Raw genomic sequence first — 57,671 nt, 5'->3', positions numbered from 1 at the left:
GAATCGTCGGAGGATCTTTTGCGCTACGACAATCTGCCCACTCGCCTCAATCCGAGGGTGTCGGTAGGCTAAGAGCACCATCGGGGTGAAGGAGTGAGCTGGCCGGATTGGTTTGACCCGCGCCTGCTTGATGTTCTTCTTGCTTCTGCCCTCGGCTTTCTGCTCTTCTCTCGCATCAGTGAGCAGCGTTCGCTTTGGTTGTTGCGCGGCTACCTCCTGCTGGTGGCCTTGGCTTGGGTGTTCAAAGGGGTGCTTCTCGTCTCTGATACCCCTCTCCTCCCCCTCACCGCAGCCCTGATCGAGGCCTTGGTCCTGGCTTGTTCACTGTCCCTGGCGATTCTCTGGCAAGGGGAACTACGCCGGCTGATGGAGCTGTTGGGCACGTGGCGTCTGGATGTCCTTCTCGCCAATCCCGCCAGCAAATTGCGGGTGAAGGCCGGCACTGTCGTCCAGCTCACCGACGCGGCTGGTCGCCTCTCCCAGAGCCGGCGCGGAGCTTTAATCGTTGTGGATCTTGGCAGTGATCTGCGTCCGGAAGATTTCCTCAATCCAGGCGTGACGATTGATGCGCAACTCAGTAGTGAACTGATCCTCAATCTGTTCGCATCCGATACCCCTCTCCACGATGGTGCTGTGGTGGTGAAGGGAAACCGGATTGTGGCCGCCGGTGTGATCCTGCCTCTGTCTCGGCAGGGCCATAGTCGCTATGGCACGCGTCATTTGGCCGCACTCGGAATCACCGAGCGATTCGATCGATGCATCTGTGTTGTCGTGTCTGAGGAGACCGGAACCCTCTCTTTGGCCAATCATGGTCGGTTGGAACGACCGATCACAAGTAGCCGTCTCCAGGGGTTGCTCACCGAGTTGATGGGCGTCACACCAGCGGTGTCAGCACCCACCGCTGCTTCATCTGGGGCATCTGGGCGTAGCGTGTCCGTTGCCAATCAGGACATCGTTTCGTGAGCCGTCGTCTGGCTTCTGCTTCTAACGATTCGATCGGCAAGGTTTGTCCGGCTGAGCTCGACCCCACCTGTCTGCCTGCCCATGTCGCGGTGATCATGGATGGCAATGGGCGCTGGGCCCAAGCCCGTGGGCTCCCCAGGGTGATGGGACACCGTGCCGGAGTTGAGGCGCTGAAGTCGACATTGCGTCTTTGCAGCGACTGGGGGGTTAAGGCCCTGACCGCCTATGCCTTTTCCACTGAGAACTGGTCTCGCCCTGGAGATGAAGTCAATTTCCTGATGACGTTGTTTGAGCGTGTGCTCCAGCGGGAACTGCAGGGCCTCGAAGCAGAACAGGTGCGGATTCGCTTTCTCGGTGACCTTCAAGCGCTTCCCGAGAAGCTGCAAGACCTGATTGCTGACGCCACCGCACGCACGGCAGCTAACACCGGCATTCACTTCAATGTCTGCACCAATTACGGCGGTCGGCGCGAACTGGTTTTGGCCGCTCAGGCCTTGGCTTCTCGGGCAGCACGCGGGGAATTAGATCCAGCCACGATCGACGAGAACACTCTGGCTGCTGAGTTGTACACCGCAGGAGAGCAGGACCCAGACCTCTTAATCCGAACCAGTGGTGAACGACGCATCAGCAATTTCTTGCTCTGGCAGCTGGCCTATGCCGAAATTCACGTCACTGACGTTTTCTGGCCTGATTTCAACCGGGATGCTCTGATGGCGGCCTTAGTGGATTACCAGGGTCGCAAGCGTCGTTTCGGAGGCCTTGAAGCACTAAGGGCCGACGCTCTGGGATCCTGAACAACAGCAGATCGGCGTTGATGACGGATTCGTTTACCTTGCGCCACGACTGGAGCATCGCAGAAATCCAGGCCATTCTTGATGCGCCGCTGATGGATCTGCTCTGGCGGGCGCAGCAGGTGCACCGGCAGGCCAATCCCGGTTATCGCGTGCAGTTGGCGTCCTTGCTCAGCGTCAAGACCGGCGGCTGTGAGGAGGACTGTGCCTATTGCCCCCAGTCCATGCACAACAGCAGTGATGTGACGGGCCAGCCTGAATTGGAGGTGGAGCCTGTGCTGGCAAGGGCCCGTGCCGCCAAGCAGGCGGGTGCTGACCGCTTCTGCATGGGCTGGGCCTGGCGCGAAATTCGTGATGGCGCCCCCTTTGAGGCGATGCTGTCGATGGTGCGTGGTGTGCGCGAGATGGGGCTTGAAGCCTGCGTCACCGCCGGCATGCTCACTGATGCCCAGGCCATGCGTCTGGCCGAAGCCGGCCTAACGGCTTACAACCACAATCTCGACACCAGCCCTGAGCACTACGACCGGATCATTACCACCCGCACCTATGAGGAGCGCTTGGAAACACTGCAGCGGGTGCGCAGGGCTGGGGTGACCCTCTGCTGCGGAGGGATCATCGGTATGGGTGAAAGCGACCGTGATCGTGCCTCAATGCTGCAGGTGTTGGCCACGATTAATCCCCATCCCGAGAGCGTGCCCATCAACGCGTTGGTGGCTGTGGAGGGAACCCCGTTGGAGGCGCAGACACCTGTGGAGCCTCTTGAGCTGGTGCGGATGGTGGCCACGGCCAGAATCCTGATGCCCCACAGCCGCGTGCGGCTCAGTGCTGGCCGCGAGCAGCTCAGTCAGGAAGCCCAGATTCTCTGCCTTCAGGCTGGCGCTGATTCGATTTTCTATGGAGAGACCCTGCTCACCACCGGCAACCCTGCTGTGGAAGCGGATAAGGCGCTGCTGGCGGCTGCCGGTGTGCAGGCCAGCTGGCAAGCGCAACCAGAAACGCATGCATGCAATTAAGGGCTGAGCAAGCTTGCCCTAGGCATGCTCTCGGTGTTTCCTCATGCCAAGAGGGGGTGTCGCTGCGAGGGGGGTCAAGCGATCAGTAGGAACTGAGCGGTTATGAGCGTTCGGCGGAGGACGCTTGCGGGTTGATCTCGCTCCATGGTGGGCACTCGGAGGGCGAGCACGGGCAGTGTCAGGAACTGTCTTCAAGGGGTGCGCTGAACGCGTCGGCCAGCCCTCTGGTGGAGTGAATCGGATGCCCCCGTGGCTTGATTGCTGCAAAGGATACGGATCGCGTGAATCGTGTCTTGCATCAAGAACTGGCCATACAGCGGCATGGCATAGCGACGAAGCTTTGATTCACCAGAACTTCACCAGGGAGCCGCGTTACCCCCACCAGAAGCGGTCAGTAGATGTCACCAGAACAGTGCGGATCTTGGAGGTGTCTACGCAATTCACTCATGTCCACAACTAAAACCCTCGTTGTCACTAACTTCAAAGACAATGGAAGTCCAAGCAACCCCGTGAAGGGGTCTCTGCGCGATGTAATCAAGCAAGGGCATCAACTGGCCCTGCAAGGTCATCACATCAACATCATCTTTCAGACAGAAAAAGCCTCTGAAACCATCCAGCTCAAGAAGGATCTTTATTTCAGATGGGGAACCTGGAGTATTAATGAAGGAGAGGGTGCGAAAAATGTAACACTGGATGGAGGCAAATCTCAAGTGAACGCTGTTTCTGCTGTATTCTATAAATACAAGGCTCCATCGCATCCGCTAAATATTAAAGTTAATAGCCTCAACGTTATTAACTTTGAGGCCGATAGCGAGCCTTTCTATGATGGCAAGGTGCGACTAAGTGGCGCCAATGTTGAATGGCGAAATAGTGTTTTTCAGAATAATGCCTCTAGCGCTGGGGTCGTTCATAGCGTGCATAGCTCAACGGCTTCGAAGATCAAGCTTGAAAATGTTCACTTCTTGGGGAATGAAGCAACCTCGAGGAATGGCGAGCTTATTTATGTCGATAAGCAGCAGGGCAATACTATTGAAATTACTAATAGCTACTACTCAAAAGTTGCTGCTACCCCTTACTACAAGCAGATCAGGCTTCAACCTGGTAATACGCCTGAAAATTTGATCAACGCACAGTTTGAGCGAGGAGCGGCTGCGCCTGAGTTGTCCCCGGCTCAGGTCATCGAGTCTTCTTCAATTCTTGTGGATTCGACCAGGCTAAATCTGAAGGGGGACATCTTTAAGCTTGATGCTAATAAAGGTTACGCGCTATATCAAAAGATTGAAAATGGTGAGGCCAATTTGGTTACGCCATCTGCGAGCAACGATCAACAGCTTTTAGGCGCAATTCGCAAGCACGCAAGCTATACATATCGCACCAAAAGTGAGCAGGAAATTAGAGATTCGCGTACCTCCTTCTTTGGTAGTGAGTTGTCCAAAATGATGGGGACGACTGCAATTCAAAAGGGGGCGAGTTTGTATGCAGGGACAGAGGGTGGGAAAGCACTCCTGGCGAAGGCAGATCCAATTATTAACAAGGCAACTGCAATGTGGGCCTCCTCCGCAGGGAAAGCAACACTCATTGGTGGTGGCATCGCAGGTGCCGCTGCAGCCATCGGGATCGGGGCGCTGTTTCATCATTCGAATGAGACGGCACGCATTGAGAACGAGCTCGCCAAGAAAAAAGCGATTGATGCTGAGCACGACGACTTCAAGGCCTCTCTGCCTACCAAGCTTGAATTCAATCCAATCAACACTCTTCAAGAGCGAACTGTCAGTGTTTATGACAACTTTAACTTCACGCACCAAGACTCCTTCTATTTCTTGCCAGCGGGTATGGGCGCTCAGATCAGTTATATCAGTCAAACTGATAATCGCGACATTGTGAGCTTCTCGTATAATCCATATTCCCTCAAAAAGCATGCTAAGGGCACAAACTCTGCCAAAGAATTTTCTCGTTGGGTTCTTAGTTCAGAGCTGACCAGCCTCATGAGAAATGAAGCCGGGAAGGACCCCAGCGGCTACATCGCGACCCTCAAAAAGGTCAACAGCCAAGGAGAGGTCTTCCTTTCCAATACGGGGCGTTGGCAGGTTCAGAAAACCACAAGCGCTGGTTATTACGCAGGCCCAGCCTGGGACCGGATCAAGCTGCATCGGCAATCCAGTTTCGAAGTGACGACCAGAACGGAAACACACAGTGGTAACGACATCGTGATCGGAGATCGTGGCTCCAACACCATCTTGCTCGGCGCCGGTAATGACACTGCTTCCCCCGGTGTCGGTGACGACCACATTGATGGCGGCACTGGAATCGACACCGTGTCTTACCTCGGGCTGAATCAGCCGATCCGACTCACCGCCGGTCATGTTTCAAAGAGCGGTGAGAGTTATATGCAGGTCAGCAATCAGCAGGCCTTGACCGCTGAGCGAAGCATCAATAGCCGTCTCCTCAATGTGGAAACCATTGATGCCGAAGGTGGCTCTCATCTCGATCTTTCAGGAGCCGCTCAGGCGATGCGCTCCGATAACAGCAAGGATGCTGCCCCCTACCAGCTGCGAACAGGCATTGGCAGCACTGTGATCGGGAGTGATTTCCATGATGGCGTCACCATCGATGCCGCCCGTGCCTCCCGCTACAACACTGATACCAGTCGCTTCAGCCACACCACCACAATCAATGGTGGAAAAGGTGTCGACCGCTTGCTGATCAGAAACCTTGGCGAACATCAGCAGCCTGGGCTTGAGTTTCGATACGACGCTCTCACCGGCCGCATTACCTCTAGTGAGGCATCAGGCCAGGGGCAACGCACTTGGTTCCAGGTGCAGAACGTGGAGTCGATCGGCATTCAGGGAGCTTCACTCAGAGAAGACGGTGGAATCGTCTTCGACCAGAAGACGAATGCCATCACGACGTTCGAGCCCCCCACTCCAAGGGGAGATGAGGCTGCCCGCGATTCCGATGACGACACAGATGAGCTGACAGGCAGCTCATCTGCTGGTTTCTCCGAAGGCGCCAGCACCTCCCCAGTGCCGATGCGAAGGCTCCGCATGGCTGATCACATGCCTATGACCTCCGTAACCGAAGCCAGTGAAACGCATGTCGACGTGGCCATGCAGGCGATGCCCGCATCCACAAGTTCGATGAATCACACGGCCTGGAATCAGGAGCCTCAAGAGCAACCAATCTGGGCACAGAAGGAGTTCTTCATCGACCCCCTCGCCTGATTTCATCACCTATCACTGGCAGCAACCTGCTCCAAAGGGGCAGGTTTTCTGATGCGATTCCATTGCCGCCCAGGTGTGATCACAACGGTGAATCGTCTCCAGCTCATCGACGGCTTTCGCAGCAGCACAGCCATGAGCAGTAATCCGGAGACGTGCAGCGGGTGTACTGCTGAGGGCTAAAACTACGGCAAGATCTTAGTAAACTACGCTAGAAAATAAACCCCCTGGACGGGCGGGGCTGCTTCTTGTATTCACACTTTGTTTAGGTAAGTGGATCAATACCGATGATGGAGTCGTTATTAAAGTCTTGATTAAAGGAGGATTCGAATTGGAGGCTTTGATCTGAATTAGGAGAGCCAATAAAGGCAATACCTGTGTAAGCCCAATTGGCATCTGTATTCCAAATAGAGACGGCACCAGCGGAGTGTTTCCAGACAACGTGGTTGGTGCCATTGATGGATTCTGTCCCGATGAGTGACCAACCAGGGAAGAATCCATCTTTCATCTGATTGCCTTGGTAGGAGATGGCAGAGAGCGGACCAGAGGAACCAGAACGTGCATAGGCGCCACCGAGGGCATCTTTCACAAGGTGGAAAGAGCCTTGGATTTCTGTTGCTGTGTACGGGGTACCGATGATGGAGTCGTTATTAAAGTCTTGATTAAAGGAGGATTCGAATTGGAGGCTTTGAGCTGAATTGGGAGAGCCAATAAAGGCAATACCTGTGTAAGCCCAATTGGCATCTGTATTCCAAATAGAGACAGCACCAGCGGAGTGTTTCCAAGCAACGTGGTTGGTGCCATTGATGGATTCTGTCCCGACGAGTGACCAACCAGGGAAGTAGCCATCTTTCATCTGATTGCCTTGGTAGGAGATGGCAGAGAGCGGACCAGAGGCACCAGAACGTGCATAGGCGCCACCGAGGGCATCTTTCACAAGGTGGAAAGAGCCTTGGGTTTCTGTTGCTGTGTACGGGGTGCCGATGATGGAGTCGTTATTAAAGTCTTGATTAAAGGAGGATTCGAATTGGAGGCTTTGATCTGAATTAGGAGAGCCAATAAAGGCAATACCTGTGTAAGCCCAATTGGCATCTGTATTCCAAATAGAGACAGCACCAGCGGAGTGTTGCCAGGCAACGTGGTTGGTGCCATTGATGGATTCTGTCCCGACGAGTGACCAACCAGCGAAGAATCCATCTTTCATCTGATTGCCTTGGTAGGAGATGGCAGAGAGCGGACCAGAGGCACCAGAACGTGCATAGGCGCCACCGAGGGCATCTTTCACAAGGTGGAAAGAGCCTTGGATTTCTGTTGCTGTGTACGGGGTACCGATGATGGAGTCGTTATTAAAGTCTTGATTAAAGGAGGATTCGAATTGGAGGCTTTGAGCTGAATTGGGAGAGCCAATAAAGGCAATACCTGTGTAAGCCCAATTGGCATCTGTATTCCAAATAGAGACAGCACCAGCGGAGTGTTTCCAGGCAACGTGGTTGGTGCCATTGATGGATTCTGTCCCGACGAGTGACCAACCAGGGAAGTAGCCATCTTTCATCTGATTGCCTTGGTAGGAGATGGCAGAGAGCGGACCAGAGGCACCAGAACGTGCATAGGCGCCACCGAGGGCATCTTTCACAAGGTGGAAAGAGCCTTGGGTTTCTGTTGCTGTGTACGGGGTACCGATGATGGAGTCGTTATTAAAGTCTTGATTAAAGGAGGATTCGAATTGGAGGCTTTGATCTGAATTGGGAGAGCCAATAAAGGCAATGCCTGTGTAAGCCCAATTGGCATCTGTATTCCAAATAGAGACAGCACCAGCGGAGTGTTGCCAGGCAACGTGGTTGGTGCCATTGATGGATTCTGTCCCGACGAGTGACCAACCAGGGAAGTAGCCATCTTTCATCTGATTGCCTTGGTAGGAGATGGCAGAGAGCGGACCAGAGGCACCAGAACGTGCATAGGCGCCACCGAGGGCATCTTTCACAAGATGGAAAGAGCCTTGGGTTTCTGTTGCTGTGTACGGGGTACCGATGAGTTTGTCGTTATTGAAATCTTGATTGAAGGCAAGTTCAGCGTTGCTGAAGCCTTCTGAGCCGTTGGAGTGGATGGCGTAGTTGGTGAGATTCCAGTTGGAATCGAGAGTCCATTCGGACATGGCGCCACTGACGTGGGTCCAAATGAGTTTGTTGGTGCCGTTAATGGATTCAGCAGCGCGTTGACTCCAGCCTTGGTAGGAGCCTTCTCCTTTGCGTTGCCCGCCTGCTGTGATGTCATCAAAGGAACCATCGGCGAGCTTGACCCAACCCATGCCAGCGGAGTCTTTGTGGAGATGGACGTTGCCGTTGGATTCGACGGCAGTGGTGTTGCGGCCGATGAGTTTGTCGTTATTGAAATCTTGATTGAAGGCAAGTTCAGCGTTGCTGAAGCCTTCTGAGCCGTTGGAGTGGATGGCGTAGTTGGAGAGATTCCAGTTGGAATCGAGAGTCCATTCGGACATGCGTCCGTCAGTGTTGGTCCAGATGAGAGTGTTGACGCCGTTAATGGTTTCAGCGGCGCGTTGGCTCCAGCCGAAATAGGAGTTTTCCCCTTTGCGTTGCCCGCCTGCTGTGATGTCATCAAAGGAGCCATCGGCGAGCTTGACCCAGCCCATGCCGGATGAGTCTTTGTGGAGATGGACGTTGCCGTTGGATTCGATTAATTCTGAAAAAGGTGCAGCTGAAACCATCTGATTTGAAAATTTCAGCTTCTCAACTCCACTTAGGGTGTCAGTGCCTTCATTCGATCCAGACCGTTTGTCCGTGACGGTAAGAGTGCCATCGCCATTCCTCTTTACGGAGTAATCACTGAGCTTGCCTGAATAAACAGCAATGTCATTTCCGCGTCCACCTTTAATAGTGTCATTGCCACGTTCTGCTTCAAAGATGTTGTCGGCGGAATCACCAATTAGTAGGTCGTCGTAATAGCTACCAATCACACTCTCAATACCGGTCAGGGTGTCAGAACCAATGCCGGCTTTGTCGCTACCATTTTTGGAGCCAGCAATCCCTTTGCTCAGATCAACAACGATGTCATCAGTGGCTGAGGTGTATTTAATGGTGTCAACACCAGAGCCGCCGTCGTAGCTGTCATCACCGGCCCCTTCTCCTCCAATGATCAGATCGTTGCCGTTGCCTGCCTCAACCTTGTCATCTCCAGATCCGGTGTAGATGGTGTCATCGCCATCACCAGCCATGACGGTGTCATCACCATCACCACTGGTGATGTCATTATTGCCGGCATTACCCATCACCATGATGCTGGACGCGATGGCGGATCCAGGCAGGACGACCTTCTCAATCCCCTCGCCGATTTCGTACTTATTGCTTAGATAGCGGTAGTAGACGGTGTCGGTGCCGCTGGTTCCGGTGTCTTTGATTGTGTCGCGTTCATCATCGACAAAATAGGTATCGCTTCCGTTGCCGCCATCAAGGGTGTCAGCACCTTCTCCGCCAGTTAGGCGGTCATCGCCATCACCACCTTTGAGGTTGTCGTTGCCAGTACCTCCATAGAGCTCGTCATCACCAGATCCGCCTCTGAGAATGTCATCATCCTGCTCGCCATGCAGCTGATCATTGCCAAAGCCGCCGTAGATCGTGTCGTTGCCATAGCCGCCATAGGCGCGGTCATCACCGCCAGCTGTGCGAATGGTGTCAAAGCCGTTGTAGGCATAGATCCATTCATCTTTGCCCGTACCTTTCAGCTCTTCGGTTTGATTGGTGCCTTCCAGAATGGCTTGCTTGATGTTGAACTCTTGCGATACTTTGAGCTCACCGCCATGGCCATCGTTGATGAAGTAAGTCAGTAAAACTTTCCCTTCAAATTTGGGGTTAAGACCACTGAGTTGCCATGATCCATTACCAAGGTCTTTCAGCTTTCCTGTTGAAGTCTCAAGGTTCTTGATTTTGAGTAGGTCTTCATTTTCATCGGTATAGCCCTGCAGTAAGTCGGCTTCTTTAATAATGTATGTCCAGTTTTTATAGCCATCTTGAAGTTGAGCCTTGGCATCTGTTAACTGAGGTCCTTTATTGAGCTGCTCAATCTTGATTTCACCATCGTTGAACTGGAATCTTTCAACATTTTCAAGCCGATCAGTGCCTTCATTAGTGTTTTGGCGATGATCTTGAATGGTGACGATCCCCTTTGTCCGTTTGACTGTGTAGTCAGCCTTGTCTCCGCTATAGACCGCCGTATCAATTCCACTGCCCCCATCGATTTTGTCGTTTCCTGCATCACCCTTGATGACATCATCGCCATGGCCACCAAGAAGTAGATCATTGCCTGCACCACCTTCAATGGCGTCATTGCCATCCATCCCAACCAAGATGTTGTTGTTCTTGTCGCCTTTTAGGCTGTCTTTATTTCTTGAGCCAAAGACATTGCTAAAGCCTTTGATAGCGAGATCAAGGCCACGCCCAAAGAAATTGGTTTTAAAGGTATTGGCGGAGAGATCAACTTCTACGCTTTCAGTTGCACCTCGCGCATCAATGCTGCTTCCTTCCTTGGCTTCAATCGATTCAATATCACTGAGGTGATCAAAACCAATATCACTTGAGGCTGGTTGTGCTGCATCCTCCATGATTGTGGCTTCTGCCTTCTGACCATTGTCAAAGAATCCGCTGGTCGATCGACCGAAGAAGCTTGTGTGTAAGGAGAAAATCCTTTTGGCCACCTTGTTGCCTTGGTTGGCTAGGTCCTGAAGACCTTCCCAGGCAGAGAGGCCAAGCTCATCGACAAGATTGCTTCCCTTGAGTACGCCGTCAAAGCGGAGCGTGACTGGACCTTCAATCGTTTTGTAGTCAACACTGTCAAAGCCTTCGCCACCTTTGATGACATCGCTGCCAAGGGAAGCGCAGAAATGATCTGCTAAATCTGTCCCTTGGAGAACATCATCTCCATCTGTACCTTTAATCCCTATTACAAAAACATTACTTCGCAGGCCAGTAATGTCTGTGTTTCGCTCAATCACATCAGCCAAGCTGGTCGTTTTAATCTCAGCAATCTCTTCTGTGGTGAAAAGCTTGTTCTTATTGTTTTCATACCAGAACCGATCACCATCGCGTATGGCCTGGAATTGCTTGGTGATAATCGAGCCAAATAGCTCACCAACAGAAGATCCAGTTGTATGATCTTCAGATAGGCCTGCAACATAGAGATCAACGTTGTTGATATCGCCGTTGTAGAGATCACTAAGCTTTTTGGCTAGCTCTTTATCAGAGGTAATATCCTCAAAGCTTTTTGCGCGTTTGAGGCCCATGGCCTCTCGCATATCGTTGTAATGAGCGAGGCCATGATCTCGACCCCTTTGAACATTGCGAGAGCCAAGGTCTAGCGCCGGAAATGCGCCATTGGCAAAGCGCAGCACTCCCCGCATTGGGCATTTGCTACCTTCTGGTGGCGCAGCAAATAAGAAATTACGGAGTCCATCTGTGTATTGACTATCAACTTCTTGTGCTTGTTGCAGAGAGGCTCCTCGCAACACAGTCTCAATACCACTCTGTTGCAAGATCTGGATATTGAAGAATGCATCTCGTAGCTGAATATCGCCTTCTTTTGACTCAGAGCCATCATGATCACGACGTGCAATCGTGTTGGAGATCATGCTGTGGCCAAATCGGTAAGCCGCAGTTGAAAACTCGTTGTAGATACCTGGATTAACCTTATCGTCGTATCCCTTGTAATCAGTTAGGGCATCTTCCCCTAATAATGCCGGAAGAAATTCGTCATAGGTAATGTGCTGCAGTAAGCCCATCACCTTGGTGCGTGCTTTCTGATAAATCTTTTCATCAGACAAGCCATGTGCTTTGTGGCTTAGCTCATCACAGATTCTGTTGTGCTCACGCACCCATAGTGCTTGCAATGAGCTGAGTAGTGGATTTTCTGCAGCCCTGTGATCACCAGCAAGGAAGCCATCACCCTTATTTGTGTTAATGACAGGCAATAAGCCATCGCTTCCAATTTTGAGCTTTCCACTTTTAAAGCTTCTGAGTTGATTCGCATCTTTCGTGCTAGCTCCATAGACGACTGATCCATCGAGGAATGAGGTGATTTGATTTTTGTGTTGTCTTACACCTTTTGAATCGCTGAAACCTTGTGAACGTGTGAATGCAAAGTGGTGTGCGGGAACAGCGTCTCTACCTGCAGAATATATCCCTCCATTGATGACTTCGTTTGGCTGATCACAAAATTCTAGATCTTTATTCGTCCTTAAAAAGTCATCCTTCGGGATAGATATTGCAAATCGTTCACTTCCCGATGATGTGCTGACAATATCGTGATCAATGAACTGGCCCCATGCCCAGACAAAATCACTGAGTTGTCGTTGGTTGAGCTCCTTGGTTGTTTGATCAATAACCTCATTGCTAATGACGCGAGCACTTTCTCTGTTGGAGCCACCAGGGGTATTTTTTCCATCCCCATAGGCTTCTTTCGCCAGGCGTTGTTGGATGGCTCCAGCTACACCGAAATCATTCTCGCTTTGGTGGTTTCCAGTTCCATCATGTAATGAGTCTGGATCATTGATGCAAATATCAACATCACCTTGCTTCCAATTGCAGATTACACTTTTAGGACCTACAACTGTGTTAATGCCGATTTGACCCTTTTCAATCCCTTCCCAAAGTCCATCATTGTTGAACGCTAGATCGACAAAGGCTTGGCTGCTACCAGACTTGAAGACTGCAGTTCCTAGTTGAATATCTTGATTGGTGATGTCCCCACTGTTGATCTGAAGCTTGACAACCTGTTGAGTAACAAGATTTCCGCTTCTGCGGATTTCAATCCGAGATTGTGAGCCTTCCCATGCCTCAACGCTTGAGGTCACGATGTCAAACGTGGTGAAGACCGGCCTGTGTTTGACCTTGATTGTTGCCTCGGCTTGTGTGCTTAGTTCGCCATCGGTGACATCGAACAGCAGTGTGTAGTCTCCGTTATCACCATTGGTGACTACATTCCAGCTCCCATCTTTGTTCTGGCTTGTTCTTTCGCCCTTGCTGCCTCTAACATTTTTGACGTTGAGCTGATCACCATCTACATCCCAAGAGCCACTGAGTAGTTTTTCGAGGGAAACCGTTGCCTGCTCAGGATGCTCAGCTTCGATCTTGAGTTCAATTGGCTTGCTCTCTGGGGCATCATTCACAGGGTTGATTTCTATGCTGTGAGTGGTTTGTGTTGCGGCCCCATGTACATCGGCTACTGAATAGCTGAGTTGGACCGTTCCATTGAAATCTTTTGGCGTATGTAATGCCCAGTTTCCATCACCAAGATCTGTTAGTTTTCCAGTTGAAGCTTTTAGGTTTTTGATTGAGATGGCATCGCCTTCGACATCAGACCAGCCTTTGAGCAGCTCACTTTCCTTGATCGTGTAGCAGATATCTTCATGGCCTGGATCTAAGGCCGCTTTGTCACCTGTTAGTTCAGGACCGTCGTTGATCGAGTTAACCGTGAGTTGTGCCGTTGATCTAACAGATGCTCCACCACCATCGATAGTGAGGTAGTTCAGCGTTGAGGGGAAGGTATTGAATTGCTTGCTTTCATTGCGGAAGCCAGACCCATCCTTAACGGCATACGTCAAGTTGAACGGTAGGGAACGGATCTCTCGGGTTTCATTCTTCAGCTGACCGTCATCCCAGACGGCATAAGAGATCGTTGTTGGAAACCGATTAAAGGTTTTCTGTTCGTCTACCGTTTTCCAATCCTGAACGGCATACTCCACTTCGATTTCACCGTGCCAGTTTGCATTTGGCTTAAAGGTCCAACTTCCATCGCTGTTGGTTTTTAGCGTGCCATCACCTTTCCTGACTTTCAGGTCGGAGATTGAAAGGGCGTCGCCATCGATATCCGAGCTGTTCTTGAGTAGTTGCTCTTTGGTGATGCGGATGCTGCCGTCTTCATCAATTGCCCCAAGATCAACAGGAGCCGTGACGATCGGAGCGTCATTAACCGCTTTTATTTTGATGTTCTGGGAGGTTTTAGTCGCGGCTCCATGAACATCCGCCACTGAATAGCTGAGTTCAATCTTTCCATTAAAGTCTTTTGGCGTATGTAAGGCCCAATTGCCATCACCAAGATCTGTCAGCTTTCCAGCTGAAGCTTTCAGGTTTTTGATTGAGAGTTCATCACCTTCGACATCAGACCAGCCTTTTAGAAGATCACTTTCCTTGAATGTGTAGCAGATATCTTCATGGCCTGGATCAAGTGCCGCTTTGTCACCTGTTACTTCAGGGGCGTCATTAATCGGACGTACATTGATGAATGCATTTGTTGAGATGGTCTTGAACTGATTTTTTCCCTCACTTCCTATGATGTCAAGCGAACTTATGTCACCATTGCTTATTCCATTTCTGTCGGAATTGTAATAAATTGATCCGACCGTTATGATGTTCCCCTCATTTGTTAATATTGCCCATCCACTATCTGTTCCCTTCACCTCCTTGATGTTTCCTTTGATTTCTTTCAGCCTGCTTAGGTCATTGTTGCCAACATGACCCCAATGGGCTAGTGACCCATCTTTTTTGAGACCCAAAAAGCCTGAATGTGATGGGAATATTTTTTCTATCCCTTTGGCTCCATCTTCTAGGTCACGGTGTCCCCAAGATCTGTGCCCCCACGTGACTACAGAGCCATCTTGTTTAAGTGCCGCAAAGCCACGATTTGAAGAATATATCTGCTTCACTGAGCCTGAAAGCTCTACTGCTTGTTCTTTCGATAAGCAAACATCCCCCCCCCAGGAATACACTGACCCGTCTTCTTTTAGTGCTGCAAAACCTGTGCTTGATGGAGTAATATCGACGACTCCTCTTGCTAATTCAGACTCAAACTGAGAGTCGTTATGATCGTGCCCTCCAGTTGCGTGGTGCCCCACCCTTGTTACAGAACCATCTTCCCTCAGAAGAGCAAAGGAGCTCGCCGAAGCATAGATTCTCGTGACCTTCGGGCCACTCAAAACTTGCTTTTGTTTTATGCGTGCGTGGTGATTCTGGCCAAAATATACAGAACCAATAAATCCCACACTGCCGTCCTTTCGGATGAAGGCAAATGCACCATCGCTGGCAACTATCTGTTTAAATTGGCCTTCTTCTCTTCCCGTGACTTTCCCGTCATTGATCACTTCAAGTCCATTTTCTTTAACTACAGCATATCCATATCGGTTGGCATGTATTTCTTTTGCTCCTGAAGTGATGTAGCTAAATTTTGTGTTGTCTCGATAAGCCTCGTTCTCTCCCCAAATAATGGCAGAATTATCTGTTTTTAATGCTGCAAAGCTAGATCCATTTGACGAGTAAACTTCGCTTACGTTGCTTGATAGCAGTTCGACCATCTTTGGGTCGTGTTCAAAGCTTGAATACGGATCTCCCCAAGTGACGACTGATCCATCTTCCTTTAATGCTGCAAATGCTTTCTTCGAAGAGAAGACTTTTTTGATGCCACTTGAGAGTTTCTCTTTGGCTTTAAGAGAATTTAGTTTTTCCCAGCCTACTAGTGATCCATCCTTCCTTATTGCGGCAATCCCTCTTGAATTCTGCCCATGCCTTGCGGCAATCGAATAGGATCTAGAAAGAAGATCCATTGTTGCCGAATATTCTGTTCCTTTCTGGTTTCCATTGTCTGTAATTGAATATTCAAGATCAACTCCACCATTCCAATCTTTTGATGGAGTAAACGACCAACTCCCATCGCTGTTAGTTTTTAGCGTGCCATCACCTTGACTGACTTTCAGGTCAGAGATGGAAAGGACGTCACCATCCACATCCGAGCTTTTCTTGAGTAGTTGCTCTTTGGTGATGCGGATGCTGCCGTCTTCGTCGATGGCTCCAAGATCAATAGGGCCCGAAACGGTGGGTGCATCATTAACGGCTTCTAGCCCAAAGCTGTTGCTGGCTTTGAGTTCACCGCCATTGCCATCGCTGACGGTGTAATCGAGTTTGATTGTGCCGTTGTCGTTGGCTTCGGGGGAGTAGGTCCAGGTGCCGTCGTTATTGGTGTGTAGTGAGCCGGCGCTAGCACTTAGGTTTTTGACCTTGAGCTTGTCGCCATCCACATCAGAGAACCCATGAAGTAGATCGGCTTCTTTGATGATGTAGGCAGTGTCTTCTTTGCCTTTGGTTAGTGTGGCTTGTGCGCCATTGAGAATCGGCGGTCTATTGAAGTTCTCTAGCGATATCTCTTGATCGCTGAACTGAATTGCCTCAATGCCTTTTAGGTGGTGTGTCTTTTCTGACCACTTTAGCTTGATCTCAAATGATAGCTCTTGTTTGTTTAGTTGTTTGATTTCGTAGTAAGCTTCCTCTCCTCTTAGGTTTAGTGTGTCGAATCCATCTCCTCCGCTTATCTCGTATTCGCTTCCTACGAAGCTCACTAAATTTGCATAAAATATATCGTTACCCTCCCCTCCTGCTAGTTTGAAATAATTGGCTGCCCTGTTGCTATTTACCAGTTCGATTTTGTCATTTCCGCTCCCGCCATTTACCTCGAAGTGTGATGCTCCGCTCTGGCTGTGTATTTGGATTCTGTCATCACCAGCTCCGCCATCGATTGATATTTGAGCTCTTATAGCTCTCGTTGTGTATGAGGTTATTGAGTCGCTGCCATTTCCTCCCTTTATGTTTGCGTTTTTGTTGTTCCAGGCTCTCAGGAAATCGCCATGTTCCCCGCCATCGATGTATACACTGGTTGAGCCATAATCGACTATGTTGTCTGCGCCGCTATCGCCATATAACTTTGCATCTGTGGAATAATCATTTTCAATATAGTCACTTCCTGTCCCCCCATAAATCTCTGAATTAAGTACTCCAAAGCTCCAAATCTTGTCCCCATGACCCCCGCCATTGATTTTTGCGGTCATGCTCCCTCTGACTCTTATTGTGTCCCTGCCGCTTCCCCCATTGACCTCTTGGGTACTTCTTCCTGCATTTACTGATATTTCATCATTTCCTTCTCCACCATCTAGCTTGTTTGATCCCGAGTTGTCCGATAAATAATCACTGCCTTCCCCGCCGTAAAGCTCATCATTCCCATCCCCGCCAGAGAGGGTGTCATCACCGGCTTCGCCATAGAGGCGGTCATCACCAAAGTTGCCGGTGATGTTGTCATTGCCGTCACCGCCATGGATGGTGTCGGAACCGGCCAGACCATCGATGGTGTCGTTACCGGCGTTGCCGTGAATGGTGTCGTGTCCGTAGCCACCAGAAAGCTTCTCGCTTTGGTTGGTGCCATTGATGGTTATGTTTTTCGCTACGGAGCCATCGGGATTAAATCCTGGCCGTAGGTTTTCCGAACCCACAACTAACGCTTTATGTTCTCTATAGATACCACTGACCGACCCTTATGGATTCACCTTGGTTTTTTGGGCTTGCCTCAAGTCGGCCTGGCCGCCAATGACTTTACCTAGGTTAATCTTCCGTGGAAGTAATTAACAATTGAGGCTGCTGTTAAACGCTGGTGAGCACTGGTTGTGCCGGCTCTTCAGCGGCTGAGCCCGCCTGAATCGGGTCAATGCTGATCACCAAGCGGAGTGCAGAGCCACTCGGTTCTCTTGGTACCCGAATCCGTGCATTCCCATCGGCGTCGGGTTGGAAGGTCATGCAGCCCTGCTGCCCCAATGGGGTTTCAGCCCAAAGTCTGTACGTCTTCCCCGCCGGCAGGGGTGCTAAGCCTTTCACCACCAGCAGGTTGGTGGCCTGCTCGGGTCGGATCGTCACCGTGGCCTGGGCCTCAGGCTCACTGGTGCTGGTCAGCAGGAACTCTTTGTTGCTTGAGCTGGCTGCTGTTGGTGTGCTCGGTACGACTGGAGGAGAGACGGCTGGAGCGGCCTCTTTTTGTGCCACCTGCAGCTCCAAACCACTGAATTGCCAGGCGATGAAGCTGCCCGCAACCGCAAAACTGGCTGCCAGCAGTGCCAGAAGGCGTTTAAACGGCTGGCTTGGAGTGGGTTGCAGCTGGCTCAAGCTCTGAAGCCGGCCTTCCAGTTGCGGGCTCAGTGCTGCTGGTGGCAGGTCTTGCAATTCAGCCAGCAGTTGGCTGATCTGATCTTGCTCATTGGCGCTCAGGTCCTGCACATCCGCGTCCCTCAGCCACTGCTGTAGCTGCTCCTGATCGTTTGAGTTGTCGCGATGGAGTGGGTTCACGAGCCTGCTTCCTCACAGGTTCTACCGGTAGAAGCAATCCAAAGATTCACTTCGCTCAAGCAGAACGTGCTCATGCTGCCTCCTGTTGCGACTCTTGGCGTTCGAGCATTTGCCGGATTGCGATCAGTCCACGCCGGGCGTTGGTTTTTACAGAGCCCAAGGGCATCGCCAGCTCTTCTGCAATTTGCTGCTGGGTTTTGCCGTGTAGATAGCACTGCTCAATAATCAAGCGCTGTTTGCTGCTGAGCTTGGCGAGGCAGAGCTGCAGCTTGGCGGCGCGATCGCTGGCTTGAACGTCTGATTCAGGTGATGGCGTTTCCTGTTTGAATTCGCCGCGCCAGCGCTCCAGGATCGAGCGGCGGTTCTTGGTCTGATTGAGCAGATTCAGCGCCATCGAGCGCGTCATCAGCAGCAGATAACTGCGCAGGCTGCCTTTGTCTTCCTTGTACTTGTTGCCACGCCACAGCCGTTCAAAGACATCGTGGGTGAGGTCTTCTGCCTTGGCTTGATCTTTTAAATAGGTCTTCGCGAGTCGCAGTACCGCCTCAGCATGCTCTTGATAGGACAGCTGCCGCAGTTTGATGACTTCGCTGGTTGGAGCTCCCATCGACCAGTGCTGCGCTTCTATGCGGTTGCTCAAGTATTAGCTTGCTTCCTAGCGCTGTGACAGTCGTTTGGTGGCCCAAGTTCTTTAAGCATCACCGGCGTTATCTCGTTGAGTCCACGCCTGTGTGCTGCTCACTTTCAAGTCGGTCGTGAAGCATGGTCAAGGCCTTGCTGGCACCTTCTTCACGAGCAAGATGATGGAGGTGTGGCCTGCGCGATTCGCTTGGCTCCTTCTGTAGCGCTCAGAGCATGCCTTGGGTGCGTTCTTTGGGGGGGCAAAGGCAGTGCTGAACTGCGCTGCAATCTGGCGGCATGTCTTGCGCAGACGATGAAGCCGGCTTGTGCATCAAGCGTCAAACGCCGGCTTTTGCCTCTGAGCAGGTTGCTTAGGCCGCGAGCAGCGTCTTCACCAGGACGCTGGCGCCAACCACACCACTTAAGGCCAACCACACCTTCCAGCTCCGCATTGGGCAGCGTGCTTCGCTGATCGTTTGTTGCTCCATCTCACCGCACGATCCATCTAATTTTCAAGATAGACAGGCCTGCGCAGGGCATCCACCCAGGCTCAAAAGCTGCCATTGCCGTTTAAGTGCAGCCCTCCAGCCACCATCACGTTCGCCCCCCACACTCCATGGGGTGATGAGGCTGCCCGCGATTCCGATGACGACACAGATGAGCTGACTGGCAGCTCATCTGCTGGTTTCTCCGAAGGCGCCAGCACCTCCCCAGTGCCGATGCGAAGGCTCCGCATGGCTGATCACATGCCTATGACCTCCCTAACCGAAGCCAGTGAAACGCATGTCGACGTGGCTATGCAGGCGATGCCCGCATCCACAAGTTCGATGAATCACACGGCCTGGAATCAGGAGCCTCAAGAGCAACCAATCTGGGCACAGAAGGAGTTCTTCATCGACCCCCTCGCCTGATTTCATCACCTGTCACTGGCAGCAACCTGCTCCAAAGGGGCAGGTTTTCTGATGCGATTCCATTGCCGCCCAGGTGTGATCACAACGGTGAATCGTCTCCAGCTCATCGACGGCTTTCGCAGCAGCACAGCCATGAGCAGGAATCCCAATACGTGCAGCGGGCTCTTCAATTAGCAAGGATGAGCCAGGCTTCATTTCGCGCCTGAGTGTGTCGGCTTTGGTCATGCGCGCCATGCCATTCGTTCATTGGCGTTAAAAACCCCGGCTGAGGCGGGACTTTTCGCATGAATCGAATGGTGTTGAAGGAAGTGGGTCACTGCCGATCAACGCCTCGCCGTTGATGTCTTTGTTCACGTCTATCTGCACAAAATCAGAACCACACCGCGACCGCTGATCCGTCGTTGCCATTGCTGGAGATGTACCACTCACCTGCAAGCTTGATGGAAGGTTGGCTCAGGCACCCACAGTTGAAAGACAATGCGCTCCGCTTCCATCGAGATCCGAAGAGCTGGAACGAAGACGCGATGGTTCTCGTGGATCACGGTAGGGAGATGCCCCATGGTGATCCGGCTTTGCTGAAGACACGCCAAAGCCTGAGATCTTCAGATGCGTTGATTCTCTACAAGCACCTGATGACGATGGGTTGGTCTGAGTCGGAGCCTGTCTGGTAGTGCGATTGACAGGCCTGACTTTTGCGCCATCAGAGACTCCTTGATGTGGCCATGGACTCCATGGCCTGGGCGGTCTCAACGCTGCCGGATGGAGGGATCACCCATTCGAGGGAGAAGGAGAGTGGTCAAAATCGCTTGGATGGAGGCGCGCTGATCGCCATGCCGGTGCAGTCGGACCCAACGTTTCAACGACGTCAGGTGTCTTGCTGAGGTCGTGGGTTCCGTCGTGCTCAATCAGTCGGTCCAGGGCAGCACCGCGGAGTCGCAGACTGGGGGGATGGATGGTCAGTTCCGGCAACGCCTGCAACCCAGCCGAAAGGGCTCGCATGTGTCTACTGCTGGCGTGAATGGTTTGCCGCCACGGCATTTCAGGCGTTCCCTTCCTGTGGCCTTTGGCATTGCTCCGGTCGCATCTCAGGCGGCATGACCAGTACAGAACCCCAAGCCAACAGCAGTGTTCAAGGTCGTGGTGACTCAGGCATCTCAGCCGAGCTTCTCGTCGCCGCCTTCTATGCCTTCACGCCTCTCTCGGAAGCAATGCGATCGCAGCTGCTTGCTGGTCTTCCCAACCTTGCGTCCAGCGGCGGGGTCCGAGGGTCTGTCCTGGTGGCGCTGGAAGGTGTGAATGGAACCATCAGTGGCCCTGAACAGGGTGTCGAGGCCGTGTTGGAGCATCTGCACCAACAGCTTTGCCTGGGTGACGATCATTACGCCCGTCTCGAGGTCAAGCGCAGTTGGTGTTCTCAGCAAGCATTCCGTCGCTTCAAGGCGCGAGGCAAGCGCGAGATCGTCACGATGGGTCGCCCGGAAGTCAGTCCGGCTAACAGCGTGGGGACCTACGTGGAGCCCGAGCAGTGGAATGCCCTGATTGATGATCCCGAAACGTTGGTGATCGACACCCGCAATCGCTACGAAGTGTCGATCGGTACGTTCACTGGTGCCGTCGATCCAGGTACAGACACGTTCCGGGAGTTCCCGGACTGGGCGGAGCGTGAGTTACGCCCCTTGATCGAGCAACAGGGGCCGAAGCGCATCGCCATGTTCTGCACCGGCGGCATCCGCTGTGAGAAGGCAAGCAGCTATCTGCAACAGCAGGGCTTTGGCGAAATTCACCATCTGCGCGGTGGCATCTTGAAGTACCTGGAAGAGATCCCCGAAGGGAGTAGTCGTTGGCACGGCGAGTGCTTTGTCTTTGACCAGCGGGTTGCCCTCAACCATCGCCTCCAGCCAGGGGTGCATCGCCTCTGTCATGCCTGCGGACTTCCGCTCACGCCGGAGGAAAGGAACCTGAAGAGCTACATCCCAGGGGTGCAGTGCGTCCATTGCATTGATCGCTTCACGGATGCGGATCGTCATCGCTTTGCTGAACGGCAACGTCAGTTTGATCAGGCCAAAGCCAATGCCAATGCAAATGCCAACACCAACGCAGACCAGCAGCGCCTCACACAATGAATTGGCCCGTTCTTTATAGCTTTAGGCGCTGCCCCTATGCGATGCGGGCTCGCTGGGCACTGCTCCATGCCGGGTTGCTGGTTGAGTGGCGTGAAGTCTCCCTGCAAAGCAAACCGGCGTGTCTGCTTGATGCATCGCCGAAAGGCACCGTGCCGGTGCTGATCACGCCGCAGGGCAGGGTGATTGATGAAAGCTTGGCGGTGATGCGCTGGGCGTTGCAGCAGGCCGATCCCTTTGATTGGCTTGGCGCTGGTCTTTCGACTCCGGAACGGGAGGCGATCGATGGGGTGATCGCGACGAACGACGGGCCGTTCAAACACCATCTCGATCGCTTCAAATACACCGATCGCTATCCCGGTGCCAGCCGCGAGCAGCACCAGCACCAAGGGCTGGCGATTCTTTTGGATTGGTCCGAGCGCATCGCTGGCGCCGGTTGGCTGGTGGGTGATCGCTGCAGCCTGGCCGATGCGGCTTTGTGGCCTTTTGTGCGCCAGTGGCGAATCGCCGATCCGAAGGGCTTTGAGCAACACCCCCAGCTTGATCCTTTGCGCTGCTGGCTTCAGGCGTTTTTGGATTCCCCCGCCTTCCCTCGACTGATGGAACGGAGCGATCCATGGCAGCCGAGTGATCGCCTCAAGCTGTTCCCTGCAGATGCCGCGGCGGTGCCAGTCGATCAACCTGTGTTTCATCTTGCCCTTGCCCCCGATTGGCAGCAGGCCGAGAGGCTTGGCGTCTATCGCGTGTCAACGCGAGGACTGATGCTTGAGCAGGTGGGCTTTCTTCATGCTTCCACGGCTGATCAGCTCGCCGCTACCTATCGGCGCTTTTACGCCGATGCTGGGGATGTGCTGCAGCTCACGATCGATCCGACCCGCATCCCCTATCCCCTGCGGGCCGATCCAGTCCCCAGTGGTGAGCAGTTTCCCCATCTCTACGGGCCTCTACCGGTGGCAGCGGTGACGGCGGTTTCCCCTTATCCATCCTGCTGAGTGATGGCTTTCCCCTCCCTGGAGCAACTTGAACAGCAGGCCCAGGCGCGGGCGTTGCTACTGCGCCTCCAGGTGGGTCGGCCGGTGGGGCTTTGGTCATTACGACTGGTTGTCGCCCAGTCCAGCGGCAATGGTCGCGCTCAGCTGCTGGGAGAAATGAAGGCCTGGGCCCACGGTGGTGCCAGGGGGCTCCAACTCGACACCATGCGGGTGCAGCCGCAGGCTCCAGCTGGAGTGGGGGCCTTGGTTTGGGCTGCCACCTTCGCGTGGGCACTGGAGTGCACACCCTGCCGAAAAGCTCGCTTGCTGGCGATTGAAGACGATGCCCGCCAGCACCGCCGTTTGGTCCGCTATTTCCAGGCTCTGGGTTTTACGCCAACCCGCAGGTTGGGAGGCTCTCCGTCTGATCTCCCCTTGCGGTTGATCTGGGGAGGGGCTGGCCAAATGATGGTGGGAGATTGTGACGAGGTCCTGACCAGGGCTCTCAGTCGCTGGGCTGCCTCCGAGTGCGGCTGAAAACCTCACGTCTGATCACTTTCTTCCTCGGGCAGGTGGCTTGTGGAGTGGTTCAGACAGGCGTTGCTGGTCGGTTTGAGGGTTCTGCGGCGTGGTAGCTGCTGCGCACCAGCGGTCCGCTACGCACATGACTGAAGCCGAGAGCTTGTGCTGTGTCTCCTAGGGCGTTGAATTCCTCGGGGTGCCAATAGCGCTGCACCGGTAGATGGGCCAGGGATGGTCTTAGATACTGGCCAATGGTGATCCGCTCACAGCCTGCATCCCGCAGAGCTTTCATCGCGTCTACCACTTCCGCTTCGGTTTCACCAAGGCCAAGCATGAGCCCGCTTTTGGTGGGAATGGTCGGTGCCAGTTCCCGAGCGGTGGAAAGGAGTCCGAGCGAGCGGCTGTAGGTGGCCCCGCGACGCACTTCCCCCTGCAACCGTTCAACCGTTTCCAAGTTGTGGTTGAAGCACACCGGTTCGGCTTCCAGCACGGTGCTCAGCCGTTTGCGCTGTGCTTGCAATCCGGCATTGAGATCCGAATGGCCACCCCAGAAATCCGGTGTGAGCACTTCGATCTGCACGAGCGGGTTGCGCTGGCGGATGGCTGCCATGGTGGTCGTGAACAACGTGGCCCCGTGGTCGGCGAGGTCGTCGCGGGCAACAGCGGTGAGCACGACGTAGCGAAGGCCCATGTCTTTCACCGCATCGGCGACCCTCTCCGCTTCGAGGGGGTCGAGGGGCATTGGGGCGCGACCCTTCTCCACTTGGCAGAAGGCACAACTGCGGGTGCAGATGGAGCCGCCTAGCAGGAACGTGGCGGTGCCGGCTGCATAGCACTCAGCCCGATTCGGGCATCGCCCTTCCTCGCAGATCGTGTGCAATCCGCCTGCTTTCACCAGACCCTGCACGGTCTCCAACTGGGAGACCGTGCCGATGGGTCGCCTGAGCCAATCCGGCAGACGTTCCTGAGGACGGATCTGGCTGTAGCGGCTGGGCTTGTTCATCGGTGAACTCATCCTCGACTTATTCAACGGCGCGTCGCCCTTCCAAGGCTCGGGACAGGGTGACATCGTCGGCATATTCCAGTTCGCTACCCACCGGTAAGCCGTAGGCGATCCGGCTCACCTCGGTAAAGGGTTTGAGCAACCTGGCCAAATAAAGGCTAGTGGTATCTCCCTCCACACTTGGAGTGAGCGCCAGGATCACTTCTTTGATGCTGTCTTGCCCGACCCTTTGCACCAGGCTGGTGATCTGGAGCATCTCTGGACCGATTCCGTCCATCGGCGAGATCAGTCCTCCGAGGACGTGGTACCTGCCGCTGTATTCACGGGTGCGTTCCAGAGCGAGAAGATCGCGGGAATCCGCGACCACGCAGATCAGTCCGTTGTTGCGTTCTGGGTTGCGGCAGATTTCACAGGTCGGTTCGGCGCTGAGGTGGAAGCAGGTCTGACACTGGCCCACCTGGCTGCGCGCGGCTAGCAGCGCCTCGGCAAAGCTCTGGATCTGTTCCTCCGGTTGGCGGAGCAGATGCAGGGCCAGCCGCTGCGCGGTTCGGGGGCCGATCCCCGGCAGCCGTTCAAATTGATCGATCAACCGGGCCAGCGGTCGGGTGAAGCCGCTCAGTGGTTTGCTGCAAGTGCCGGAAATCTAGGCAGGCCATCCAAGGCAGAATGTCTTCAGGTCCTGATTCTGTAGATGCCTTCGTTGCCGCACTCTTCGCTGCGTCTGCTGATGTCGCTGCTCTGCGTTGTGATGCTCACAGCCTGCAGCGGTACTGCAGCCGGGCTCAATTCCTTCCAAAGTCCAGATGGCCGCTACGCCTTTCTTTATCCAAGCGGCTGGACCCGGGTGGCAGTCAGTGGCGGGCCCCAGGTGGTATTCCATGACCTGATCAACAGTGATGAAACCGTGAGCCTTGTGGTCTCCGAGGTGGATGCCGATGATGAGCTCCAACAATTGGGCAGTGTCGTGGCTGTTGGTGAGCGGCTTCGCCGGGATGTGATCGCTCCGGCTGGCAGCGGCCGCGATGCAGAACTGGTCGAGGCTCGAGAGCGTGAAACGTCGGGCCACACGTTCTATGACCTTGAATACGCCGTCCATCTCCAGGATCGTGACCGCCATGAATTGGCCACGGTGGTGGTCGATCGTGGTCGCCTCTACACCTTGGCGGCAAGTACGAATGAGCTTCGTTGGCCCAAGGTGAAGGGTCTGTTTGAACGGGTGGTCAGTTCCTTCACCCTTTTGATCTGATTCTCCGCACAAGACAGGTCGATGGGAACACGTCAAGCTTGCGGCTATGAGGTCTCTCCCATCCATCCGTAGCCTGAGGCAGCGCTGGCATGATCTGAGCGATCACCAGCAGGTCGGTGTTTCGTTGGTGGGGGTCGCCGGCCTGTTCTGCGGCTGGTTGCTGTTTTGGCCTGTGCCGACCCAGGTGCAGGGCAAGGGGGTGCTGATTTATCCAGACAACGCCGGCATCCTCAATGCCCGTGCCGGTGGTCAGGTGTTGACCGTGGCCGTGAAGATTGGTGATCGGGTTCGCAAGGGTGAGGAGCTGATGCGCCTTTACCTGCCGGTACTGGAACGAGAGCTCGAACAGCAGAAGGGCAATCTCGCCCAGCTCCGTCGACAAAACAATGACCTGAATCAGCGTGATGCACTGCGTCTGTCGACGGCTCGTGCAGCTCTAGAGACCACCCTTGCCAAGCTCATCGATGATGAGAAGCGGTTGAGCCAGCTGCTGTCCACCTACAACGCCAAGGTCACCAATCTCAATTGGCTTGCTCGCCGTTCTGTGGTGGCACCACTCTCGGAAGCCGTGGTTTCTGCCGAGCAGGGGCTGACAGGCACAAGCGTTCAGCTGGATGACGTCAAGATTCAGCGCAAGCAGGCGATGACAGCCTTTCAGCAGATTGAGCTCGGAATTGAAACCGAGCAGTTGAACCGCAACTTCGCTATCGCGGATCTGGAGCGGCAGATTGCGGTCACCGAAGCCAAGATCGCTTACGACGGCACAGTCAGTGCTGGGCGTGACGGTGACGTTCTTGACCTCCAGGTGATTGCCGGCCAGACGATCAAGATTGGCGATCGCCTCGGCACCATTGGCCGTGGTGCGAACTCGGAACAACGGGAACCCAGTGACCTGATGGCCGTGGCCTACTTTGCACCTGCTGATGCCCGGCGTCTGCCTAGGGGGTTGCCTGTGGAGGTCGTACCGCTCTGGAATCAGCGAGGTCGTTTTGGTGGCATCGAAGGATCGGTCCGCTCTGTGCTCAGTCTGCCGGCAACGGCAGACGATATCTCCACGACGATCGGCAATCCGCAGCTGGCTGAGGAGCTCGTCAAGGATGGTCCCGTGATGCGGGCAGAGATCGACCTAGCCCGCGACCCTCGCTCCGATGATGGCTACCGCTGGACCCTGTCCCAGGGGAGTGGGGTCTTCCCAATTCGAGATGGTCTCACCATCGATACCTTCGCCTATGTCGAATGGCGATCGGCGATTACCTATATCTTGCCCGGAATGCGATCGCTCACGGGTGGCTATCGCACCCTACGCATTGACCGACTCTGGGATCTTCCCTTCCTACGTCAGCCCGGTACCTCTCCCTGATGACTCTGAGACCACTGTTGCGCCAGGAGCTCCCTTGGCTGATCTCCGAAGTTGTTTTGCTGGTGGTACTGATGAACGCCAACCCTCCGGAGCTGTGGTTCTGGCTTGTGGTGTTTCTGGTGATCTTCGCCTATCGGATCGAACGCTGGTGGACCTCGCGGCAGCGATGATCACAGAGGTCAGTGGTTGCCCTGCCCCTCAATGGTTTGGTGTTGACGTTGTCTGCTGAAGCTTTCTCCTGCTTGCATTCGATGATGCGTTGGTCATCGTTGCGATCCCCTCGCTGATCACGACAAGTTGTTCGATCAAGGTGCTCCGAACGATCAGTTGGCGCAGTCTGGAGCTGGGCAGATCTCCGTCCAGTGCCTTGCAGGTGCTGGTGAGTTGCTGGTTCAGTTGCTCCCCTTTTTGGTGCAGTGCCGTCACCGTCTTGTGTAGGCAAGCAGCCTTGAACGCGGTGTGGCCGGTTTGCGTCAGAGTGCTGAGATCACGAACCAGCATCGTGAGCAGCTGTTCCATCAACTGCAGGACCTCAGCTTCCCGGTGATGGAGTTGTCTTAGGGGTTCAGGACCGTGGATTGGTATGGGTAGGCACGCCATCCCGGACACCACGCTCACGGTTTGGGAGCACATCCAGTCGATCTGGCCCCAGAGCAGATAGAGGGGCTGTTGCTCTGGGTTGAGCCCGAGCTCCAGCAGGGCGTCTTGCCTCTTCAGACGGATGGCAGCCAGCTGATGCAAGAGGTGATTGCGTTGCGTCTCACGGCGGGGTGAGCGGTTGCTGCCTGGTCCCTCCTGATTCAGGCGTGACGCTTCCTCGCTCAATTCCTCTGCGATCGCCTGCATCAGTCGCCCCTGCTGGCGGTGTAGATCGGGAATCGCTTGGCTTGGCCAGATCCAGCGGCTGGCCCAGAGAGAGAGCGCGATGCCGAGGGCTGTCCATACCAATCGCAACGGGCCCCAGGTTGTTTCCGTGGCGCTATGGACCAACCAACCCATCACGATGATGTTGCCGGCCACTTTGTACCCCACCTCAAGGCCGAGCATCCCCCCCAGCAGCCGCGTGCTGCCAAGGGCCATCCCGATCGCCAGAGCTAGGGGAAGGGCCAGGCTCTTGGAAAAAATGATCAGAAGTAGGACGCCCATCAACGATCCAAGCAGGCGTTGCACTCCCAGCTTCAGGGCGTTGCCGTAGCTGCTTGATAACACCGTCGCCGTGGTCATCGGCAGGTAGTAGCCGTAGGGAATCGGACTGAGTAGACCGAACCCCGCTGCTAGGCCTGTCACGACGGCCAGCCGCAGGTCACTGCGCAGTAACCAGGGTCTTTGATTGGGGCGACGTCTGCTCTGCGTGGTTGCGTTCCTCACGTCACCGCAGCCTCAATCCGTTCCTGGCTGCGCAGCAACCAGCGCAGCCGTGTGACCTCCTCCTCTAATGCGATTCGTAGCGGTGTCTGAGAATGGTCTGTTCCGCCAAGGTGTAGTCGGCTCCAGCCTTGGGCTTGGTGGTGATCAAGCTGTTGACTCAGTTCAGGCATGGCATGGTCATGGTGGCGGTAGAGCCGTTCCAATAGACGCTCCACCAGCAACCAACGCGGCTGCAGTGTGCTCCAGAGCAACACGCGTTGCCGCCAGCGTTGACGTTCCAGTCTGGAATGGCGATGGGGTTCGAGGCTTGTCTCTACCGCGACGAGGCGCTCCATTTCCAACAGGTTGCGCGTCACGGGTTCGGCATTCACCGCTGGTACTGACCCGCCCTTTGCGAGGGCTTGTTGGTGGAGCGCGAGGCGCTGGTGCAGTATCTGCTTCTGCAGTTCATTCAGTTCCGCCAGGCGCGCCAGTCTGTTCTTCGGCCAGAGCAGCCGTCCCATGATCAGGGCCACCACGATTCCGATCAGGGTGTCGACGCTGCGGTTGAACACATACCCCCAGTTGAGCAGCGAATACCCGGGTATTCCAAGGAACATGATGGTGATAACGGCTGCGGTCGAAAGACCGCTGCTCCAGCCAAGGCGCCGCAGTAGAGGGATGCTGATCAGCAGGCTGACGAGGATGCCGATCCAGCCAGACAGGATGGTGTGCACGATGAAGGTGACCAAGCCACCTGTGATCGTGCCGAGTATCCGCCCGCGGGCAGCGCGGAACGTGTTCTCATCCTGATCGTCGACCACAAAGATCACCGCCATCAGGGGATACCACAGGTAGGTGATGCGTTCGAAGTGCTGGGCGATCGCACAGGTGATCAGAACGCTCAGCCCTAGGCGCAGGCTTTGTCGCACCAGGTTGCTCTTCACCGATGCCATTGCAGTCGTAGCCATTGTGCGTCCAATGACTCACTCCAGCTTGACCTCTGTTGCCCAGCTCTCCGCCCCTTAAAACTGTGGTCGGTATCGCCAGTTGCTGTTGTTGCTTTCGGAGTGCTCCTCCTCTGAATGGGGGCGTCTCCGGGAGTGGCTGGGCCATTGGGTATCGAGGTAGCTGATCCCATCACGCTCGAAGGGGGTCGCGTCCAACCGTTCAGCCTTGAGGTCAGTGGTGCCCATCGCGGTGATCAGGCCACCAAGTTCCATCGGGCCGAGATCGGTGTTGAGGTTGCGACCGGCGGCTGAGATTAAAGCCGGAAGACGCATGATGTTGTCTGGTTTGGTCAGTGATCCAAACAGGCTTTTGATCACGAGTTGCTGGCGTTTCAGCCGGCCGAAATCTCCTTCTCCATCATTACGCCAGCGGAGAAATCCCTCCAGATCCCGACCTTTTAAAACTTGGCGTCCGGGCTGTAGGTCGATGTAGAGCCCTTGTGAATTGTCAACGTAGTAGAGCCGTTTGGGGACATCGATCGTGACGCCACCCATCAGATCGCTGATACTGCGGATCCCTTCCAGATTGACGAGGATGTAATGCTGAATTGGTCGACCCATCAGTCGACTGAGTTCTTGCTTCACGGCATCGGTACCGCCGTAGGCGTACAACGCATTCGCCTTCATTGGGCCGAACCGGGCCGAATTGACGTAGCTGTCCCTTGGGATCTGTGTGATTTTTGTCTGACTGTTGTCCACCCGGATCGTGAACATCGTGTCGGTGTTTCCCCCGCCGGCATCCATGCCGAGTACGACCACTTCGCGATCGCCAATCCCGGTCCAGGCGGTGAACGGATTGGTCAGGGGAAGTCCCAGCAGCGCTGACTGCCGATTGCTCTCCGGCACCAGCATTGTGGTTAGTGGTAGAGCCAGCAGTAGCCCTGATCCCAACCCGAGCGCGATGGCGATCCCCAGGGATCGAGCACGCGGGCCAACCCGCTCGGGCTCAGGTGTTGTCATGAAGCAAGTTTAGGTCGGTCTTAGTCTCTTCTTTATTCAATCTTTGGTTTTTTGCAGAGGCGCATCGCGCCTAGAGCAGCGGTTCGCTGATCACCATGGATGGACATGGCAACTGGTTGATCAGGCTGCTGGTGCGATCGCTGGCTGGGATCCGCAGGCCTGCGACACGACGTCGCTGCGAGCGCAGGATGACGAGATCGTGCTCCCAGCTCAGTCGCTGGATCGTTTGGTCAATACCGGGCCCACGCACCAGTTCGATTCGGATGCTCTGCCCCATCGTGCTTTGTGGAATCCAGCGATTCAGTTCTTGCTCCATCCAGGCGCGATCTTGGCGGCCGAAGCGAGGGTCGTGAATGTGCAGCAGGGTGATGTGAGCGGGTTGCCGTTCTGGACAGGACGCCATCAGCCGCAGTGCTAGCTCGAACTGTTCTCGGGCACTGGCCGATAGATCTTTGATCGGCACAAGGACTCTGCCGAGCTGTTCCGGTGCCTGGTCCCCCAGGTTCACAACAACCACGGGGCAATGGGCGGTGCGGCAGACGCCGTCGACGAGATCGCCAAACAGCCAGTTGCGCAGTTTGTCAGGGCGACCGGTGCCGATCACGAGCAGGTCAGCACCTTGCTCAAGGGCGCTGCGGCTCATGCCACCGGCGATGTCTTCATCAAGACGGAGCACGCCGTGGGTGGTGACCTCGAGATCCTGACCGATCAGCGCTGCCTGACTGAGGCGGGCACGGGCTGCGGCGATGGCCCGGTTCAGCCCACCCCGGGCTTCCTCCACGCTTGGGCATACAAGTGCCAGGGGAATCAAGGTGCCGGAGGATCCCGTGGCATTGCTGCCAGTGAGCAGCTTTGAGGCGATGCTGAGCAGTCCTTGTTCGGTGGCTGGATTCGCCACGGGCACGACAATGCTCAGCGGGCGCTGAACCACATCCGAGGACCCGCCAGCGTCTGCGTTGGTTTGGGATGGCGCTGTTGGGGTGCGACTCGGATCGCTGGGGGCCACCAAGCGGGTGACTGAACGTGTTGTCAGCACAGGACCCAGCGTGGCGGTCACCACCATCACTGCCAGCACGCTGTTCAGCACCACTGCATCGAGCAGACCGGCCTGGTAGCCCACGAAGGCGGTGGCCAGGGTCGCAGCCACTTTGGGCATGGCCAGTGACCACATCATCAGAATCTGGTTGCCGTTGTATCCGAACAGCCGACCGGCAATCAGGGAGGCCGCACCTTTGCAGCCAAGGGCTCCCACCAGCATCAGTGCGGTGAATTCAAAGTTGCTGATGCTGGCCCCCAGGCTGTTCACATCCAGCAGCAGCCCGAGATGGATAAAGAAGATCGGGATAAAGAGGGCGCCACCCACGAAGATCACCAGTTCCTTGGCCTTGCCCTCCGGCAGCACAGAGTTCACGGCAAGGCCGGCGAGGAACGCACCAACGATCTTTTCGACCCCTGCCAGCTCAGCGCCGAGTGAGGCAACGAACAGCACCAGAAGCACCGCCAAGAACACCCTGTTCTCATCGGTGATGGTTCGGATCCACAGTCGCTTGCCCACCGCTCTGATCCCAAAAATCACCACGGCCGCAAACGCAAGAATGCTGGTCAGCAAGCTGACCAATCCCATAGGCGTGAGGTTGCCCTTGCCGAGGCCAAGGGCAACGGCCAGTAGGACTAAGGCGGAGATGTCGGTGAGGATCGTGCTGCCGACGCTGACGATTACTGATTCGTCGCGCTGGGCGCCATAGCTGCGAACGATCGGATACCCCAAAGGGGTATGAGTGGCCATAAGCGCCCCGAGCAACAGGCTTGGCACCAAGCCGAAGCCGAACAGCTGGCCGATGCCAACGCCAGTGCCGACGCCGAGCAGAAACACCAAGATGCCGAAGCTGGCGGACCTGCGCTTGACCCGGTTGAACTCTTCAAGGTCGATTTCCAATCCGACGATGAACAGCAGATAGATGGCACCGATATCGGAGAGCAACCGAATCGTTTCGCCGTCGGCTTCTAGCCAGTGGAGACCGTGGGGGCCTGCGGCCAGACCGGCCAGCAGCAGACCCACAAGATCAGGCAGGCCCAGACGCCTTATCAAGGGCGGCACCACGACGATGATGGCGACCAGCAGGGCGAAGATGCCGAGCGGGTGGTGCATCAGATGGGAGAGCGTGGCACCCATGGGGAGAACAGTATGGGGAGGACGAGGGCGCTTTAGAGCGCCAGTGTTTCACCAGGCAGAAGGCCCGCCTGCACACGCCAGAGGTCCGCATAGGCACCGCCCTGCATGAGCAGGGTGTGGTGCTGACCTTGTTGCACGATGCGACCTTGATCCATCACCACAATCTGATCAGCGTGGCGCACGGTGCTGAGACGGTGTGCAATCACCAGTGTGGTGCGGTTGGCCGTGATCTGCATCAACGAACGTTGGATCGCTGCTTCGGTTTCGTTGTCCACTGCAGCCGTGGCCTCATCCAGCACCAGGATGGGAGCATCCTTGAGAATCGCCCGTGCCAACGCGATTCTTTGCCTCTGGCCTCCGGATAGTCGTTGCCCCCGTTCACCCACAACCGTGTCGTAACCCTCGGGTAGGGCTGAGATGAAGCCGTCAGCTTCCGCTAGCTCAGCTGCCTGGATCACGGCAGCTCTCGAGGCTTTGGGATCGGCGTAGGCGATGTTCTCTGCCACCGTTCCATGGAAGAGGTACACGTCCTGACTGACCAGCGCGATGCAGCGGCGAAGGTCTCCCAAATCGATCGCTTCGATCGATTCGCCATCGAGAGAGATACTGCCGTTGCTCAAGGGGTAGAGACGCAGAAGCAGCTTCACAAGCGTGCTTTTGCCCGATCCTGTTGCGCCGACGATCCCGATCGTCGCCCCGGCCTCCACATGCAGGCAAAAGTCCTGCAGCAGTAAGGGGCGATCGCGGTAGTGAAAGCTGACGTTCCGGTAGTCGATCACTCCGCTGACGCTGTTTGGGCTGAGACGTTTGTACCCGCCCTTGATCAAGATCGGTGTGTCGATCAGGTCAAGCACCCTTCGGGTGGAGGCCATCGAGCGTTGATAGTCATCCAGGGTGCGCCCCAAGGTGGTGAGGGGCCAGAGCAGTCGCTGGGTAATGAACACCAGAAAGCTGTAGGTGCCGATCGAAAGCTCGCCTTGCCAGGTCTGCAGCCCGCCGATGATCAGGATGGCAATGAAGGCGAACAGAATTGCGAAGCGGATCAGAGGGATGAACGCGGCAGAGAGTCGGATCGCCCGTCGGTTGCTCTGTCGGTAGGCGTCACTGTCTTGACGCAGTTGCTCCAGCTCCCAGGCTTCGGCGGTGAAGCTCTTAATCGTGAGCATGCCGCTGATGTTGTTGGCCAGGCGTGAGCCGAGATTTCCCGCTCGCTCACGCACCTCGCGATAGAGCGGCGCCAGGCGCCGCTGAAAGAGCAATGAACCCCAGAGAATGACAGGGATGGGCAAATAGGCGAATAGGGCGACACCGGGAGCCATCACCGCCATCGCTCCTCCCACCAGAACCACCGTGGTGATCAGTTGCAGAATCTCGTTGGCGCCCCGATCGAGGAAGCGTTCCAGTTGATTGATGTCTTCGTTCAGTACGGTCAACAGCCGACCGCTGCTGTCGTGTTCGAAGAAGTCCATCTCCAGGTTCTGAAGATGGCTGTAGGCCTCCAGGCGCACGCTGTGCTGAGTGGTCTGGGCCAGGTTTCGCCAGAGCACTCCATAGAGGTACTCAAACAAGGATTCGGCGCTCCAGACGATGAAGGAGGCCACCGCAAGGACCAGGAGTTGGCTCGGCACATCATGCGCTCCGAGCTGTGATAACCAGTCCATCTGTTGCTGATCAATGCGGCTGGAGGCCAGCACCTCGACAGCAAGGGCGATCAAGACTGGCGGTGCAAGATCGAAGAATTTATTGATCACTGAGCACAATGCTGCCCACGTCACCAACCGCCTGTGGGGGCGGAGATGGAGTAGCAGCCGCTGCAGAGTTGAGCCCTTGGCAATCAAGCGTTCTGTTGCGAAGGAACGGTTTTTTCTTGTTATCAGTTCTAGACCTCTCTTAGAGCGATGAGGTGTTCATGACCCGTTCCCGTTCGATTAATCGATTTCACCGCTTTGTGGCACGCAAGCGTCGTCGCGGCCTGCGCTCAGTCCTCCCCCATCTGCGCCCAGATCGGAGCGAAGCTGTGGATCAGCTCGATCTCTCTAACCGGTTGATCGCTCGATCCGAGCAAATGGATCTTCGCCAGGAGCTGGACGAGCTCGGCACGAACTGAGGCTTTCGCTCCTCGTTGCTAACAGCAAAAAGGCCACCGCTTGCGCAGGTGGCCTGAATGAACAATGAGGCGAGGTGGTCAGTTCACCAACGGTTTCCGCCACCGCCACCGCCACCGCCGTAGCCACCGCCGCCACCGCCGCCGCCGTAGCCGCCGCGGCCGCCGCCACCGCCACCGCCACCGGTACGCTCGCGGGGGGTTGCTTTATTGACGCGGATCATCCGACCCATCCATTCAACGTTCTGGAGGTCATCGATGGCCTTCTGCTCGTCGGCATCGGTATTCATCTCAACGAAGCCGAAGCCGCGTTTGCGACCGGTTTCCCGGTCGAGGGGGAGGCTGGCGCTCTTAACTTCGCCGTACTGGCTGAACAGGTCAAGCAGGTCTTCCTGCTCAGCCTGGAAGGAGAGGTTGCCGATGTAAATGGTCATTCCTGTGGGGACCGTTGGACGTGTGTGATCAGTGAAGTCGTGGTCCGAAAAGGATGTCCTTGATGCTGGAGCTGTTGAGCTGAAGCTGGGGGAGCGAGCCGATCAGAGCCGAACGCTGAAGCTGATGCCGCTCCACGCTACAGGGCCAGGTGGGTCGATCTCGGCCCAACAGACTGTCACAAGAGCCTTCAAGGGGTTCTCTTGAATCGCTTGAAGGCAGCCGGGTGTGGATCGCAGCACACCTGCTTTTTACGCTTGAAAGCATCTCGGATGGAGTGGTCTGTCGCTCGGAGTGCGCCAGCGCGTGGTTGAACTCGATCAGAGCAGTTGGAATCCCCTCAATGCTGAAAGTGTGTCCTTCTGGCTTGCGTGGGGGGTGTCCGTCCAGCTGTTTTTCGATGTTTCAGAGCTTGTAAATCGAGGCTGCTTTGGACTTGCAGGTGGTTTGGGCTGCGTCGATCGAGGCCCCAGATTTCACTTCATCGAGGAAGCAACGACAGGTGTAGCTTCCCATCCCATCCGGTGGGGATTGACCGGCGTGGGCCATGGCTGCATTGAAGCTGGCTAGACAAAATTGTGTAATCAGTCCGTCATCTCCTTCTGCCCAGGCGACACCTGGCAGTGCCGCCATCGTTGCTGACAGGCCAATTGGCACCAGTGTCGCCTTGAGCAGAGCAGGCATACGAGATGACATGGATTTAAGTAGCGGGCCGAATCTGTAGTTCTCTGTTCATCACCTTGAGCCGCTTCAGAGACGCGAAAACATCCTGTGGCATGCCTTTGGGAAGATCCACAAAACTGTGGGATTCAAAAATTTGAATCCGACCAATCATGCGACCTTGCAGGCCGGATTCATTCGCGATCGCACCAACGAGGTTTCCGGGTTTGACGCGATCACGATGTCCCACCTCAACGCGAAATCGTTCCATATTGTCTTCGGGTGGACGCGACGCGCGCTCGGGTCTGCGGCGATTACCTCTCTCGCCGAAACGGTCGTCGCGACGTTCGAACCGCTGACGGCCGGTATTTTGCAGCCAACTCTCATCGCCCTGTACCAACAGAGGACCTGTGCCGACGGCAAGGGTCAGCGCGGCGAGCGCAAGCCGGGAGGGTTCGATGTCGTGCTCGTTGCTGACGCGCTGGAGTAATTCCTGCAGCAGGGCGGATTCATCGGGCTGACGGGCTTCGCCAGTGGCCGCATCGGTGAGCCGCTGCCGAAGCTTGTCGAGACGCGCTTGGTTGATCTCCGCATTGCTGGGGATCGCCATTGGCTCGATCTCCTGGTTGACAGCACGCTCGAGGTTGTTGACAAAGCGTCGTTCGCGAGGCGTCACGAACAGAATGGCCTCGCCGGTGCGGCCTGCGCGACCGGTCCGACCGATGCGATGCACGTAGGCCTCGCTGTCGAAGGGCATGTCGTAGTTGATCACTAGACCAATGCGCTCCACATCCAGGCCTCGTGCAGCCACATCTGTGGCGACAAGGATGTTGACCGTTCCCTTGCGCAGCCGTTCCACAGTGCGCTCCCGCTGGTTCTGGGGAACATCGCCATTGAGCACAGCCACATCATGGCCAGCAGCCTCAAGGGATTCAGACACATTGAGGGTGATCGCCTTGGTGCGGGCGAAGATGATCACCCCTTCGCCGGTGACGGCCTCCAGCACCCGGTTGAGGGCTTCAAGTTTGTGGCTGTTCTGGAGGGTGATGCAGCGATGGCGGATGCGACGTGCTTCCTTCTCCTGCGTTTTAATCGTGATCTCAGCCGGTTCGCTTAGGTAGCGCTTGGATAGCCTGCGGATCTCGGAGGGCATCGTGGCTGAGAACAGCACCACCTGCCGCTGTTCCGGCAACTGATCGAGAATCCATTCGACATCGTCGATGAAGCCCATGCGCAGCATTTCATCGGCTTCATCGAGAACCAGGCTGCGCAGGCCGCTGGTGTCGAGCGTGCCCTGACGCATGTGGTCCATCACACGCCCTGGGGTGCCCACCACCACATCAACGCCGCGTTTGAGAGCGTGGATCTGGGACCGGAAATCAGATCCTCCGTAGATGGCCAAGACATTGAGATGGGGATGGCCGGCCGAGTAGGCACGGAAGGAGTCCGCCACCTGCATCGCCAGTTCCCTAGTGGGGGCTAGCACCAGAGCCTGTGGGCGTGGGCCATCCTCCTGCAAGCGTTCCAGGATGGGTAGGGCGAAGGCCGCGGTTTTGCCAGTGCCGGTTTGTGCCTGGCCAACGAGATCACGGCCGAGCATGAGCTCGGGGAATGCGGCCGCCTGGATCGGGGAGGGCTCCTTATATCCCTTCTCGTTGAGGGTGTTTAAAAGCGCATCGCTGAAGCCGAACTGGGCAAATCCAGAGGGCTCATCTGGGGTGTCTTCGGTTGTTTCAATCACCGTGGTGAACACCGCGTTGGTATCGCTGGTTTCCTCAGTCGCAGGGGTCGTTTCGCCCTCTGCTGCCAGCTCTGTGGCGCTGAGATCCACTGAGCACGCGAAATCTCCGTGCGCTGCACTTTGAGTCATTTTGAAAAGGCAGTGGCCTGATTGATCCCTGCAAGTCAGGCCGGCAAAGTCCAACACGGCCGAGGCCGATCTGATTGCTTGCCCTTTCTTTCAAGGTTGATTGATCAACTTAACACTCGACCGAAATCATCTTCCAATCGTTCGATGTCGCTTTCCTCAAGCAATGCACCGTGCTGCACCTCAATCAGCAGCAGTCCCTCTTCTCCGCCCTGCGCTCGGTGAATGGCGCCACAGGGGATGTGCAGTGTCATGCCAGGGGTCGCTGAGCTCCAGCGGCCATCGCAGAGCAGAGCGCCGCTCCCTTCCGCCACTGTCCAGTTCTCGCTGCGATGCTGATGACGTTGCAGGCTCAGCCTCTGACCTGCATTGAGCCAGAGTCGTTTGAGCTTGTAGCCGGAACCTTCCCGCAGTTCTTCGTACCACCCCCAGGGGCGGATCACCCGTTCATCTGCGCTGCTCACCGTCTCCCTGCGGGGTTTCAAGCATGGCGAGGTTGCTCTGATCCGGCCAGGTTTTTGCTGATTAAAGGTGTGATTAGCAGCACCTTTGAACGGGCACGGGTCAGGCCGGTGTAGGCCAGACGGGGGTCTGGATACCGGGTTGGGGGGAGCAGCAGGGCCACGCGGCCGTACTGGCTGCCTTGGGATTTGTGCACGGTAAGGGCGAAGGCGGGTTCCGCTCCAGACAGCTGGGCCGGGTGAAGCAGGCGTCCTCCAGGCAGCAGCACAAGCGAGTGCTGATCCCTTTGCACCATCACACCGATATCCCCATTGGCCAGTCCTTGCTCCGGTCTGTTGTGGCGATTGAGCACCGGCGTTCCTGCAGGCCAGTGTTGAACAGGCCTGCGGCTGAGCTCCCCCAGCAAGGTCCGGTGGATGGCCTCAACGCCCCAAGGGCCTTGTCTCACCGGACTGAGGGCGATCTCAGCCTCCAGCTGTCCAAGCAGGGCGGCTACATCGTCGGGATGGGGATCGTCATTTTGCCAGCGCAGACTCCTGGCCAGTGCTTTGAGGCACTCCTGTTGCTTCAGCAGCAGTTCCACCAGCACGGATGGCAGGGCCTGACTGGGGGCCTCCAGCCAGGTCACATTGTCGTTTGGCTTGAGACGGCTGAGGCCTGTTTGGTCCAGGCCCGTCATCCCTTCACGTAGCTGTGAAGCGAGAACCGCGATCGCACCGTCATTGCGATAGGTGGTGCGCAGTTCGACCGCAGCGGTACCGAGTCGCTGGAGACGTTGAGGCTGGATCAGCTCCTGCAGCACAGCTCCGGGGCCAACAGGGGGGAGCTGATTGGCATCACCGACCAACAGCAACTGGCCGTGCGCGGGCATGGCATCCAGGAGTGCTCCCATCAGGGGCAGATCCACCATCGAGAATTCATCCACCACCAGTAAGTCGAGGTCGAGAGGGGTCTGTTGATTGCGGCGGAACCGTCCCTCTCCCTGCGCTTCGAGCAGACGGTGCAAGGTGCAGCTGGTGAGCTGGGTCAAGGGCTTGGCTTGCTCAGGCTCCAGCCCCTCGCCACCCAAAGTCACGGCCTCGAGCAGGCGGGATGCTGCCTTGCCGGTCGGAGCAGACAGCTGAATGCGAAGGTCAGGTTTGCGTCGTAGGGCAGCCGCCAGCATCTGCACCACGGTGGAGGTCTTGCCAGTACCAGGGCCACCAGTGAGCAGGACCAGCCGCCGTTGCAGCAACGTGATGACCGCGTCGCATTGGCAGCCGTCTAACCCTGCCTCTTCCGCCTGGATGCGGCACGTCTCCAGCAGCTCAGGTGGGGGTGGCTCGACCATTGGACACTCGCCCAGCTCCAGCAGACGTTGCAGGCAGCTGTCCAGGTCCTGATGCCAACGTCGCCAGCGCAGCCAATCGCCGTCGTGAACGATCGGCGCCTCAGGCTTGTCGTTGAGGGTCTGGCTCGAGACCATCCAGCCACTGGCCTCTAAGACCTGAAGCATCCTCTTTGGCCATTGCTCAGCAGTGATTCCATCGGGTGTTTCGCCCTTGAGGTGGATCCCGAGCTCGCCTTGCTCCAAGGCATCGGTCAGCGCAAGGACCACGGCCTCCAGGACACTGACATCGGCTTCCATCGGTGGCAGGAGCCGCATTAGAGCTTCGACCAAGCTGTTGCCGAGGACGCTGGTCATGGTTGGCCCTCTTGCAACAGTGCATCCAAGGCCATCACCCTTTCCAGGCTGGGTTGATCGACCAACACACCTGGGGTAGGTGCCTTAGCTGAGTGCCCGGGGTGGTTGATGGCGCCGGGTACACCCCTCAAGAATACATAGGCATAGCCACCCAGATGTCGCTCCGGTCTGTAGTCGTGCAGTCGCCATTTCAGGTAGCGATGCAGAGCAACGACATAGAGGTGAGCTTGCAATGGGTAGTGATTATTCGCCATCAGGCGCACCATCGCCTCCTGTGAGTAGCTACTTGGCCCGCATTGACGCACCGTTCCCTGCTGATCACGTTGCCCGAGCCAGTTGCTCTTCCAATCGGCGACCCACCAACGCTCTTTACATTGGAAGACCAAATCGATTGAGCCGGTGAGAAAGCCTCTGCTGGCGATCTCCAGCTGACTGAGCCTGTTGGCATAAGCGGTGTTGAACACGCCGCCGGGATGGTTCTGAAAAACCCTGGCCAGGCCACTGCTGCGCACCTGCCGCTTCGCCATGGTGTGGGCCAAGGGCAGATCGAAGTTCATCTCGTTGAGCCAGCTGCCCGCTGTCAGATCACCAAGTCGGTAGGACCCAAGCGGTCCTCCGAGAGGGCTTTGCACCAATTGGATGAGCCCTTTGATCAGTGGATCTGCGAGCGCATCACTCAGTCCTGCGCGGGGCAGCTCCTGCTCCACCACGGTCCGGCATGGCCCAAGATCACCGCCTGCCAGTTGGTTGTAGTTGATCCGCTCCAAAATCCGATGCAGGGCCTCACCGGGGCCGGCGCCTCGAGGGAAGTCCGCCAGAGGCCCGAGCTCCTCCCAGGTGATTCCGTTTTCTGTTTTTTGATTGGAAAAATCGCCAGGCGAATCGCCCGTTTCGGTTTGATCCAGGCCCAGGGCATCGGTGTCTCGACCGTCCTCCTGCATGGTCGGCGGTATGGCCTTCTGCGAATGGGCCCAGGCGGAGTAGCTGGCTCGGCCCCAGCGGCTGTCAAGGCTGCGTGCTGGTACAGGGCTGATCGCCAGGTCTCCTTCCGGAGGGGGGGGCTGCCAGGGAGCTCCCTTGCCTGAGGCCTCAAGGCTGAGACGAAGCAGAGGAAGCTCCCGTTCCCTGCTCCCGTCCACAAGCCAATTGCTGAGTGGGTTTCCTGCTTCCGCCAGGTCCGCGCCTGGCCAGCCCAGCACCAGAAGATGGCGCGCGCGGGTGCAGGCCACGTAGGCCAGGCGTTCAGCTTCAGCCGACTGGGCCTGTTGATCCTGCTGGGAGGCAAGGCGGCCGCGGCCCCAGTGAGGGTTGAGGTGAAGATCCATGTGGGGCGGCCCCCCTGGCTCCGGTGTCCACCGACGACCGATCATCCGGGTATCGGCCCTGATCGTTTTGCTGCCCTTCCAGAGGTAGGGACAAATCACGACGGGATACTCGAGACCTTTGCTGCGGTGCACCGTGACCACGGCGATCGCGGACTCTGCTGCATCGCTGCGACATAGATGCGCATCAGGGATTTCGCGATGCTCCTGCAGGCGCTGTCGTCGGAGCCAGTCGGCCGCCTGCTGAGCACCTAGGCCTAGACGGTGCATCTGTTCTTGCACCAGTTCGGCGGCCTGCTGAAGATCGGCGAGAACCCGGCCGCGAATGGAGAGCTGCGCAAGTCCTTCGCTGCCCTGTAGCTGAGCAAGAACCGCCGTTAGCCCCTGGCGCGGTAGACGTTCAGCCAGAAGGTTCAACTCGGCGGCGAGGTGATCCCAGCGTCGTGTGTCAGCTGTTTGGATCTCCGCAGCTGACCAGCTCAACAGAGGCGAGGCCGCTAGCAGACGCTGACGGCCGTTATGCCCTGGTTGGGCTAGGGCATCGAGGAATCGCTGCAGGGCGTTGGCGCCGATGCTCTCGAACACGTCTCCTTTGCTGACTAAACGGCTCGGGATCTGACGGCGTTCCAGCGCAGCACGTAGGGCTTCGGCTTGGCTGTGCTGGCTCACCAATAGGCAGAGATCCCCAGGCACCAGTGAGCGAGGGCTTGGTCCGTCCGTCAGCTTGAGTTGCTGTTGCAGCAGCTGCTGGCAGAACGTCGCCACCATGTCTTCGAGTTGGGTTGGATCCAGCTCAAGAAGCTGGAGAGGAGACTCTCCTTCCGGCAGCATGAGGCGTCCTGTGTCGGCCTTCGCTTGCACGGCAGGAACCGCAAGGTCTGTGCGGGGGAGCCCCGGCTCCATCAGGCCATTCAGGGCCTGCACAAGCCCTTCACTGGAACGACGGTTTTCATACAGCCCAAAGCAGTTTTCGGCCCGGTCAGCAGCCTGCCGATAGGTCGCCAGTTCCCCACCACGAAAGCGGTAGATCGCCTGCTTCGGATCGCCAACCATGACCAAAAGGTGCTGGGCAGGGTCGGCGGTGAAGGCCCGAGCCAGAATGCGCCACTGAATCGGATCGGTGTCTTGAAATTCATCGATTAGTGCAGCCCTATAACGCTTTGCCACCGTTTGCAGCAGGGGGCCAGGTCCGTCATCGCCTGGGCCAGGATCAAGCTGTTCCAGCAGTTGCCCAAAGCTCATCTGGCCACTGCGTTCCCTGCGGCGCTTGAGCTCGCTGCGGCTCCAATGGCCAAAGTGGAGGAGGAGTGCTTCTGCCGGGCCATCCACCAGGTCGGCGCAGGCCAAGAGCAGTGCCTTCTCCGGTAGTGACACCCGGTCGCCGTGAACCGGTGCTGCCATTTTCGTGAATGGCCCTGGATGGAAATACTTCTGCAGATCGCTCTGGGCGAGCAGATCGTCGTAGCCCGGTATCGTCTCCCCCAGGGAGTTGATCCAGTCCTGGACTTTGTTCAGACGGTCAGATTTTGGTTTGAGGCGATAGGGGCTGTAGGGCGCACCAAGGCTCTTGAATTCAACCGCCGCGGTTGCGAATCCCTGCTCTAAAGATTCGGCTCTCTCCTGCCAGAGGGAGAGGAAGGTCATCCAGCGCTCGTTCCAAAGCTGGCCGAGCTGAGCGGGAAGGGGTCGCTCCGCTGACACCCCTTCCGGTAGGGGGTCGAGTTGCAAGGAAGGATCACTATCCAGGTTGCTGAGGATCCGGATCAGGCTGTCTGGATCGACCCCCCGTTGCTGCAGACCTGCTAGCAACGTTTGAGGCAAGGGCAGAACTTGCTGGTGCCAGTAGTCGTGCACGAGTTGTTCACGTCGCTCATGGCTTTGGCTCTCGAGGGCCACCGATGGGCCAAGGCCCGCTTCGAGGGCTTGACGCTGCAGTGTGCGTCTGCAGAAGCCATGGATGGTGGTGATGTCAGCACGATCGAGCCGCTCGAGGGCGAGCAGCAGATGGCCTTCAAGCTTGCGGTGATCACTGTTCTTGCGGGTGTTCAACCAGTCCTGTAGTGGACTGTCCGCGTCGCTGGAGTCGGCCCCCTGGAGAAGACGCAGGGCATCCTGAAGTCGACGGGTGATGCGGTCACGCAATTCCGCTGCTGCGGCTTCGGTGAAGGTGACGACCAGCAACTGCTCCACCTGCAGAGGTGTTTCCCCTTCGCTGAGCAGGCGCAGAACCAGGTGGGCCAGGGCGAAGGTTTTTCCTGTGCCTGCGCTGGCCTCAAGCAGTCGTAATCCAGGCTCAAGCGGAAATTGGTTGGCATCAAAGCGGGGGTGATTCAAGCTTTCACCTCCTGATGTCTCTCCAAGAGCGGCTGATGCAACGCCAAGGCCAATGCCTGACGCTCATCGTTGAGAAGTTCGCTCAGGGGCAGATCAGACCCAAAGCACAGTTGTTGCACTGCCTCGAGGCGTTCTCCCTGAACTCTTGCGTTGCCTTCCCAGATGTCCCTGGCTTTGGTCCAGCCTTTGCCTTGCCCTTTGGCCTCGCCTGAGGCGAAGGCCCATCCCGTTTCCGGTGGGAGGGGCCAGCAATGCTCTTGGTGCTGCTTGCGCCAGCCCTGCAGTTGATCGATCAGTGTGTTGGCTTGATCGCGATCGGGGGGCGTGATTCGCTCGAGGATCCGGAAGCGATGTCCGTCACGCGCCACCAGCACACCGGCGCGAAAGGGGCAGCCTGCTGCAGCGGCCAGAACTGCCCAAAGCCAAAGTTGCAGTCGTTGAGGGGTTCGGGGTCGGGCGGTGTGGACCAGCACGATTTGATCGCCGCGGAATGGCAGGGCGGCCTCAAGGGCGCCCACCTGCACCAAGTTGGATCGCTCCTCACCCAGCGTTGTCAGACAGGACGCCAGGCTTTTCCAGCGTTGTTCCAGCCGAGATGCTTCTAGGGTTCCGGCGGAGAAGGCTGGCAAGACTCCACGTCCATGCTCGAGAGCCAGCCAGTCGGGGCTGTCGTTCTTAAGGAGGGTGTTCTCAGGGGTGAGCTCACGCCTGAGCAAGCTGGACCGTTGTGCTTCGTCCAGCGTGTGTGCCTCGAGATCGACCACGGGGTGATCGTGTTCCCGTGGTCGCAGGTCAATCTGCTCAAGCCACTGCTTCTGAGGAGCCTTGAGCCATGTCAGGAGATCCTCCCAGGGAGTGAGGGGGCTCGGTGCATCGCTCGGTTGAGGCGGAGTACTGCTTGCCAGGCCCGCGTGGTGATCAACGCCACCGCCTTCTAGATGCTGGCGCACCTGCAGCAGACGCTGATCGCAGCTGGATGGGGGCCAAGCCGGAGAGTGCAGAAAATTGCTGCGTTCGAGAGCGTTGGCGGCGTGCTCCCGCACGGGCACGTGCTCGAGCAGGTCCATCAATTGGCGCACGGGGGTGGAGGCCTCAAGGCGTTCACCCGTGCGCTCATCGCGACAGCTCCAGCTGATGAGCAGGTGCTGTCGGGCCGACAGAACTGCTTCCAGCAGCACATAGCGGTCCTGGTCGCCACTGCTGGGATCTCCGAGTAGGCGTTGCTGCTCCATCAGGTGAAAGCCTGGGCGCTGGCGCTGGCGAGGGAAGGCTCCTGCATCGAGCCCCATGAGCACCACCACCTTGTGGGGAATGGCTCGCATCGGTTCCAGGGCACTGATGGTGAGGGCGCCGGATCGATGGCCGAAACGACCACTGCCCTCGCTGAGGCGCTCCCCGAGAATGTCTCCCACAACCGGAGCGGCCAGTTTCAGGCTGCTTTCCGCAGCGATCCCATGCCAATCCGTTAGGGCCGCATGGATGGTCTGTAGCTCCCAAGCCCAGTCGCCGCCATCGCCAAAGAGGAGGCTTAGATGCTCTTGAAGGCCTTTCACCCAGGCTTTCACTGATCGGCTGTTGCCCAACCATCGGAGGCTGCGCAGCAGTTGTCGCAGCAGGCTCAGCCAGCGACCTTGCTGCTCAAGGCTGCCTGGCAGGACCATCGGGGCAGTGGAGGCAATGGCGAGCCCTGGACGATCGGGCAACACCAATCCGAGCATCATCCGGTCGATGGCCCAGCTGAGGCTGTGGCTGGGATCGCCGCCACGATCATCAGCATCGATTCCCCATCGGAATCCTGCTCGCTGCAGGGCCTGGGTGATGGCTTCCGCATCTTCAGGTTCCAGCTGGTGCGCAGCGAGCAGTGGTGGGTTGGCTAGCAGTCCTTCCAGCTTGGATGCGGTGAGGCGTTCGCCCCCTAGTGCCAGCAGTTGCAGCAATCCCTGGGCGATGCCGGCGTCATTTTGCTGGCTGCGGTCGGTCAGTCTCCAGGGGAGATGCACACCCGTGGCCTCGTTGTCTCCGAAGACGGCACCAACCAACGGGGCGAGAGCCTCCACCTGCGGTGTCATCACCAGGATGTCTCTTGGCTCCAGGCTGTCGTCATGCGCCAGCAATTGCAGGATCTGATCACGGATCACTTGCAGCTGCCGTAGCCGACCTGGACAAGCGTGGAACTGGAGCGATCGATCCTCCGCTTCTAGGCACAATCCATTGGCTTCCGCGCCATCGATCAGTTGCTCCTGAAGCTGCTCCAGCAGACTGGGGCGACGGTCGTTGTTCTCAGCAGCGCTGGCCGGGCAAAAGAACAAGTCTTTCTCTCCCCATTCGCCTAGCTGGGTTTCGCCACTGCCCTCAAGCAATTGTTGAAACTCTGCCCCTAGCCGTCCGAAGCGAGCCTCCAGGCTGGGAACACTGAGTAGCCAATCCTCCGCCAGCGGTGCTTCGGCGAAGGCCACCTGCTGGCGTTGCCAGAGGTCCTTGCACGGGGTGAGCAGATAGAGCTCAATCCTGCGCAAGGCCGAGATGGCTTGCAGCAGTTCCACCTGGACAGGCGCCAGGCTGCTGAGCCCAAAGAGACGCAGAGGAGGCTGAGGGGAAGCTTCAGGTCTCCACCCTTGCTGAAGGCGGCGGATCAGCTGCCGTGCTTTGAGCCCAAAGGGAAGGCACTTGAGCTCGTTGTGAAGTCGCCGCACCAGTTCCGGTTGCCACAGAACGCTCTCGGCCAATGCCTCACCTCTGCTTCCACCGTTCTTCCCCGCCAACCAGGCCTCGAGCATGGCCGGCCGGTAGAGGGTGTAGTCATCGATCGCATCGGCCATGGCTCGGGTCAGTTGCCATAGGGGTTGATCGAGGTTGTCGAGTCCTGCCGCATGCCGGTCCTGCAACCAGCGTTGCAAGGGTGCGCTGCTGGGATGCTGGAGCAGATCCGGTAGCAACTCGAGCAGCGGCCAGACCAGGTTTTGTGCTCGCCAGGGATCGGGGCCGGTGGAGGCCTGGTCGGGCTCGAGTAACTGTTCCACGAGCTGCCGTAACAAGCCAGTTGGGAATGGAAAGCGCAGGTTGGCGCAGATGCCCGCTGGGTTGGCCAGGGCAAGCTGTTCGCCCAGCCATCGGCTGGTAGGCCAAGTGTTGACCCCCACTTGGGCCTGCTCAAGAATGCCCGGCGGATCCAAGCTGAAGTTGGCCGCCAGCACTGAGGCCAGCAGTTCCGATCGGTTGCTACGGAAGACAGTCAGCAAGGGCCGCTGCTAACGAGAACGGGCTTGATCTGCTCTGCTTCTGTTTGGGTCGCGTCCGCTGCGGTCGATCCCGTCAGGTTGCTCAGACCGTTCACCTGAACGACAGCCTCTGTCTCAGGGCAGAAGGCGGTCAGCTGTCCGCCGTAGACCGCACCGGTGTCGATGATCACGATCTGCCCTTGATAGCGCACATCCTCACCAGGGGTATGGGCCACCACTACCCGGCCGAAACGTCCGTCATAGGTGCGCCAAAACGGTTCTCGGATTTCCAGATCAGGATGCCCAGCTTGATCGAAGCCGGCGTGGGTGGCGACCCAGCCATCGCCTTGGAACACCACTGGCAGGGTGCGTAGCCGTGCGATCCACTGTTTGGTGTTGCAAGGATTGGTCTTGCACGGAGTGTCGTCCTCTCCCTCCAAACGAGCGGCTTGCGCGTCAATCAGTCGTTGTTCATGGTTTCCACGCAGCCAAGTGGCCCGACCGCTGCTGACCAGTCCCCAAACCCTCTCAGCTGTGGTCTGAATGTCGGGCCCTCTCCCCACGACATCACCGCAGAAAATCAGATGATCACCAGGCGGTAGGAGCTCCAGCAACTCGTTTAGGGCCAAGAGGCAGCCGTGAACGTCCCCGATCACCCAATGGCGTGTGCTGGTTTCAGACACCTGGACGGTGGAGTGCATGGATTCATTCTGATGGCCTTGGCGGCCCCCAGGACTGAAGAGAGTTAGAAAATCCCGAGGAATTTCTTGCGTTGCGAGGGCTCAGGTCGATCGATGTTCTGTTGATAACGAGGCTTACGGTCGCCCACCGTGAGCAGAGGGTCGTTGTTGCGAAACCAGATCCAGTCACGGATCGGTGGGGTTTCCAGTAGGTCACGCCTGGTCAACCTGAGGCCAAGTTTGGCTGAGGCCCCAAGCAGAATGTCCACCATCTCATCACCGTTGCGGCAACGGGCAAGCGCTTCGTTGGTGCGCTTGGCACCATCCAGCGCTTTCACTAGCAGGGCGATTTGCTGAGGCACAGGGAGTTGGTTGGCTTGCATCACTCCACTCCCTTTGCAGATGGCAACCGTGCTAATCGATCGCTTGCGGTCTGATCGATCAGCACGGGTTCTTTTTATCGAACGTTGATGAGTAGGGCCGTTGCTCAAGCTTCGGCGAGTGCATCGGGGATTGTGGTGGAGGGTGCCTCGAAACGTCCCTCTGCAACGAACTCCAAACGCAGCTTCATGAAGGTGATAAAGCGGGGATCGGTCGACACCACCGCGGCTGAGGGGGTTGGAACCTTGGCGGCAATGCTTGAGAGCTCAGCAGCCTGAAGGAATGCCGGGTGCCGCACCAGCCAGAAATCAATGTCTTTGCCCTGCTCGGCATAGTTCCGTCTGCGCTCCTTCAGCACTTCTTCTAGGGGCTCTTCTTGCGTGAGGAAGCGTTCGCTGGCGGCAACGAAGTGATAGGTGGTCATCAGTTCAGACGTCCGAACAGGGGGTCACGGCGTGGATTCTCTATCAGACGCCGCATCTCGCTCACCGCGTTCTGCAGACCGACTGCCAGAGCCCTGGTCACGATCGTATGGCCAATGTTGAGCTCCTCCATGCCCTCGATGGCGGCAATCGGCTCCACGTTTTGATAGGTGAGTCCATGGCCTGCATTCACCCTGAGGCCGAGGGTCCTGGCGTGGGCAGTGGCTTGCGTCAGTCGTGCCAGCTCCACGGCTTGCCGATCCCAGCGCGCCTCTGCATAGGCACCCGTGTGCAGTTCGACCCAGCGGGCCCCGGTGGCCTGGCTTGCTTTGAGTTGCTCCGGATCTGGATCCACGAACAGGCTCACGGGAATGGAGGCTGCCTGCAGCGTCCCGACCATGGAGCTCAGGGCTTCCAGTTGGGCTGAGACATTGAGGCCTCCTTCGGTGGTCACCTCCTCACGGCGCTCTGGCACCAGAGTGACCATGTCGGGCTTGATGCGAAGGGCAATCGCCTCCATTTCTGCTGTGGACGCCATTTCCAGATTGAGGCGGCTGCGCACCGTCTGGCGCAGAAGCTCAACATCTCGGTCCTGAATATGACGCCGGTCTTCTCGCAGGTGCACGGTGATCCCATCGGCCCCGCCAAGTTCGGCCAAGAGGGCCATCGGCACGGGGTCGGGCTCCACCGTTCGCCTCGCTTGGCGAACATTGGCAATGTGATCAATGTTGACGCCGAGGCTGGCCACAGTGCTCTCTCTGACCGCCCGACTCTATGCAGCTCCTGATGGGGCGCGGGCCGAAGGATCAACTGCCCTGTGACGGCAAGAAAATGGCACGGCACGACCTAGCTTTTTGCCGTGATGAACGGATGAGCCTTCGCGGTGAACTCGAGCCTGGCGACTCGCGAACAAGCTCTGAGCTCGGGGATTGACCCTTTTTGGGCACCGATGGCGATGGTGCTCACGCAGGACTTTGCGCTGAAGAGTTACTTCCGTGAGCGGGTTGTGCTTGGTGCTGATCGTCTTCCCGTGGATGGCCCGGTGCTCTTGGCTCCGACCCATCGGGCCCGATGGGATGCTCTGATGTTGCCCATGGCGGCGGGTCGGAGGGTGACCGGTCGGGACTGTCGCTTCATGGTGACCGGTACTGAGATGGTCGGTTTGCAGGGGTGGTTTTTGCATCGCCTTGGCTGCTTTGCCGTTGATCAGGGCAGGCCGTCGATGACCACCCTCCGCTATGCCATTGACCTCCTCTCTGCTGGAGAGCAGCTGGTTGTGTTTCCAGAGGGAAGGATCAACCGCTCCGATGAGCCCATACGTCTGCAGCAGGGGCTGGCCCGCCTCTCTCAACTCGCGACACGTCAGGGTGTGCCTGTTCAGGTGGTGCCTGTTGGCTTGGCCTACAGCGAGGCCCGTCCCCGCCCTTGTGGTCGTGCGGCGGTCTGCTTCGGTGAATCCCTCACCACGGAGAACAGCGGCCGAGAGGCGACACGGATTTTCAATCAACTGTTAACCGAGCGGATGCAATCAGCTGAACAAGCGGCCCGTGCTGCCGTAGGCCGTCCTCTGATATCCCCTTAGAGTCCGCCCACTGTTGTGGTCTGTTCATGCGTTTCCGCCTTTCGCTGACTGCCCTTGCTGTGGCTGCTGGTCTGGTGGTTGCTCCCACCGTCGCCATCGCTCAGGCCGATCAGCAGGCCTCGGATGGGGTCTCCAAAGTGCTTGCCTCAGAAGGTGCTGGTTTTAATACCGCTGCGGTTCAGTCGCTGCTTAACCGTGGTGATGCTGCCGTCGCGGCAGGCAATCTCGCCGAAGCTCGCAAGGACTACGACAATGCCCGTGCAGCAGCCAAGCAGCTGCTTGCGTTCTATCGCGATCTGAGCGGAGCCTTCCGTGGCCTCGATGCCCGCATCCCGCGTGAAATGGACTCCAAGGGTCGTGCAGCGCTCGGGCTTCTTGCCCAGGCCAATCTGCGTCTTGCCGCTTTGTTCCGCCGCCAGAATCAGCCAGAGGTTGCCGTTCCTGTCTTGGTTGAAGTTGTGCGTCTGATGACCCCTTCCCAGCCAGAAGGCCAGAAGGCTTATCAGAGCCTTCTGGAGCTCGGATTCGTTGAGACTCCCTTCGCTGCCGCCAAGGCTGGTGGCAACTAAGGCGATCATCGCCTTGAGCGATCTGCCAACATCACTGTCCAGACAGTCCCGTTGACCATGGTTCAACCTGATGCAGTGGCCGCGGCGATTCGCCAGGCTCTGCCTGACGCCAATGTGGAGATTGAAGACCTCACTGGTGGTGGAGATCACCTTCAGGTGAGTGTGGTCTCCTCAGGATTCACTGGACTGTCGCGGATCAAGCAACACCAGTTGGTGTATGGCGCCTTGCGGGACCATCTCGCCAGTGAGGCGATCCATGCTCTTGCCCTCAACACCTCCACTCCTGACTGACACTGAGTCTTTGAAGTCGTGCTCACGCGCGCATGACGAGCTCCTTGTCGCCGTCGCCCTCGAAACGAGCCAAAACACCCGTCTCCCTGCCTGCGCCCACCATGGATAGCCAGACCAAATCACGCATCGAAGAGCTGATTCAATCCACGCCGATCTTCGTGTTTATGAAGGGCAATAAGTTGATGCCTCAGTGCGGCTTCTCCAACAATGTTGTGCAGATCCTCAATTCCTTGGGGATGAGTTTCGAAACCTTCGATGTCCTCTCGGACATGGAAATCCGCCAGGGCATCAAGGAATTCTCCGAATGGCCCACCATCCCTCAGGTGTATGTGAATGGTGAATTCATCGGTGGGTCCGACATCCTGATCGAGATGTACAACTCCGGCGAGTTAAAGGAGAAGCTGGAGATTGCCCTCGCAAGTTGAGGGTTCTCTTGATTCATGGTGTCCCCTCCGCCTTGGTGGAGGGGGTAGTGGCCATGTCGTTCGCAGTGTCATTCCGGGCTAGAAAGCTCTCAACGGTCTGGACATAAGCGCTGTGTTGGTCGATGTAGGTCTTATGGCCTGCATCTGGCAAGACCACCGTTTTGGTGAGTGGCCCGATCCTTTGTTTTGCCTGCTCCATGGTCTGAGGCGTGGCGGTGTCGTGTTCGCCGCAGATCAGTAGCGTCATTGCCTTGATTTCTCTGAGTCGAGGGAAAAAATCAAGGTCGCCCAGCATGCCGGCATGAGCGAATTCACTGGGGCCCCACATTTGTTCGTAGAGCTTTTTGTTGCTGCGTTCTTGTTCTCGTGCAAGCGCACGAGGCGCTGGGTTGCTGCGGCAGAAGTGGCGCCGATTGAACGCTTCCTCAAGGGCAGCGCCCTTGAGTCCCTGGTTGCTTAGCTCCTTGAGCAGGGTGTTGCAGTCCTCAATCCAGCGCAGAGTGGAAAGGAGTGGTGAGGACAGCACCAGTGCTTTCACCCGTTCTGGATGGTTGAGACAGAACTGGGTGATCACGCTGCCTCCCCAGGAATGGCCGAGCAGCTGAGCGGTTTCGATTGCTAGCGCATCCATCAGTCGCAGAGGCTCCTCCGCAAATCGTTCCAGCGTCATCTGTTCACGGCTGAGTTCTGCCGGAGACCCATGCGACCCCAGCTGGTCATAGAAGATCACCGGTCGCTGGTCTGCGAGCCCGTTCAGGGCGTCGTAGAGCCCGATGCTGCTTCCACCAGGACCACCATGGGTGACGATCAGAGGTGTGCGTTGTGCGGCCTGCTCAGCGTGAGGTTGATAGAAGCGATATTGAATGCGTCCTCCCGGCACCTCCACCAGCGACACCGACTCGAGCGAGTGACGGTTGAATCGGATGCTGTCCGTGATGACGTCAGCCCAGTTCTGGTTGACGGAAGAGGGTGCCTACATCGCCATTGGGCCCAATGAAACTGGAAGGATCGAGGATCCAGCGATCGATCAGAGTTTCAAGCTTGGCCAATTCGCGAGGGTCGAGCTCTTCGCAGCGCCGAAGAGCATGCAGGTAACCGTCTGCGTAAAGGCGGAGTTCAGATGGACTGTGATAGCGATGGGTCAGTTCCTGACAAGCATCACAGAGCGACTGAAAGTGTCGGATCGCCTGTGGATGTTGCAGGGATGTCATGACCTTTGTGAGGACGGCAGCCTCTGTTACCAGCGTGCCATTGAATTGGGATTAGCGTAATGGCGCTCCGTCAACTGATGTGACCTCCTCTTCTCGCGATCTGATCCCCGTTGGAGCTTCTGAGTCTCCGGAGTATGCGCCGGTTTCGGCTGCAGATCTCCCCAAGGAGCCTTCTCGGGTCCTGATTGTGGAACCTCATCCCACCCTGCGAACGGTCTTGGTGCAGCGCTTGCGCCAGGACGGTTATCTCACGGCTGCTGTGGCGACTGCTGAGGAAGCCGTGGAGGTCTGTGAAGAACAGTCTCCTGATCTTCTGGTCAGTGCAGAGTTGCTGGAACGCAGTTCAGCATTGCGCCTTGGTCAGCATTTGCGCTGCCCCGTGATCGTTCTCACCGCTCGCAGCGGCGCCGAACCGGTCGTCGGTCTGTTGGACGAGGGCGCCGACGATGTCCTGCGTAAGCCCTTCGGTTTGGAAGAGCTGGCAGCGCGCTGTCGCACCTTGCTCAAGCGGGGTCGTTCGGGTCTGCAGGAACGCGTCACCGTCGGCCCCCTGGAAGTTCACCTCTTGTTGCGTCAAGTCACCCTGCGTGAGAAGCCGGTAGAGCTCAGCCCTCGCGAATTCGCCTTGCTCTGCGCCCTGCTGATGCCACCAGGCGTGGTTCGCAGCCGTCAAGACCTGCTTCGTATGGCCTGGCCTCCGTTCAGTGGTGGCCCCCGCTCGGTGGACACCCAGGTGCTCACCCTGCGTCGCAAGCTTGAACAGGCTGGACTGGGCAATGGCGGTGGAATCACCACCGTTCGCCAACAGGGTTACCGCTTCAGCCTGGACCACCTGGCGGCATGAGTGCCCAACCCTGCTGAATCGCCAGGAACGTTGTCGTTTCACTGGCGAGCATCAGGACAGCGAGGCCGGCGAGCAAGCGATAGGTCCATGGCGGAGTCAGCCCTTTGATCTCTGAGGTGTTGATTCCGCTATGCCGCTCCACCATGGCCAGGAACTCAGGGAAATCATTCAGGCGCTGGGGCAGCAACTGGTGCCTTAAGTCATCGGTCGTGAAGTAATAAACCCGCCCCCCTTGGCTGGTGGAGATGGGGACCAGTCCGCTGATCTCATCCCACTCCAGGCTCCAGCTTCGACGAAAGAGCCAACCGCACCATGTGGGGTATCCCACCCGTAGGCCCGAGTCCGACACGTCAACGTGTTCGGACAGCAGCGCCCAGATCAAGACCAGCCCTGCCAGGTCTGCCAGAACCAGCCAAGGCATGAGCACCGATGGCGCTAATGCCGGCAGCGGCAGAACCAAGGCCAGATACACCGCAAGCAGTGTGAAGCGGATGAAGGAGGACAGCTGAAATCGCCGCAAGGAGTTCTCATCGAGCGCCAAGACGTTCTAGTTGCCTTCAGCCATTGTGTGAGCCCACCCTCAGCTGCTGTTCGCAGCATGCGCTCCATCGCATCAGGGGATTCCGAGTGATCCCAATCCACCCTTCTCCACGCTTGAAAAGCCCAGGTGTATTGCTCGTCTGGGCTGAAGTGTTGATCCACTCAGGCAGGCAGAGCCCATTGATTCAGTCCGAGGTCTGCCCCGATGCGGTGGCTACAGGCGTAGCCGCTAAAGGCAACGGCATTCAGTCCCTGGCCTGGGAAACATGAATCGCCCACGCAGTACAGATCAGGGAGCCCCGTGCGGTTAAAAGGCATCGGTAGCAGCCCTGGTAGGCGGCTGGCAGGGATTGGCCCATAGCTTCCTCCCATCCGGCCAAGGAAGCGGCGGTGGGTTCGTGGTGTTCCGATCTCCTTCACGTCGATGGCCTTGCTAAGGCCGGGCAACAGGGATTCCAGCCGTTCAATGAGTCGATCGGCATCCGCCTGTTTCTTGGCGGCGTACTCGCTTGGCCCTAACCCTTTCCAGTGGCGCATATCGCTCATCGTGAAGGTGTGCACGATGTGGCATCCCGTTGGTGCGAGGGAGGGGTCGAGCAGGGTGGGGATCGACACAAAGATCACCCCTTGTTCCGCCTCCATGGCTCGCCAGTCTTCCAAGAGCAGGTGATGGCAGTGGAAACCCTTGGGAATCACCTCCGCTTTCACCCCTAGATGCAGGGATAGAAATGAGCTCGAAGGCTGGTATCGGCGCCTCCATGTGGCCTCCGCCGAAGGGGTGTGGCTTTCGTCTACAAGAGTTGTTGAGGGTGATCCCTCGCCCGCGAAGGTGTCCCAGCGGGTGGCGTTGCTCACGATCCGCCGGGCATAGAGTTCGTCTCCGTCAGCCAAACGCACGCCTGTGGCTCTGCCGTTTTCAACGATCACCTTGGTGACGCGGGTGCTGTAGCGGATTGAGCCGCCATGGGCCTCAAGCCCAGTGACCAGTTTTTCGGCGATCACACCAACCCCACCTTTCGGATAGTTGATGCCGCCTGCGTGGCGATCTGAAAACACCATCCCTGCATTGATCATCGGGGTGCGATCCGCCGGCATCACTGACCAGCAGAAGCACTCCATATCAATCAGGCGGAGAAGATCCCGATCGCGGATATGGCGGCGTGCCACATCCCCCACATTGAAGGGCAACCAGCGCGCCAGGCCAAGGCAGGCAAGCGGTGCTCGAAAGAACACCTTGGCGAGATAGGCAGGGTCCTCCAGGGACAGAAGGGGCATGGCATCCAGGCAGCGGAACACCTGCCAGCAGGTGTCGTAAAACGCTTGAATCCCTTTCTCTTCATGGGGAAAGCGGGCGCTCATGCGCTGGATGAAGTCGCCGTAATCGCGATCCACGGCCATGGTCAGGCCGTCGGGGAGGTGGTATTCGAGCTGTACAGCGTCTGGCACGGTCTCACAGGATTGCCCTACATCTGCAAGGGCACGGGTCAGCAAGTTGGTGTGTCCCTTCTCCCCGAACCCGAAGATCATCGAGGCGCCCACGTCGAAGGTATATCCCTTCCTTTTGAAGCTGCCACCGGAACCGCCAGGGATCAAATACCTTTCCAGCACAAGGGTCTTGGCCCCTTTTGCGGCCAACTGGGAGGCGGTGACCAAGCCACCGATCCCGGAGCCGATCACGATCACATCCCAGGCGGGCTTGGTCACTGTTGGCCAGTTCGTCCGCCGAGAACCCTAGGCGTTGCGGCCGCTGATCAGTGCTAGGAGCGACGTTCGCACTCAAAGATGAGGGGACCAGGAACGAGCTCGAGCGCGTTGTCTCAGCGGCTTGATCCCCCCAGCTGATGGCACTGTTGATGCCCCCAAGCGGCCTGATTCAGCCAGCCGGGAACGGTGGTATGGCCGTCAGGATGACCTCTGAGCGCACCGGGCTTGCCATCAGCTGCCGGCAGCGCTCCTCGATGCGCAGCCGAATCAGGTCGATCGCGGCGCCATCCATCGGTTGACTTGGATTGAGATACACAACCACGAAGGCTGTGCGCCCCACCTGCATCACTGTGAGATCCAACAGCCAGCAGGAGAGGCCAGAGAGAAGATCTTCCAGGGCGGCGCGCGTGGAGCGGATCGTGTCGCTTTCAGCCGAAGCGCCGGCGGCTTGGTTCAGGGCGGTGAGGAAGGCCTGAAGCGGTTCTCGCAGAACCACCCCACTCACCACGAGCACCAAGAGTGAGTCGGTGATGGGCGTGATCACGGCCAGCGCCGTGTCCTGCAGCAGAGGTGTGCTGAGCAGGGCCATGCCAGTGAGCCCACTGATGAGGCCATCCACCTTGGCGGCACGGGCTTCTGTGATCAACAGCTGAGATTGCTCTCCGGTGCGACGCCAGTCCCGGTGATGACACCAGGCGAGCCCCCAGCAGATCACCACCATTGCGATTGAGTAAAGCGCCACCGGCCCGAGACTCACCGCTGGGATCTGCTGCCCTTTGGCGTAATCGATCACCGTGCCCAGCCCTGCGGCGGCGGCAAATGTGAGCACGCCGATCAGCACCAGGGATCGAAACAGGACGTAGAGAGCTTCTTGACCGTCGTAGCCATAGGGGTAGGCCCGATCCGGCGGGCGCACCACATTGCGGCTGATGCGTGCGGCGACGAGGCCTGATCCCACCATCACTGCGGAATAGAGCCCGTCTAGCAGCAGCGCATAGGAGCCTGAGAGCACATGCACCCATAAACCGCCGACGGCCATCACTGCACTGGCCACCACGCCGATGCGCAAAGAACGCTGTTCGATCAGGCGATGGCGGCGTCTGCGTGAGGCCTCGTCATCTGCTGCCATCAAGGGCCTCGTCATGTTCTCTTCTGGTAGCAGTGGGGATCAGACCGCTGCCGTTTTCGCTGTTGCCAAGGGTCGGCGATCGCTAGTGGTGCGTCACCTGCTGTGCTTTATAAACGGTCGATTTGTTTGAAAGGTGGCATGGCGGTGCTTGATGTTTTCAGGGCTGTCTAGGTCTCTATTCTGTGTCCATGGACGCCGTCATTCGTGCATAGAGCCCTGCGCCAATGACTCGATACTCTTGTTGATCAAGGGTCGTTTTGATGTTGTCTGGTTTTTGGTAAACCTAAATTTTAGTTGCGTCTTTTCTGGGCTAGGGACTGGGTGAATGTGTTGGGTTAGGTCTTGCTGAAGTGTTGTGATGCTGCTGACTGCAGTTTCTGTCGAGACAGCGACATCAGTTCAGCCTGAGATTGTCATGCGGCCTTCTTAAGGCCCCAAGGCAAGGCCAAATTCGAGTGAGTCATGGGGTGCACTATGAGTTTTAGGATTGTGAAGATAAGCAGTGCTCCGATTGGATCGGTATCCAACGAGTTCATGCTCATGCCACTAACTGTGGCCATAGATGGCATAGGAAGGAAGGCGCGTGGAGGGCTGGAGAGGCCTCAGCAGGGAATACCTTGTTGAGCTCCTCTTTTTGATTGGATCGAAAGGACTGGCAGTCAGTTGCTCTTGGCATGTGTTTGTTCCACTGATGCTTTGAGGCCGTCTATTTGCCTTGGCCAAAGTGCTTTTGCGTGATTGCCACAGTTTGCACGGAGCTCTTCGTATCCCGACTCATCCAGGCACAACAATGGATCGCTAGCCCTGTGTCGGAAGGCTCGAATGTCGGGTGATCAGCGCAGCACCGTCAAGCTTGCAATTGTGTCGTGGAGGGTGCGAAGGCCTGATCCTCGTTGTTGGCAACAGGAGGTGTTTTTGGATCAAAAACCGTTTGTTCCATGTTTTGTGGTGTTGCCCTCTTCACTGCTTCACGGCCACCGTTCTTCTGGTGAACCCTCCTTTGGCACTGTCGAGCCCCCAACCGTCCTGATCGCTGAGTCGTTGGGGGGGAAGGCTTCAGCATCTTTGCCCAGAACCGGCAAACTGAGTCGCAACCTTGTCAGGATTTCTGGCATGTCGACGGTGACCCGACTCACGCGCCTGGCCTTGGGCCTTGTGATCGGATCCGCATCGTTGTCCATCACGTCGGCGCAGGCGCAGATCGCTCAGGAATCGTCTGGCGTGGAGCGGTTGGAACGCAGTTGGAGCGACCTGGATCAACAACTCCGTGCTCTTGATGCGCTGATCCCTTCTGATCCCGAACGTGCGCCTGCTCGCTACACACCTGCCCCAGCGCTGCCTCAAACCCTTCTGCAACAGAATCGAGCGGCCGAGGGGCCTCTTCCCCCAAGCCCTACCGCCGCACCGGCTCCGCTCAGTTTGC

48 protein-coding genes (2 of these 48 running past the window's edge) are annotated in these 57,671 nt (G+C 57.1%); 20 read left to right on the top strand and 28 right to left on the bottom strand.

The genetic code is table 11. The features are described 5' to 3' along the window. The 5 genes from lysA to SIB72_RS12525 all read left to right on the top strand — a co-directional run. Positions 1–72: the 3' portion of a diaminopimelate decarboxylase gene (gene lysA, locus SIB72_RS12545; RefSeq protein ID WP_413744077.1), read on the top strand. It extends 1,299 nt beyond the left edge of the window; 72 of the gene's 1,371 nt are visible here — the last part of the coding sequence; its start codon lies off the left edge, out of view; its stop codon occupies positions 70–72. 21 nt (positions 73–93) lie between these two features. After that, complete coding sequence (gene cdaA / locus SIB72_RS12540) at positions 94–963, top strand: diadenylate cyclase CdaA (RefSeq protein ID WP_413744076.1); 870 nt, start codon at positions 94–96, stop codon at positions 961–963. Then, entirely contained in the window at positions 960–1,757 is a 798-nt protein-coding gene (locus SIB72_RS12535) for an isoprenyl transferase (RefSeq protein ID WP_115119692.1), read from the top strand. Before cdaA ends, SIB72_RS12535 begins: the two co-directional genes overlap by 4 nt. 20 nt (positions 1,758–1,777) lie before the next feature. Continuing rightward, positions 1,778–2,767 (top strand): biotin synthase BioB, encoded by a 990-nt coding sequence (gene bioB / locus SIB72_RS12530; protein WP_413744075.1) that lies wholly within the window; start codon positions 1,778–1,780, stop codon positions 2,765–2,767. A 446-nt stretch (positions 2,768–3,213) separates the two neighbouring features. Continuing rightward, positions 3,214–5,988 (top strand): hypothetical protein, encoded by a 2,775-nt coding sequence (locus SIB72_RS12525; protein ID WP_413744074.1) that lies wholly within the window; start codon positions 3,214–3,216, stop codon positions 5,986–5,988. Positions 5,989–6,250: 262 nt separating this feature from the next. Here SIB72_RS12525 and SIB72_RS12520 read toward each other — a convergent pair whose 3' ends face one another. The 4 genes from SIB72_RS12520 to SIB72_RS12505 form a co-directional block, all read right to left on the bottom strand. After that, complete coding sequence (locus SIB72_RS12520) at positions 6,251–17,299, bottom strand: cadherin-like domain-containing protein (RefSeq protein WP_413744073.1); 11,049 nt, start codon at positions 17,297–17,299, stop codon at positions 6,251–6,253. Positions 17,300–17,447: 148 nt separating this feature from the next. Beyond that, complete coding sequence (locus SIB72_RS12515; protein WP_413744072.1) at positions 17,448–18,143, bottom strand: anti-sigma factor domain-containing protein; 696 nt, start codon at positions 18,141–18,143, stop codon at positions 17,448–17,450. A gap of 70 nt (positions 18,144–18,213) precedes the next feature. Continuing rightward, on the bottom strand, positions 18,214–18,750 hold the full coding sequence (locus tag SIB72_RS12510; RefSeq protein WP_413744071.1) for a sigma-70 family RNA polymerase sigma factor: 537 nt from the start codon (positions 18,748–18,750) through the stop codon (positions 18,214–18,216). Positions 18,751–19,314: 564 nt separating this feature from the next. Next, a complete protein-coding gene (locus SIB72_RS12505) occupies positions 19,315–19,500 on the bottom strand; it encodes a hypothetical protein (RefSeq protein ID WP_413744070.1) in 186 nt (61 codons plus the stop codon). Between the two features lie 10 nt (positions 19,501–19,510). Here SIB72_RS12505 and SIB72_RS12500 point away from each other — a divergent pair, with 10 nt between their 5' ends. Both SIB72_RS12500 and SIB72_RS12495 read left to right on the top strand, forming a co-directional pair. Next, the gene (locus SIB72_RS12500; protein WP_413744069.1) at positions 19,511–19,675 is read left to right on the top strand and encodes a hypothetical protein; all 165 of its coding nucleotides are present in this window, start codon (positions 19,511–19,513) and stop codon (positions 19,673–19,675) included. Positions 19,676–20,091: 416 nt separating this feature from the next. After that, positions 20,092–20,346, top strand: a complete 255-nt coding sequence (locus SIB72_RS12495; RefSeq protein WP_371410857.1) for a DUF1651 domain-containing protein — start codon at positions 20,092–20,094, stop codon at positions 20,344–20,346. 97 nt (positions 20,347–20,443) lie between these two features. Here the strand turns inward: SIB72_RS12495 and SIB72_RS12490 are convergent, their stop codons facing one another. Beyond that, on the bottom strand, positions 20,444–20,674 hold the full coding sequence (locus tag SIB72_RS12490; RefSeq protein WP_413744068.1) for a hypothetical protein: 231 nt from the start codon (positions 20,672–20,674) through the stop codon (positions 20,444–20,446). Positions 20,675–20,769: 95 nt separating this feature from the next. Here SIB72_RS12490 and SIB72_RS12485 point away from each other — a divergent pair, with 95 nt between their 5' ends. Genes SIB72_RS12485 through SIB72_RS12475 form a run of 3 tightly spaced genes read left to right on the top strand, consistent with a single transcriptional unit; the run spans position 20,770 to position 23,303 of the window. Further along, positions 20,770–21,798, top strand: coding sequence for a rhodanese-related sulfurtransferase (locus SIB72_RS12485; protein ID WP_413744067.1), 1,029 nt, complete (start codon positions 20,770–20,772; stop codon positions 21,796–21,798). Then, a complete protein-coding gene (locus tag SIB72_RS12480) occupies positions 21,795–22,787 on the top strand; it encodes a DUF952 domain-containing protein (protein WP_413744066.1) in 993 nt (330 codons plus the stop codon). Before SIB72_RS12485 ends, SIB72_RS12480 begins: the two co-directional genes overlap by 4 nt. Positions 22,788–22,790: 3 nt before the next feature. Beyond that, a complete protein-coding gene (locus SIB72_RS12475) occupies positions 22,791–23,303 on the top strand; it encodes a hypothetical protein (protein ID WP_413744065.1) in 513 nt (170 codons plus the stop codon). A gap of 52 nt (positions 23,304–23,355) precedes the next feature. Here SIB72_RS12475 and lipA read toward each other — a convergent pair whose 3' ends face one another. Together lipA and recR are read right to left on the bottom strand one after the other, a co-directional pair. Then, positions 23,356–24,291, bottom strand: coding sequence for a lipoyl synthase (gene lipA, locus SIB72_RS12470; RefSeq protein ID WP_413744064.1), 936 nt, complete (start codon positions 24,289–24,291; stop codon positions 23,356–23,358). Positions 24,292–24,310: 19 nt separating this feature from the next. Continuing rightward, positions 24,311–24,880, bottom strand: coding sequence for a recombination mediator RecR (gene recR, locus SIB72_RS12465; RefSeq protein ID WP_244281534.1), 570 nt, complete (start codon positions 24,878–24,880; stop codon positions 24,311–24,313). A gap of 102 nt (positions 24,881–24,982) precedes the next feature. On the opposite strand from recR, the gene psbP reads away from it, so the two are divergent. From psbP to SIB72_RS12450, 3 genes are read left to right on the top strand one after another with little or no spacing between them, the layout of a single operon-like run. Beyond that, complete coding sequence (gene psbP / locus SIB72_RS12460) at positions 24,983–25,537, top strand: photosystem II reaction center PsbP (protein ID WP_115119678.1); 555 nt, start codon at positions 24,983–24,985, stop codon at positions 25,535–25,537. A gap of 46 nt (positions 25,538–25,583) precedes the next feature. Beyond that, positions 25,584–26,897 (top strand): NHLP bacteriocin system secretion protein, encoded by a 1,314-nt coding sequence (locus SIB72_RS12455; protein WP_413744063.1) that lies wholly within the window; start codon positions 25,584–25,586, stop codon positions 26,895–26,897. Continuing rightward, on the top strand, positions 26,897–27,067 hold the full coding sequence (locus tag SIB72_RS12450; protein WP_413744062.1) for a hypothetical protein: 171 nt from the start codon (positions 26,897–26,899) through the stop codon (positions 27,065–27,067). The genes SIB72_RS12455 and SIB72_RS12450 overlap by 1 nt, the downstream gene beginning before the upstream one ends. A 28-nt stretch (positions 27,068–27,095) precedes the next feature. Here SIB72_RS12450 and SIB72_RS12445 read toward each other — a convergent pair whose 3' ends face one another. From SIB72_RS12445 to SIB72_RS12425, 5 genes are all read right to left on the bottom strand, one after another. Continuing rightward, on the bottom strand, positions 27,096–28,265 hold the full coding sequence (locus SIB72_RS12445) for an FUSC family protein (RefSeq protein WP_115119674.1): 1,170 nt from the start codon (positions 28,263–28,265) through the stop codon (positions 27,096–27,098). After that, entirely contained in the window at positions 28,262–29,200 is a 939-nt protein-coding gene (locus SIB72_RS12440) for an FUSC family protein (protein ID WP_413744061.1), read from the bottom strand. Before SIB72_RS12440 ends, SIB72_RS12445 begins: the two co-directional genes overlap by 4 nt. A 69-nt stretch (positions 29,201–29,269) precedes the next feature. Then, positions 29,270–30,214 carry an LCP family protein gene (locus SIB72_RS12435; protein WP_115119670.1) on the bottom strand — a complete coding sequence of 315 codons (945 nt, stop codon included), beginning with the start codon at positions 30,212–30,214 and terminating at the stop codon, positions 29,270–29,272. 70 nt (positions 30,215–30,284) lie between these two features. Further along, positions 30,285–32,387, bottom strand: a complete 2,103-nt coding sequence (locus SIB72_RS12430) for a cation:proton antiporter (RefSeq protein ID WP_413744060.1) — start codon at positions 32,385–32,387, stop codon at positions 30,285–30,287. A gap of 32 nt (positions 32,388–32,419) precedes the next feature. Beyond that, on the bottom strand, positions 32,420–34,225 hold the full coding sequence (locus SIB72_RS12425) for an ABC transporter ATP-binding protein (RefSeq protein ID WP_115119666.1): 1,806 nt from the start codon (positions 34,223–34,225) through the stop codon (positions 32,420–32,422). A gap of 71 nt (positions 34,226–34,296) precedes the next feature. Here SIB72_RS12425 and SIB72_RS12420 point away from each other — a divergent pair, with 71 nt between their 5' ends. Continuing rightward, positions 34,297–34,494: a hypothetical protein gene (locus tag SIB72_RS12420; RefSeq protein ID WP_115119664.1), complete on the top strand. Its 198-nt coding sequence runs from the start codon at positions 34,297–34,299 to the stop codon at positions 34,492–34,494. Between the two features lie 83 nt (positions 34,495–34,577). Here SIB72_RS12420 and SIB72_RS12415 read toward each other — a convergent pair whose 3' ends face one another. The 11 genes from SIB72_RS12415 to SIB72_RS12365 form a co-directional block, all read right to left on the bottom strand. Continuing rightward, positions 34,578–34,925: an RNA recognition motif domain-containing protein gene (locus SIB72_RS12415; RefSeq protein ID WP_413744059.1), complete on the bottom strand. Its 348-nt coding sequence runs from the start codon at positions 34,923–34,925 to the stop codon at positions 34,578–34,580. Between the two features lie 403 nt (positions 34,926–35,328). Beyond that, a complete protein-coding gene (locus SIB72_RS12410; protein WP_413744058.1) occupies positions 35,329–35,619 on the bottom strand; it encodes a hypothetical protein in 291 nt (96 codons plus the stop codon). A gap of 4 nt (positions 35,620–35,623) precedes the next feature. Then, complete coding sequence (locus SIB72_RS12405; RefSeq protein ID WP_413744057.1) at positions 35,624–37,453, bottom strand: DEAD/DEAH box helicase; 1,830 nt, start codon at positions 37,451–37,453, stop codon at positions 35,624–35,626. A gap of 104 nt (positions 37,454–37,557) precedes the next feature. Continuing rightward, entirely contained in the window at positions 37,558–37,914 is a 357-nt protein-coding gene (locus SIB72_RS12400; protein WP_413744056.1) for a phosphomannose isomerase type II C-terminal cupin domain, read from the bottom strand. Between the two features lie 17 nt (positions 37,915–37,931). After that, on the bottom strand, positions 37,932–39,596 hold the full coding sequence (locus tag SIB72_RS12395; protein ID WP_413744055.1) for an ATP-dependent DNA helicase: 1,665 nt from the start codon (positions 39,594–39,596) through the stop codon (positions 37,932–37,934). After that, on the bottom strand, positions 39,593–43,252 hold the full coding sequence (locus SIB72_RS12390; RefSeq protein ID WP_413744054.1) for a UvrD-helicase domain-containing protein: 3,660 nt from the start codon (positions 43,250–43,252) through the stop codon (positions 39,593–39,595). The genes SIB72_RS12395 and SIB72_RS12390 overlap by 4 nt, the downstream gene beginning before the upstream one ends. Further along, on the bottom strand, positions 43,249–46,491 hold the full coding sequence (locus tag SIB72_RS12385; protein ID WP_413744053.1) for an exodeoxyribonuclease V subunit gamma: 3,243 nt from the start codon (positions 46,489–46,491) through the stop codon (positions 43,249–43,251). The genes SIB72_RS12390 and SIB72_RS12385 overlap by 4 nt, the downstream gene beginning before the upstream one ends. Then, a complete protein-coding gene (locus SIB72_RS12380; RefSeq protein WP_413744052.1) occupies positions 46,485–47,171 on the bottom strand; it encodes a metallophosphoesterase in 687 nt (228 codons plus the stop codon). Before SIB72_RS12380 ends, SIB72_RS12385 begins: the two co-directional genes overlap by 7 nt. A 44-nt stretch (positions 47,172–47,215) precedes the next feature. Next, complete coding sequence (locus SIB72_RS12375) at positions 47,216–47,533, bottom strand: hypothetical protein (protein WP_115119732.1); 318 nt, start codon at positions 47,531–47,533, stop codon at positions 47,216–47,218. 104 nt (positions 47,534–47,637) lie between these two features. Beyond that, positions 47,638–47,955: an MgPME-cyclase complex family protein gene (locus tag SIB72_RS12370; RefSeq protein ID WP_115017891.1), complete on the bottom strand. Its 318-nt coding sequence runs from the start codon at positions 47,953–47,955 to the stop codon at positions 47,638–47,640. Then, positions 47,955–48,701, bottom strand: coding sequence for a pyridoxine 5'-phosphate synthase (locus tag SIB72_RS12365; RefSeq protein ID WP_413744051.1), 747 nt, complete (start codon positions 48,699–48,701; stop codon positions 47,955–47,957). Before SIB72_RS12365 ends, SIB72_RS12370 begins: the two co-directional genes overlap by 1 nt. A gap of 135 nt (positions 48,702–48,836) precedes the next feature. Between SIB72_RS12365 and SIB72_RS12360 the strand changes: the two genes are divergently transcribed. The 4 genes from SIB72_RS12360 to grxD all read left to right on the top strand — a co-directional run bounded on the left by SIB72_RS12360 (position 48,837) and on the right by grxD (position 50,820). Beyond that, positions 48,837–49,535 (top strand): lysophospholipid acyltransferase family protein, encoded by a 699-nt coding sequence (locus SIB72_RS12360; RefSeq protein ID WP_170953828.1) that lies wholly within the window; start codon positions 48,837–48,839, stop codon positions 49,533–49,535. A gap of 26 nt (positions 49,536–49,561) precedes the next feature. After that, positions 49,562–50,104, top strand: coding sequence for a hypothetical protein (locus tag SIB72_RS12355; protein ID WP_413744050.1), 543 nt, complete (start codon positions 49,562–49,564; stop codon positions 50,102–50,104). 57 nt (positions 50,105–50,161) lie between these two features. Further along, positions 50,162–50,395 carry a BolA family protein gene (locus SIB72_RS12350; RefSeq protein ID WP_115119644.1) on the top strand — a complete coding sequence of 78 codons (234 nt, stop codon included), beginning with the start codon at positions 50,162–50,164 and terminating at the stop codon, positions 50,393–50,395. A gap of 101 nt (positions 50,396–50,496) precedes the next feature. Next, positions 50,497–50,820, top strand: a complete 324-nt coding sequence (gene grxD, locus SIB72_RS12345; protein ID WP_115017901.1) for a Grx4 family monothiol glutaredoxin — start codon at positions 50,497–50,499, stop codon at positions 50,818–50,820. 13 nt (positions 50,821–50,833) lie between these two features. Here the strand turns inward: grxD and SIB72_RS12340 are convergent, their stop codons facing one another. Further along, entirely contained in the window at positions 50,834–51,715 is an 882-nt protein-coding gene (locus SIB72_RS12340; protein ID WP_413744049.1) for an alpha/beta fold hydrolase, read from the bottom strand. 46 nt (positions 51,716–51,761) lie between these two features. After that, entirely contained in the window at positions 51,762–52,031 is a 270-nt protein-coding gene (locus tag SIB72_RS12335) for a DUF6761 family protein (protein WP_115017906.1), read from the bottom strand. A 100-nt stretch (positions 52,032–52,131) separates the two neighbouring features. Between SIB72_RS12335 and SIB72_RS12330 the strand changes: the two genes are divergently transcribed. Next, the gene (locus tag SIB72_RS12330) at positions 52,132–52,875 is read left to right on the top strand and encodes a response regulator transcription factor (protein WP_371410861.1); all 744 of its coding nucleotides are present in this window, start codon (positions 52,132–52,134) and stop codon (positions 52,873–52,875) included. Here the strand turns inward: SIB72_RS12330 and SIB72_RS12325 are convergent. From SIB72_RS12325 to SIB72_RS12315, 3 genes are all read right to left on the bottom strand, one after another. Continuing rightward, on the bottom strand, positions 52,850–53,416 hold the full coding sequence (locus SIB72_RS12325) for a hypothetical protein (protein WP_413744048.1): 567 nt from the start codon (positions 53,414–53,416) through the stop codon (positions 52,850–52,852). The genes SIB72_RS12330 and SIB72_RS12325 overlap by 26 nt on opposite strands. Before the next feature lie 161 nt (positions 53,417–53,577). After that, entirely contained in the window at positions 53,578–55,119 is a 1,542-nt protein-coding gene (crtH, locus tag SIB72_RS12320; RefSeq protein WP_413744047.1) for a carotenoid isomerase, read from the bottom strand. Between the two features lie 169 nt (positions 55,120–55,288). Next, positions 55,289–56,263 (bottom strand): cation transporter, encoded by a 975-nt coding sequence (locus SIB72_RS12315; RefSeq protein WP_413744046.1) that lies wholly within the window; start codon positions 56,261–56,263, stop codon positions 55,289–55,291. Positions 56,264–57,361: 1,098 nt separating this feature from the next. Here SIB72_RS12315 and SIB72_RS12310 point away from each other — a divergent pair. Then, positions 57,362–57,671, top strand: the 5' end (the start) of a protein-coding gene (locus tag SIB72_RS12310) for a TolC family protein (RefSeq protein ID WP_413744045.1). 1,472 nt of this gene lie beyond the right edge of the window; only the first 310 of its 1,782 coding nucleotides appear in the window; it begins with the start codon at positions 57,362–57,364; the stop codon falls past the right edge of the window.

It is taken from the genome of Synechococcus sp. MIT S9451 (assembly GCF_047304725.1).
Taxonomy (GTDB): Bacteria; Cyanobacteriota; Cyanobacteriia; order PCC-6307; family Cyanobiaceae; genus Synechococcus_C.
The sequence above is the reverse complement of the archived record's forward strand: the minus strand, read 5'-3'. Positions and strand labels throughout refer to the sequence as shown.

Excerpts from the sequence above, each read along its gene's own strand:
- SIB72_RS12350 (WP_115119644.1), top strand. The coding sequence starts at position 50,162 with ATGGTTCAACCTGATGCAGTGGCCGCGGCGATTCGCCAGGCTCTGCCT.
- SIB72_RS12335 (WP_115017906.1), bottom strand. The coding sequence starts at position 52,031 with ATGACATCCCTGCAACATCCACAGGCGATCCGACACTTTCAGTCGCTC.
- SIB72_RS12430 (WP_413744060.1), bottom strand. The coding sequence starts at position 32,387 with ATGGGTGCCACGCTCTCCCATCTGATGCACCACCCGCTCGGCATCTTC.
- SIB72_RS12440 (WP_413744061.1), bottom strand. The coding sequence starts at position 29,200 with ATGGCATCGGTGAAGAGCAACCTGGTGCGACAAAGCCTGCGCCTAGGG.
- SIB72_RS12395 (WP_413744055.1), bottom strand. The coding sequence starts at position 39,596 with ATGACCAGCGTCCTCGGCAACAGCTTGGTCGAAGCTCTAATGCGGCTC.
- SIB72_RS12370 (WP_115017891.1), bottom strand. The coding sequence starts at position 47,955 with ATGACCACCTATCACTTCGTTGCCGCCAGCGAACGCTTCCTCACGCAA.
- SIB72_RS12380 (WP_413744052.1), bottom strand. The coding sequence starts at position 47,171 with ATGCACTCCACCGTCCAGGTGTCTGAAACCAGCACACGCCATTGGGTG.
- SIB72_RS12475 (WP_413744065.1), top strand. The coding sequence starts at position 22,791 with ATGGCTTTCCCCTCCCTGGAGCAACTTGAACAGCAGGCCCAGGCGCGG.
- SIB72_RS12505 (WP_413744070.1), bottom strand. The coding sequence starts at position 19,500 with ATGCGGAGCCTTCGCATCGGCACTGGGGAGGTGCTGGCGCCTTCGGAG.
- SIB72_RS12315 (WP_413744046.1), bottom strand. The coding sequence starts at position 56,263 with ATGACGAGGCCCTTGATGGCAGCAGATGACGAGGCCTCACGCAGACGC.
- SIB72_RS12375 (WP_115119732.1), bottom strand. The coding sequence starts at position 47,533 with ATGCAAGCCAACCAACTCCCTGTGCCTCAGCAAATCGCCCTGCTAGTG.
- SIB72_RS12410 (WP_413744058.1), bottom strand. The coding sequence starts at position 35,619 with ATGTCATCTCGTATGCCTGCTCTGCTCAAGGCGACACTGGTGCCAATT.
- SIB72_RS12435 (WP_115119670.1), bottom strand. The coding sequence starts at position 30,214 with ATGACAACACCTGAGCCCGAGCGGGTTGGCCCGCGTGCTCGATCCCTG.
- grxD (WP_115017901.1), top strand. The coding sequence starts at position 50,497 with ATGGATAGCCAGACCAAATCACGCATCGAAGAGCTGATTCAATCCACG.
- SIB72_RS12510 (WP_413744071.1), bottom strand. The coding sequence starts at position 18,750 with ATGGGAGCTCCAACCAGCGAAGTCATCAAACTGCGGCAGCTGTCCTAT.
- SIB72_RS12405 (WP_413744057.1), bottom strand. The coding sequence starts at position 37,453 with ATGACTCAAAGTGCAGCGCACGGAGATTTCGCGTGCTCAGTGGATCTC.
- lipA (WP_413744064.1), bottom strand. The coding sequence starts at position 24,291 with ATGAACAAGCCCAGCCGCTACAGCCAGATCCGTCCTCAGGAACGTCTG.
- SIB72_RS12490 (WP_413744068.1), bottom strand. The coding sequence starts at position 20,674 with ATGCGAGCCCTTTCGGCTGGGTTGCAGGCGTTGCCGGAACTGACCATC.
- SIB72_RS12485 (WP_413744067.1), top strand. The coding sequence starts at position 20,770 with ATGACCAGTACAGAACCCCAAGCCAACAGCAGTGTTCAAGGTCGTGGT.
- SIB72_RS12525 (WP_413744074.1), top strand. The coding sequence starts at position 3,214 with ATGTCCACAACTAAAACCCTCGTTGTCACTAACTTCAAAGACAATGGA.
- SIB72_RS12480 (WP_413744066.1), top strand. The coding sequence starts at position 21,795 with ATGAATTGGCCCGTTCTTTATAGCTTTAGGCGCTGCCCCTATGCGATG.
- SIB72_RS12450 (WP_413744062.1), top strand. The coding sequence starts at position 26,897 with ATGACTCTGAGACCACTGTTGCGCCAGGAGCTCCCTTGGCTGATCTCC.
- SIB72_RS12495 (WP_371410857.1), top strand. The coding sequence starts at position 20,092 with ATGTACCACTCACCTGCAAGCTTGATGGAAGGTTGGCTCAGGCACCCA.
- psbP (WP_115119678.1), top strand. The coding sequence starts at position 24,983 with ATGCCTTCGTTGCCGCACTCTTCGCTGCGTCTGCTGATGTCGCTGCTC.
- bioB (WP_413744075.1), top strand. The coding sequence starts at position 1,778 with ATGACGGATTCGTTTACCTTGCGCCACGACTGGAGCATCGCAGAAATC.
- SIB72_RS12420 (WP_115119664.1), top strand. The coding sequence starts at position 34,297 with ATGACCCGTTCCCGTTCGATTAATCGATTTCACCGCTTTGTGGCACGC.
- SIB72_RS12355 (WP_413744050.1), top strand. The coding sequence starts at position 49,562 with ATGCGTTTCCGCCTTTCGCTGACTGCCCTTGCTGTGGCTGCTGGTCTG.
- SIB72_RS12415 (WP_413744059.1), bottom strand. The coding sequence starts at position 34,925 with ATGACCATTTACATCGGCAACCTCTCCTTCCAGGCTGAGCAGGAAGAC.
- SIB72_RS12500 (WP_413744069.1), top strand. The coding sequence starts at position 19,511 with ATGCCTATGACCTCCCTAACCGAAGCCAGTGAAACGCATGTCGACGTG.
- SIB72_RS12455 (WP_413744063.1), top strand. The coding sequence starts at position 25,584 with ATGAGGTCTCTCCCATCCATCCGTAGCCTGAGGCAGCGCTGGCATGAT.